A 57,671-nucleotide genomic window follows, 5' to 3' on the forward strand; every position below is an offset into this window, starting at 1 on the left:
CTGGGAATCTCCGAGGTCATCGCGGGGGTGTTGCCGGAGGGGAAGGGGGACGTGGTGAAGCGGCTTCAGAAGGAGGGCCGCGTGGTGGGCATGGCGGGGGACGGGGTCAACGATGCGCCGGCGTTGGCCCAGGCGGATGTGGGCATCGCCATGGGGACGGGCACGGACATCGCGATGGAGAGCGCGGGTGTCACGCTGGTGAAGGGTGACTTGAGGGGCATCGTCCGGGCGCGGCGGCTGAGCCAGGGCTCACTGCGCAACATCCGGCAGAACCTCTTCTTCGCCTTCATCTACAACCTGCTGGGGGTGCCCCTGGCGGCGGGGGTGCTGTACCCCTTCTTCGGCCTGCTCCTGAGCCCCATCTTCGCCAGCGCGGCGATGAGCCTGTCCTCGGTGTCCGTCATCGTCAACGCCCTCCGGCTGCGGCGGCTGAAGCTGTAGGCGGAAGGGGGCCTTCCGTGTGGGTGCCGACTGCTCGGCCCCCGGCGGGAGGCCCGGGCGCTCACGGGAAGGCGTGCACTGGCCGTGCGCGCCATTAGACTGCGTCTCATGAGCTCCCGCGAGGAGGCGCGCACCCCAGGTGCGGCCGCCGGTCACGTCTCCGTCGTTCACCTGCCGAATGCCTGGTTCATCCTCTGTGCGTCGCGAGAGCTGGGCGACAAGCCGCTGGCGCGCACGCTTCAGGGCACGCCGCTCGTCCTCTTCCGGGGCGAGGGCGGCAAGCCTGGCGCGTTGATGGACCGCTGCCCTCACCGCAATGTGCCCCTGTCGCTGGGGCGGGTGAAGGAGGGGCAGCTCCAGTGCGGCTATCACGGCTGGCGCTTCGACACGGGAGGGCAGTGCCGCGCCATTCCGGGCTTCCTCGGCGAGCCCGAGGCCCGTACCCGCTGCGCGACGTCCTATGCGACGCGTGAGCAGGATGGCTTCGTCTGGGTGTACTCCACGCCGGGCGTGGAGCCGACGACGGAGCCGTTCCGTTTCCCACTGCTGGACGCGCGCGACTACACCACGGTGAGGCGCGTGCTGCGTGCGCCGGGCTCGCTGCATGCGACGCTGGAGAACACGCTCGACGTGCCGCACACGGCCTACCTGCACGGGGGCCTGTTCCGCACGGAGGAGAAGCGCAACGAGATTGACGTGGTGGTGCGCCGGAGCGCGGACCGGGTGGAGGCCGAGTACATCGGTGAGCCTCGTCCCAGTGGAGTCGTGGGTCGGCTGTTGGCTCCGGGTGGCGGCGTGGTGCAGCACTTCGACCGCTTCCTGATGCCGTCCATCGCGCAGGTGGAGTACCGCATCGGCGAGGGCAGCCACATCATCGTGACCTCGGCGATGACGCCCGTGGCGGACTGGGACACGCTGGTCTACGCGGTGGTGACGTTCCGACTGCCGCTGCCGCGCTGGCTGCTGCGCGCGGTGCTGCCGGTGGCCATGCCCGTGGCGCTCCACATCTTCAGCCAGGACGCGCGCATCCTCCGGACGCAGACGGAGAGCATCCGCCGCTTCGGCACGGAGACGTATGCGTCCACCGAGATTGACGTGCTCGGGCCCGGCATCCTCCGATTGCTGCGCGCCGCGGAGCGCGAGAAGCCCGGCGCGGTCGGTGATGCCGTGCATGAGACCCGACTGAAGATGCGGACTTGAGGCTGGGCGTCAGCGGGAGGCTTGGCGCGGTGCACGAGCCTCGGCTGAGGATGCGGACCTGTGCGACTGCCTGTCGCCAACCGTGAGAAGCCCGGTACGATCCGCGACGCCGTGCATGGGACGCGACTGAAGCTGCGGAAGTGCGTGGCTTCATGCGGGCCAGGCCCGAACTCGCGGCCAGGCTCAAGTGTGTCGTCAGTCTGATAGGCGCTTTGGTGCGAGGGTTCGCCCAGCCAGTACGAGCCTCGAACTGGGCGAACCACTGTCGTTGCTCAGCCCTGCCCGAGTCCCGCCGGTGACGCGGGCAGCGCCTTGGGTGGCGCATTCACGTCGATGCCGTCCTGGCGCAGTTCCTCCGTGTTCGCCGCCACCGCCAGCGTACCGGGCGGGTTGTCGTACCAACCCGGGTCTCCATCGCCGGCCAGCCGCTCGCGCACCTTGAGCACGGTGAACATGCCTCCCATGGTGATGACGTCGTGCTTGCCCCGCGCTCCGCTCATGGGGATGGAGTTGGTGGGCACCGGCATGCCCATCTCCGCCATGTCGCCCATGCCCGTCTGCCCCATGGTCATGTAGCCCGGCAGCAACGTGCGCACCTTCGCGTCGAGCCCACCCGGTTTCACGCCGATGAGGTTGGGCAGGTCATGGCCCATCTGGTTCATCAGGTGGTGTGTCATGTGGCAATGCATGGCCCAGTCGCCGGGCGCATCGGCCACGAACTCGACGGTGCGCGTGCTGCCCACCGGGACGAGCACCGTGGTCTCCGGCCACTGCGCGGACTCGGGGATGCGTCCCGCGTCCGTCTCCGTGATTCGGAAGTGGTAGCCGTGCAGGTGGATGGGGTGATGGTCCATCGCGCTCAGGTTGCCCAGGCGGATGCGCACCCGCTCACCCTGTCGCACCACCAGCGGCTCCGTGCCGGGGAACGCCTTCGCGTTGAACGTGAGCAGGTTGAAGTCCGTCATCTCGTTCGGGTCCGGCCGGCTCGCACCCGGGTCCACGCGCCACTCGTGCAGCATGAGCGCGAAGTCGCGGTCCACGCGCGGGCCCACGGGCCGACGCGGGTGCATGATGAACAACCCCACCATGCCGAGCGCCATCTGCGTCATCTCGTCATGGTGCGAGTGATACATGCCCGTGCCGGACTGGCGGATGGTGAACTCGTAGCGGAACGTCTCGCCCGGGGCGATGGACTTCTGGTTGAGCCCACCCACGCCGTCCATGCCGTTGGGCAACAGCAGGCCATGCCAGTGCACGGTGGTGGGCGCGGGCAGTCGGTTGGTGACGTAGAAGCGGACGCGGTCGCCTTCCACGACTTCGATGGTGGGCCCGTGCACCTGGCCGTTGTAGCCCCAGCAGTGGACCTTCAGCCCGGGAGCCAGCTCGTGTTCGACCTCCTCGGCCACCATGTGGAAGACCTTCACGCCGTCCACGACCTTCCACGGCAGCTTCGAGCCGTTCGGCACGATGACGGGGCGATAGTCCCGGTTCGGCATTCCCGGAGCCAGCCAGTCCCGCCGGCCCGCGCGCGGAGCGGGAGGACGTGGCGCGACTTGCGCCTGCGCGACACCACCTCGGAGCAGCAACGCACCACCCGCGAGCGTGGCGCCGGCTGTCGCCAGCATGCCTCGTCGGGTCATCGCGCCCGGAGCGGTCGTCGTCTCCGTCGTGTCCTCCGCATCCTGCGCGCGGAGAGAGGAATCAGGGGAGAGGGGGTTCATGGAGTCGCTCCGTGGCCGTGTGCGGGGGGATGGCCGTTTCCAGAAGGGGGTTCAGTGGGAGGCGAGGATTCAGGAGGGGTCGCCTCCGGTGGACGCTCGGATGCCGGGGGCGTGGCGTCGCTCGGTGCGTCCTGGTGCGAGGCCGTGCCGGGCAGACTGCCGCCGACGAGTTGCTCCAGCTCCGCTCGGGCCATCCAGTAGTCGCGGACGGTCTCGATGAAGGTGCGGTACGCCTCGACCTGGGACTGCTTCGCGTCGAGCAATGCATACAGGCCAATCTGCATCGCGTTGTATTGGAGCTGGGACTGCTCGACGACCTTCTCGCGCAGGGGCAGGACGACGCGCTGGTAGCGCTCGGTGACGCCTCGGAGCGTGAGCAGGCGGGCCCTCGCGGCGCGAACTTCCGAGCGCGCGTTGATGGACAGCTCCGCGAGACGACGCTCGCCCTGGCGATGCTGTGCCTCCAGCCGGGCGATGAGCGCCTGTCGCTGGTCGAAGATGGGCAGCTCCAGTGTGAGCGTGGGCCCGAAGAGTCGCGGACCGTTCGCGTCCCGGTGCGTGTGGAGACCCACGTCGACGCGGCCGAAGAAGCGCGTGCTGCGCGCCAGCTCCAGCGCGTTCCACAGGAGCTCGGACTGCTTGCGCGCGGCGTCGATGTCGAGCCGCTGCCGGATGGCGAGCGACTCCAACCGCTCCAACGACGCCTCCTCCGGGGGCGGTGCCGGGAGCTTCTCGGAGATGGCCCACTGGGTGCGCGGCCCCCACAGGCCCAAGAGGCGGTTGAGCCGCTCCCGGTCTTCCACCAGGGTCAGCTCCTCGCGCGCCAGCTCCAGGCGGGCCTCCTCGGAGGCGGCCTGCTCGGTGACCAGCTCCAGGTCGGTGATGTTGCCCGCGCCGTGTTGGAGCGTGGCCAGCTCGGCGGCGGCCTCGGTGGCCTGGAGGACCATGCGGCGCAGCTCCACGAGTTGCTGCCGCGCCTGGACCTCGCTGAACAGCTTGCGCACCTCCGCGGCGGTGGAGAGCGCTTCGTGCGCGACGCGCAGCGTGTCCGCCATGAACTGCTCCTGGGCCACGCGCTTGCGCAGCGGCAGGGTGAACAGCTCCACGAAGCCCTGCACCAGCGAGAACTCCGTCTCGCTGACACCGTCGTTGGAGAGCGGGAAGCCGATGCTCGCATCGAACGTCGGGTTGCTGAGCAGGCCCGCCTGCACCATGTCGGCCTGGGAGATGCCCAGGTCTTCATAGGTGGATTGCAGGGCGGGATTGTTGAGGAGGGCCACCTCCACCGCGTGGTCGGAGGTGAGGTCGCCCTTCAACAGTCCGTCGAGGTGCCGCGACACCTCCGCGTCCTCGGGCGTGCCCTGGTTCCACCGCGTCTTGCGGCCGATGCGCTCCTCGACGAGCGTGGCGACCTCCGCGTGGCCTTTCTCCTTCTGGATGGAAGCGCAGCCGCCCGCGAACAGCAGCGCGCAGGCGAGGGTGAGCAGTCTCACGGATGGGCTCCGTGTCCTTCATGACCGGGCGCGGGCTTCTTGGCCGGCGCGGTGTCGTCGGGCTTCACGGGCGTCAGCTTCATGCCGCACTTGGGGCAGGTGCCGCCCGGCTTGTCGGACTGGACCTCGGGGTGCATCGGGCACGCATAGACGGTGGTGCCCGCGTCCTCCTTGGAGGGCTTGGACGCGTCGGAGTGCTGCGGTCGGGAAGGTGGCGTCGCGGCGAGCGCGGTGGGCAGCGAGGCGAGCGGGGACTCGGGCGCATCGGGGCTCGACGGGTCCACGGCGGGAGCGAGCCTCTTGGGCTCGGAAGCACAGGCGGCGAGCGTGATGAGGCTCGCGAGGACACAGAGGAAGGAACGCATGGAAGACCTCGAAGTGGCGCGACGCGGCGGCGCCAGGAATCGCTGCGGTGTTGAGCAAGCTCCAGGCCACGAGGACCGGAGACACAACTCCGCGGACTGACGACGCACGAGAGGCCAGGGAACGCAGGTCCGCGCGGTCCCGGTGTAACCGGGGTCATCACACTGTGATGGCTGCAACCGTGCCTGGTTGTTCACCGGCGCACTTCATGCGGCGCGCGCTTCCGGGGAACAGGCGGGACACCTGCCCGTTTCAAACACGAAGCGCGGGGAGCGTCCCGAAAGGACCCTCGACCCGCGCTTCACCACACCTGCTTCACCGCGTCAGCTCAGGAGATGCCCTTGCGCAGCCGCGACCAGTCGAAGTTGGGGGCCGGGTCGTTCTTGCGGCCCTTGGGCACCGCCACGTCCGCGTGGCCGACGATGTTCTTCATCGGCACGTCGTACTTCTCCTTCAGGTGGCTGGTCAGCTGGGTGAGCGCCTTGTACTGCGCCTCCGTGAAGGGCGTCTTGCCGCTGCCGTCGTTGACGATTTCGATGCCGATGGAGCGCGCGTTGACGTCCGTGGGAACGCCATGCAGCTCGCTCTTGCCCGCGTGCCACGCGCGCTTGTCGTCACCCACGAGCTGATAAATCTTCCCGTCGCGGTCCACCATGTAGTGCGCGGACACGCCGCTCTTCGGGTTGCGCATCCACGACAGGTCCGCCTTGCCGTCGTTGGACGCGGTGTGGTGCATGACGATGGTGTCGATGTCCGCGCCGTTGCGGCTGTCGGAGTTGGGCGAGGGCGCGCTGATGACCGCCGGCTTGGTGCCCGGCGTCGTGGGCGTCGTCGGAGTCGTGGGCGTGCCCGCCAGCGCCTTCTTCAGCGCCGCCTGCGTCTGCTCGCCGTAGTAGCCGGTGGTGGGCAACTTCTTGTCGCCCTGGAACTTCTTCACCGCCGCTTCGGTCTGCGCGCCAAAGGTCCCCGGGCCCGTGTTCACCTGGGCCTTGGTCAGGTAGCCCAGCTTCAACAGCGCGTCCTGGAGCTGCTTCACCTTCGGGCCTGAGTCACCCTTGCGAAGTCCCGCCGGAGGCGCGGTGACGGTCGTCGCCGCCGCTGTAGCCTTGGTGGAGGTGGTACGGGTCGCGGTGGCGGAAGGAAGGCGAACGCTCATGAGAGACCCCGACGTGTGGAATAGGGGAAAAACACGGGATTGTCGGTGTTCCGGGCCAAAAGTTGCCGGTCAAAGGCCCGGAACACCTTCCCTGTCTCTCAGGACACAGTTGACCTGCGATCGGCCACACGTCGGCTGATGCGCTCTCTCACGCCATGAACAAATGCGTAGAAAGTGGGAAGAACCAGCAGGGTGAAGAGGGTCGAGGTCACCAGTCCGCCCACCATGACGACGGCCAGGGGCCGCTCGATTTCCGTCCCGTGCAGGGGCAGCACGAGCAGGGGAAGCAGGCCGAGGATGGCGGTGGCGGCGGTCATCAGCTTGGGGCGGACGCGACCGAGGCTCGCCTGACGGATGGCCTCGTCGAAGGGCATGCCGCGCGAGAGCAGGTCCTTGGTCTGTGAGACCAGCACGAGGCCGTTCTGCACCGCGATGCCGAACAGGCCGATGAGGCCCACGAGGCTGGAGACGTTCCACGTCTCGCCGGCGATGAGCAGCGCGAGGATGCCGCCGACGAAGGCATCCGGGAGCGTGGCGAGGATGACGAGCGCCTCCGCCACCGAGTCCAGCGCGAGGTACAGCAGGATGAACACCGCGAGGATGGCGACGGCGATGGCCATGGCCAGCGACTGCGCGGCGCGCTGCTGACTCTCCACGCGTCCTCCCACGTCGAGGAAGTACCCGGTGGGGAGCTTCAGCTCCGCGGCCAGCCGCTCGCGCACCTCGGCCGCGGTGCTGCCCAAATCCCTGCCGGACACACTGGCCTCCACCGCGAGCCGACGGCTGCCGGCCTCGCGCCGCACGCTGCCCGCGCCGAAGGTCTCCTCGATGGTGGCGAGCTGACTCAGGGGGATGCGAGTGCCGTCATGTCCGTCCACCAGGAGGTTGCGCAGCGCCTGGAGGTCTCCCCGCTTGTGGTCCGCCAGCCGCAGCACCAGGTCGTGCCGCCGCTGACCCTTCCACACCTGGGAGGACTCCTCGCCCACCAGGCCCACGCGCACCGCGCGGATGACGTCGCCGGGCGTCAGCCCCACCCGCGCCACCGCGGCGCGATTCACGGTGATGCGAAGCTGCGGCAGCCCGCTGAGCTTCTCGACGCGCAGGTCCTCCACGCCGTCCACCTTCGCGAGGATGGCGCGGGCCCGCTCTCCCAACGTGGCGAGTGTCTCCAGCTCCGGCCCGAAGATGCGCACGGACAGGTCCGCGGGGCTGCCGCCCAGGCCCTCGTCGATGCGCATGCCCAGCGGCGTGGTGAACAGCGTGGTGACGCCGGGCACCCGCGCCACGGCGACTCGCAGGTCTGCCTCCAGCTTCTCCAGATTTCTTCCCCGGTCCTTCTTGAGCACGACGAGCACGTCCGACACCGTGTGAGGCATCGGGTCCTCGGTGCGCTCGGCGCGGCCGGTGCGCCGCACGACGTCCTCCACCTCCGGGAAGCCGAGCAGCACGTCCTCCACCAGGTGGTTGAGCCGGTCCACCTCCTCCAGTGACGCCTCGGGCGGCAGCACCGTCTGGAGGAGGAAGGCGCCTTCATCCAGTCGAGGCATGAAGTCGCTGCCCACCGCGAAGGCGAGCCCCAGCGCCGGCACGGTGATGGCGAGCGCCACCAGTCGCACCAGTCCCGCCCTGCGCATGCACGTGTCCAGCATGGGCGCGTACACCGTCTTGATTTTGCGGATGAGCCACACGTCCTCGGGTTGTCCCGGACGCGGGGCCTTGAGCAGCAGCGAGGAGGCCACCGGCACCAGGGTGAGCGCGAGCGCCAGCGACGCGGCGAGGCACGCCACCACGGCGGCGGCGAGGGGTTGGTACATGCGCCCCTCGATGCCCGTCATGGCGAACAGCGGGATGAAGACGGACACGACGATGAGGGTGGCGAAGGCGATGGGACGCCCCACCTCCAGCGACGCGGACAGCGCTTCCTCTCGCACGGACTTGCGCCCCGCGCCTTCGCGCAGGTCATGGATGATGTTCTCGGTGACGATGATGGCCGCGTCCACCAGCAGACCCACGGCGATGGCCAGGCCGCCCAGCGTCATGGTGTTGATGCCGATGCCGGCGAGCTTCAGGAGGATTCCCGCCAGCGCCAGCGACAGGGGCAGGGTGAGGGTGACGATGAGCGCGGCGCGCCAGTCCCCCAGCAGCGCGAACAGCACCAGCACCACCAGCAGCGCGCCCAGGAGGATGGCTCGGCTGACACCCCCCAGCGCCTCGTCCACCAGCACCGACTGGTCATAGACGACGCGCAGCTGCACGCCCTTGGGCATCGACTGCTCCAGCTCCTTGATGGCCTCACGGACGCCCGCCGCCACCCGCTGCGTGTCCGCGCCGAACTGCTTGATGACGCGGCAGCTCACCACCTCGCCCTTGAGGCGGTGCGCGATTCCCCGGCGCAGCGCGGGGCCTTCGCGCACGTCGGCCACGTCCGCCAGCAACACGGGCGTGCCCGCGCGCAGCGCCACCACCGTGCTGTTCAGGTCCTCCACCGTCTGCGCGCGTCCAATCGCTCGCACCGTCCACTCCATGGGGCCCTGCACCACGAAGCCGCCGGACGCGTTGAGGTTGGCGCCCTCCAGCGCGTGCTCCACCTCGTTGAGGCTGATGCCGCGCGCCACCATCTGGTCGGGGTCCAGCAGCACCTGGAACTGCCGCAGGTAGCCACCCAGTCGCTCCACGCCCGCGACGCCGGGCACGGCGAGCAGCCGGTTCTTCACCTCGAACTCGGCCAAATCCCTCAGCGCCATGAGGTCCGCCGCGCCGGGCTCCGCTTCGAGGGTGAACTCGAAGACTTCATTGAGCCGGCCGGTGAGGCTGGAGACGAGGGGCGCGTCCGTGCCAGGGGGCAATTCTCCCTGGGCCTGGGCCACGCGCTCGGCGACGTACTGTCGGCTGCGGAAGTAGTCCGCGTCCGGCTCGAACTCCACCGTGACCTGGGTGACGCCCAGCTGCGAGGTGGAGCGGATGCGGCGCACGTCGGGCAGGCCCGCGAGCGCGACCTCCATGGGAATGGCCACCGCCGTCTCCAGCTCCTCCGCGCCCATGGCGGCGTTCTGGACGATGACGTTGAAGATGGGCGCCGACAGGTCCGGGAAGACGTCGCGGCGAAGCCCATGCAGCGCCACCGCGCCGAAGGCGGACAACGCCAGGGCCAGCACCACGGTGAGGCCGGGCCGCGCGAAGGACGTGCGCAGCACGCGCCCCACCAGGGACGACGAGGGCTCAGTGGCCATGTTCTGCACCTCCGCCGGCGGACTTCTCGACTTCCGCCTTGAGGAGGAAGGCTCCGTCCACCACCACCTGCTCACCGACCTTCAGGCCGGAGAGCACCTCCACGTGGTCTCCCAGCGTGCGGCCTCGTCCCACCTCGCGCCGCTCGAAGGAGCCGCGCTCTCCGGTGGGCAGGAAGGCGACCCAGCCATTCTCCAGTCGCTGGAGCGAAGCGGCCGGCACGGTGGTGATGGTTCCATCCGGACTGCCAAGCGGAATGGACGCGGTGGCGGACATGCCCGGCTTGAGCAGGCCCTCGCGGTTCTCCAGCACCAGCCTCACGGGGATGGTGCGCGAGGAGGCGTCCACGCGCTGCCCCACGTGGCCCACCTTCGCGGTGTGCTCCTTGCCTGGGAAGGCGGCGAAGGTGACGCGCGCCTCGGCGCCCTTCTGGATGCGCACCGCGTCGCGCTCGAAGGCGTGGACGATGAGCCACAGCGAGCCCAAATCACCGATGCGGAAGAGGGGATGTTCGGCGTCCGCCATCTGTCCCATCCTCGCGTCACGCTCGATGACGGTGCCCTGGATGGGCGAGCGCAGGATGAAGCCCGGCGTGCCCGCGCCCTGACGAAGGTCCCCTTCGCTCGCGCCCAGCGCCGCCAATTCCGCGAGGGCCGCGGCGACCTCCGCATCGGCGCCCGCGGCGTCCACGTCCGCGGCCTGCACGTCCTTCTGCGCGACGATGCGCTCGGCGGCGAGCGCGCGCTTGCGCTCTGCGGTCTGTCTGGCGGAGGCGGCGCGGGCCTTCGCGGACTGGAGGGCGGCGCGGGCCTTGCCCAGCTCGGGGCTGCGCAGCTCGGCCAGCTTCTCGCCTTCCTTCACCTCCTGGCCCGTGGTGACGAAGACGGTGCCCACCCGGGCGGAGATGGGGGAAGCCACCTCCGCGTAGGCGTCCTCGCTGAACATCAGCTCGCCCAGCGCGGTGACGCTCTCTCCTCCGGGACGCGCCGACGCGGGCGCGGTGGTGACGCGCAAGTCGCGGAGCATCTCCGGCGCGATGTGGACGTGGGACTCATCGTGTCCCTCGTCATGTCCCTTGGGTTCGGCGCCTTCTTCGTGCGCGTGGTCGTCTTCATGCTCGGGCTTGTCGGACTTGCAGGCGGACAGCACGACGAGGGCGGACAGGAGGAAATGGGAGGGCTTCATGGCAGGGCTCCTGTCTCGACGGCGAGCTGCACGCGGGCGAGCGCGGCCTGGAGGTGACTGTCGAGCAGCGCCACGCGCGTCTCGAGCGTTTCACGGCGGACAAGGAGGAACCCCGCGAGGTCCATCTCCCCGGCTTCGTAGGACTTGCGGGCGAGCGACTCGTTCTCGTCCAGCAGCGGCAGGGCATCGCGCGTCAGCACCTCCAGCGCTTGCTGGCGCCGGGTGTCGCGGATGCGGGCGGCTTCCACCTGGACATCGCGCGTGCGGCGCGCGGCCTCCAGCAGGGTGCGCAGCCGTCGCACGCGGGCCTCTCCCGTCACCTTCTCTTCCTGACCTCGGGAGAACACGGGCAGCGGCACGCTGAGGGTGCCGAGCCACGCGGACTCGTCCACCTCCTTCTCGTAGCGCACGCCCACGCTCACGTCCGGCAGCGCCTGGCTGCGTCCCAGCCGCAGCTCCGCCTCTGCCTGGGCGAGCGCCGACTCCAGGGCGCGGATGTCCGCGCGCTCGGAGGAACCCGTGGGCTTCGCCACCGGGAGCGAGGAGAGTTCCTTGAGCGCGCCGCTCACCGCGAGCGGCTCCTGGAGGGGCAACCCGAGCTGCGCGCGCAGCTCGCTCACGAGCGCATCCTCCTCGCCCTCGGCCACGACCACGGCCGCATGGGCCCGGGCCTGCGCCACGCGCGCCACGTTGACGTCCACCACGGGCACGTCACCCGCCTCGAAGCGCTTGCTCGCGGAGCTGGCCAGGTTTCGCGCGGCCTCCTCCGTCTCGTGCATCAGCCGCGAGAACTCGCGGGCGTAGAGGGCGCGCAGGAACGACGCGGCCACTTCACCGAGCACGCGTCGCTCGGCGTCCTGCTGCTCGGCGCCCTCGCGGGCGAGCCCCGCGCGAGCGGACTCCCGACGCGCGCCCTGCTTGCCACCCAGCTCGAAGGGCTGCGCCAGCCCGAGTGAGAGTTGGAGGCCCCGGGTGCCATCGTCGAGCCTGCGAGGGCCCACCTCGGCGCTCAGGGTCGGGTTGTCACGCAGCCAGGGTGCGGAGCCCGCGACGGCCCCCTGGGCCTCGGCGACGCGGCCCGCTGCATCCAACAGGGAAGGAGCGCGCTGGCGGGCCAGGGCCAGCGCGTCTTGGAAGGACAACTCGGAAGGTGAAGCGGTGCTGGCGCAGGGCCAGACCAGGGCGGCGGCGAGCCCGAGGGCCGCCGTCGCGGAAGGATTGAGCACGGAAGAAGACCTCGCGAAAGGGAAGCGAGCGTCAGGCGCGAGGTGCCCCGGTACCGCCGTGGACGCACCTCACCTGGAATCGCTCGCGCGAAGAGACGGACACTGCCTCAGGCGAGGAGGGCTTTGGGGACGTGGAGGATGTCGTCCAGGTCCGCGGAGGCGGGCGCATCCTCATCCTGAAGGACGAGACGCGGCCGAGGTGCTTCCAGGAGCAACGAGGGAGGGGAGACGGGCGCGGCGATGGAGCGCACATGGCCGCAGCAGGTGCAGTCCGCGCAGTCCGGCGCGCACTGACCGCTCGCATCGTCATCCGGGCAACGTTGCGCGCACACGGTATCCGTCACGTCGGCGATGACCTTCCACAGGCCACCTTCCGTCGGGGCGAACAGCAACAGGCTGAGGCACAGCCAGATGCGTGTGAGCACGAGTCGGCTTCTAGCATGACCCCGGACGGTGCGCACGCGGATGCATGCTCAGCGTGAACCAGGCATCGGAAGAGGGCGTGCCTGCTCGCCCGTGAGGGCCGGCGGAGTGTTGTCGCGCCGGCCCTTTGCGTGAGTGTGCGTCAGGCCACGACGCGCGGCGGCGCGGGCCGGTGCTGAATCAGCTCGGTGGAGAAGTAGCGCTCCATCCGGTCCGGGAACACCGTCACCACCTGCGCGCCGGGACCCAGTCGCCGCGAGGCTTCCACGGCCGCCACATAGTTGAGGCCGGAGGACGGGCCCACCGGGAAGCCCCGGCGGATGAGGGCGCGCGCGGTGCACATGGCCTCTTCGTCCGACACGTCCAGCTCCACGCGTCCCGGCATGTCCGAGTCGCGGTACAGCTTGGACATGCCGTCCACGACACCGGGCACGCGCGGACTGAAGCTGCAACACTCGATGTCGCAGCCCAGCCCCGCGATGGGACGCGCGATGAAGGCCGTCACCGGACAGCCCGCTTCCGCGAACGCCTGGTACAGACCCACCACCGTGCCGCCGGTGCCCACGCCGCTCACCACGCCGTGCACCAGCCCGCCCGGAATCTGGGAGAGGATCTCCTGCCCCGTCCACACGCGGTGTGCCTCGGCGTTGTCCGGGTTCTCGAACTGGCGGGGCGCGAAGGCCTTGCGCTCCCGGGCAATCTGCTCCGCCTTGGCGATGGCGCCACGCACGCCCTCCGCCCTCGGCACCAGCACCACGTCGCCGCCGTAGGCGCGGATGGTGAGCACACGCTCGTCGGTGACACCCTCGGGCATCACCGCGGTGAAGCGCACGCCCATCTGCGCGCTCGCCAGCGCGAGCGCGATGCTCGTCGAGCCGCTGGACGCCTCCACCACCTCGCCGCCGGGCTGCAACTCGCCCAGGCGCCAGGCCTTCTCCAACATGTAGCGCGCGATGCGGTCCTTCGTGGAGCCACTGGGGTTGAGAAACTCCAGCTTGCACCAGATGGTGGGGCCCTCCGGGTCCAGTCGGACGGGGACAAGGGGCGTGGGAGCGATGGCCTGAAGAAAGCGGCCATCCGCGGGCAGCGGGCGACAGGGAGGACGCATGATGTCCTCCCTATCGCGAATCGACCCGGCCCGTTAGCGTCCTGAGCGTCTTCCCGACGGACGGGGATTCCATGGGCTGTCCGCCCGGCCTGTCAGGAAGCACCCGTGGGCGGCGATGGATGTGGCGCGACCGGAGTCCGGCGGGTACGAAGGAGTACCTCTGCCCCGCACGTCATGAGTCCTCCATCTCCGGTCATCCTCAACGTCAATGATGATGAGGCCAGTCGCTACGTCACCAGCCGCGTGCTGGGGCTCGCGGGCTTCCAGGTGGTGGACGCGGGCTCGGGCAGCGAAGCCCTGGCCCTCGCGGATGAGCACACCGACCTGGCCATCCTGGATGTCCGACTGCCGGACATCAGCGGACTGGAGGTCTGCCGGCGCCTGAAGCAGGCCCCTCGCACCCGGGGCATGCTCGTCCTGCACCTGTCCGCACAGGCGGTGGGGCCGGGCGACCGGGCGCACGGCCTGGAGCACGGCGCGGACGGCTATCTGGTGGCCCCGGTGGACCCCGAGGAGCTGGTCGCCCAGGTGCACGCCCTGCTGCGCCTGCGCCGCGCCGAGCGCGAGGTGCACGCGCTGTCGCGGGAAGTGGAGCGCCAGCGTCGACTGCTGGACATGGCCATGGCCTCCGCCGCGGACCCCATCGCGCTGTTCGACGCGTCGGGACGTCTGCTGTTCGCCAACCAGGCGGCGCATGCGGCGCGAGGCAGCCACGAGGTCCTCGTCTCGGGTGAATCGCTGAGCGCGCGGGAGGAGAAGGACCCGTCGCTCGCGCCCTTCATCCGGTTGATGGAGGTGGCGCTGAGCACCGGACAGGTCCAGCGCGGCGCAATCACGCTGTCGACGGACCAGGGGCCCCGTCACTTCGACTACACGCTGTCACCCACGCTGGATGGTGACGGCCAGGTGGCCGCGTTGATGGCCACGTCGCGGGACGTCACCGAGGAGCGCAGCGAAGAGGAGTTCCGCGAGCAGTTCATTGGGATGCTCGGGCATGACCTGCGCAATCCCCTCAATGCGCTGTCCATGTCCGCGCAGCAGCTCAAGCGCAAGGGCAACCTGGACGAGCGCCAGTCCTCGCTCACCGAGCGCATCCTTACCAGCGCGGACCGCATGGACCGGATGATTCGCCAGCTCCTGGACTTCGCGCGCTCGCGCCTGGGGGGCGGTGTCCCGGTGGTGGCCTCGGACTGCGACGTCTTCGACGTGGCGCGTCGCACACTGGAGGAGATGCGCGCCAGTCACCCCGGGCGGATGCTGGTGTTGGAGGTGGTGGGGGACGGGCGCGGCGCGTGGGATTTGGACCGGCTGGAGCAGGCGTTCAGCAACCTGCTGGCGAATGCGCTGAAGTACAGCCCCGTGGACAGTCCCGTGCGGATGTGGGGCCAGGCGAGTGCGCGGGAAGTGGTGCTGCGCGTGCACAATGGCGGACCGCCGATTCCTTCGGAGGAGCTTCCACACATCTTCGCCGCATGGCGTCGAGGCTCGCGAGCCGTCCAGCACGAGGCGGCGGCGTCCTCGGGGCTGGGGTTGGGGCTCTACATCACCCGGCAGATTCTGCTCGCCCATGGTGGCGAGGTGACAGTGGAGTCCAGTGCGTCGGGTGGGACGACCTTCACGGTGCGGCTGCCCCGGTGATGATGACCAGCTGACGTTTGAGATGCGGAATGGCTCGCCGTTGCGGGGGGCCATTGCCACTTATCCGTCATGTCGCCCGAGAAGCTCATCTTCGCGCAGTCCGTGGAAGCCCTCTTCGTGAGGGCCCTGGGCCCCTATCTGACGCGGGAGGGGCGCCAGCGCCTGAAGGGCGTGGGCCTGGATTTGTCGGAGCGGCTGCGGCCGGCCTACTCGCTGGAGCAGTGGCGAGGCTTCCTGCGGGTGGCCGTGCAGGACATCTTCCCGTCGCTGCCGGCGAAGGAGGCCTGGCTGGCGTTGGGTGCGCGCTATCTCCAGGGCTTCCGGCAGACGCCGGTGGGGCGGGCCAGCCTGTCGCTCGTCACCCGCCTGGGGCCGATGAGGACCCTGGAGCGGGTGCCCTACAACGTGAGGGCCGGCAACAACTTCAACGAGGTGCGAGTGGAGGAGTCCGGCGAGGGCGCCGCCACGCTGTGGATGAAAGACGTGGCGGCGGACAACCCGTACTTCTCCGCGGGCTTCCTGGCGGAGTCGCTGCGCGTCGCGGGCGCCGGGCACGTGGAGGTGGAGCCCATCGCCTTCGACGGCACGGCGGCGACGTACCGCATCGTCTGGAACAGGACCGCGGCGGCTCCCGTGGGGGAGTCCGCTCCCGCGCCGGGGGCGTAAGGCCCTCCGCGCTCACTTCATGAGGAGGGCCCGCAGGTGCTCCCGTTCATTCTCCACCGACGCGATGGTCCACGCGCGCTGGAGTGAGGGAAGGGGCCACAGGTCCATGCGCTGGGGCTGGGTCACGCGTGCGAGCTTGAAGGCATGGCGCTGTGCCGCGCCGACTTCTTCCCGTCGCTTCGGGTCGTTGAGCATCTCCACGCCCTGAATCACCATGCGCAGGCCTACCAGATACTCCACGAGCGTGGTCTCTTCGACGATGCGCTCGCCAATGGAGGACAACACGTGGCCCAGTCGCTCACGGTCCCCGGCCGTGAGCGTGTCCGAGACGAGTGCTCGCTGGGTGAGGCGGTAGGGACCGGTGAGCGCCAGCTCTCCCACGAAGGCTGAGAAGGCACTGGCTTGAGGGCGGGAGACCTTCGCCAGCGTCAGGAGCCGCATGGCCTCGGTGTACATCGAGAGGGTGGAGGCGGTCCGGTAGTCAGGGAGGTCGGCGATGCGCTCCAGCTCGGCGAGCTCTTCTGGAGTGAAGGGCGCTTTCGGGTCGGTGTCCCCCAGCAGCACGAGCAACCGGAGTTGAATCTCCTGGGGCGATGTTGCGGCGAGTTGTTGAAGGCGGGGCTTGAGCGTGGTGCGCGCCTTCGCGAGCGCCTCGGGATGTTGGGGGGCCGCGGTCAGGAAGTGCTCGAAGGCGGCGCGCAGGAGGACGGGGTCCTTCACCTTGTCGAGGTGCGTGGCGAGCCACTCCAGGTCAGGGCTGCCGAGCATGTTTCCCGAGAGCGCGAGGATGAGGCGGACGTCCGCTGCTTCGGTGCGTTCCCAGGCGGCGTCGAACTCAGGCTTGCCATCGCTGGATGAGGTGGGTGGTTCCAGCAAGAAGCGGCTCTCCGCGAAGAGGGGGCGCTCTGCCTGGGCCCACGCGTGAAGGAAGGCCTCACGCCAATCGAACTTCGGTTGACGGGTGCGTTGCTCCACCAGGGACGAGAGGATGACGACCTCCGGCTCCTTCGCGGCGACCGCGCGAAGCCGCTTCAGGGTCTGCTCCGCCTTGGGCAACGCGCCCTGCTCCAGGAAGACGCACGTCTGGACGAAGAGGGCGCTCGCGTCTTGGGGCGCTTCCTTGAGCGCGACCGTGAGTTCCTTCTGGGCTTCCGCGCCATTGCCGGACCGGGCGTACTCGGAAGCGCGTTGGATGCGCGCGACGAGCGGTTCCGACCCGGCCATCTCCGGAGGGGCCGCTCCGAGGCTGAGGGCCGCGATGACGAGCCAGGGGACGATGGGTGTGCGCATGTCCCCAGCCTAACGGCGCGGTCGCCTGGTCTGGGAGTACCCGAGCGGAGCGTGTGGGCGAAGCCGTTCCCCACGCCGCGTGCGCGTTGACGCCCGCCTGTACCTGTGTTCAGGCTCCGGGTGGAGAGGTGCGCATGCCCCCGCAGATCAGTCTCGACTTCGCCGCCGAGTGCGCGGCGCACCCGGCACTGGCGAGTTTCCACCCGGTGGTTCGCCGCTGGTTCGCCGAACGACTGGGCGAGCCCACGCGTCCCCAGGTGGAGGGCTGGCCGCTCATCCAGGCCGGGCATGACGTGCTCATCGCCGCGCCCACGGGCAGCGGCAAGACGCTCACCGCGTTCCTCGCCGCGCTCGACTCGCTGTTCCGGCTCGCGCTGGAGCGGAACCTGGAAGACCGCACGCAGGTGCTCTACGTCTCGCCCTTGAAGGCGCTGGGCAACGACGTGCAGAAGAACCTGCTCCAGCCGCTGGAGGAGCTGCTCACGCGAGCCCGCGCGGAGGGCTACACGCCGGGCGAGCTGCGCGTGCAGGTGCGCAGCGGTGACACGTCCGCTTCCGAGCGCGCGCAGATGGTGCGCCGTCCGCCGCACATCCTCATCACCACGCCGGAGTCGCTCTACCTCTACCTCACCGCCGAGCGAGCCCGCGCCACCCTGCGCGGCGTGCGCACCGTCATCGTCGACGAGATTCACGCACTCGCGCGCGACAAGCGGGGCAGTCACTTCACGCTGTCCATGGAGCGACTCAAGGCGCTCACGGAGATGCGCCCCCAGCTCATCGGCCTGTCCGCGACGCAGAAGCCGCTGGATGCGATTGCCGGCTTCCTCACCGGTGCGTCCCACCGCGAGTGCCGCAAGGTGGAGGTGGGCCATCTGCGCCCGTGGGACTTGAAGCTGGAGATTCCCGACGCGGAGCTGTCCTCGCTGGCGAGCCACGAGATGTGGGGCCAGGTCTACGACCGCCTCGTGGCACTGGCGGGGGAACACCGCACCACGCTCATCTTCGTCAACACGCGGAAGATGGCGGAGCGCGTGGCCCATGATTTGGGCGAGCGATTGGGCGAAGGTCTGGTGGCGGCCCACCACGGCAGCATGTCGCGGGAAATCCGGCTGGCGGCGGAGGAGAAGCTCAAGGACGGCCGGCTGCGCGTCATGGTGGCCACCGCGTCGCTGGAGCTCGGTATCGACGTGGGCAACGTGGACCTTGTCGTCCAGCTGGGCACCACGAAGGCCATCTCCGTGCTGCTCCAGCGAGTGGGCCGCGCGGGCCACCACAAGGCGGCCATCTCCAAGGGCATCGTGTTCGCGATGACGCGCGACGAGTTGATGGAGTGCGCCGCGCTTCTCAACGCCGTGCGCGAGGGTGACCTGGACGCGGTGATCATCCCGCAGAAGCCGCTGGACGTGCTCGCGCAGCAGGTGGTGGCCGCGTGCGCGTGCGAGGAGTGGGACGAGCGCGCCCTCTTCAGCCTCTTCCAGCGCGCGTACCCGTACCGCGAGCTGACGTGGGAGGAGTACCAGGGCGTGCTGGAGGTGCTGTCGGAGGGCATCGCCGACCGACGTGGACGCGCGGGCATCCACCTGCACAGAGACCGCGTGAATCAGCGCCTCAAGGGCCGGCGCGGCGTGCGCATCACCGCGCTCACCAACGGCGGAGCCATCCCGGACACCTTCACCTTCAGCGTCACCGCCGAGCCAGAGGGCAAGGTGGTGGGCACGCTGGACGAGGACTTCGCGGTGGAGTCGTCGCCCGGAGATGTCTTCCTCCTGGGCAGCACCGCCTGGAGAATCCAGCGGGTGATGGGCAGCACGGTGATGGTGGAGGATGCACGCGGCGCGGCGCCCAACGTGCCCTTCTGGCGCGGTGAGGCCCCAGGACGGACGGACGAGCTGTCGCTCCAGGTCGGCCGGCTGCGCGACGAACTCCTCAACCGCGACGATGCGGCCAGCTTCCTGGAGAAGGAGCTGCGCATGCCGCCACCCGCGGTGGATGCGCTGCTGGGCTACCTGCGGCTGGGCAAGAAGATGCTGGACGCGGTGCCCAGCAATCAGCTCGTGGTGGCCGAGCGCTTCTTCGACGAAGCGGGTGGCATGCAGCTCATCATCCACGCGCCCTTCGGCAGTCGCATCAACCGGGCCTGGGGAATGGCGCTGCGCAAGCGCTTCTGCCGCTCGTTCGACTTCGAGCTCCAGGCGGCGGCGACGGAGGACGGCATCCTCCTGTCTCTGGGCGAGCAGCACTCCTTTCCGCTGGCGGACATCTTCGACTTCCTTCACCCGGACCAGGTGGAAGAGGTGCTGGTGCAGGCGGTGCTCCAGTCGCCGCTGTTCGGCACGCGCTTCCGCTGGGTGGCCACGCGAGCCCTGGCGCTCAACCGGATGATGGGGGGCAAGCGCGTGGCGCCCAACCTCCAGCGCGCGCGCAGCGAGGACCTCTTGGCCGCCGTCTTCCCGGCGCAGGTGGGCTGTCAGGACAACCACGGTGGCGGCGACGTCGAGCTGCCGGACCATCCGCTGGTGAAGCAGACAATGGACGACTGTCTGCACGAGGCCATGGATGTGGAGGGCCTGCGTGAGGTGCTCCGTCGCATGAAGGACGGCCGCATCCGCCTGGAGGCGCGCGACGTACCGGAGCCGAGCGTCTTCGCGCACGCGATGATTCACAGCCAGCCGTACACGTTCCTGGATGACGCCCCGGCGGAGGAGCGCCGCGTGCGCAACGTGGCCCTGCGCCGCGCGCTGCCGGCCGAGGACGCGGCGGCCTTCGGAGCGCTGGACGCGACGGCCATCGCCACGGTGGTGGAGGACGCCGCGCCGCCGATGCGCGACGAGGACGAGCTGCACGACATGCTCCTCCAGTGGGTGCTGGTGCGGGACGCGGAGGTGCCGAAGGGACTGGCGACGCCGCTGTTCGAGCAGGGCCGGGTGGCGTGGTTGGACCTGCCCGCCGGACGGTTCCTCGTCGCGGCGGAGCGGGGCAGCGCGGTGCGAGCGCTGTTCCCCGACGGGGTGACGCAGCCTCCGTTGCCGGTGCTGGCGCATGACCGGCCGGTGGAGCGCGAGGCCGCGGTGCTCCAGGTGGTGCGCGGGCGGATGGAGAACGTGGGCCCCACCACGGTGGCGGAGCTGTCTCGCCTCTGCGTGCTGAGCGAGGACGAGGTCAACGCGGCGATGCATCAGCTGGAGATGCAGGGCACCGTGCTGCGGGGCCGCTTCCGTCCGCTGGAGACACCGCTCGCGCCGGGAGAGACGCCGCCGCTGGAGTGGTGCGACCGCCGTCTGCTCCAGCGAATCCACCGGATGACAGTGGGGCGGCTGCGCCGGGAAATCGAACCGCTGAGCGGACGCGACTTCATGCGCTTCCTCTTCCGGTGGCACCACATGGAGGACGTGGACGCGCTGCGCGGCTCCACGGGACTCATGAAGGCGGTGCGGTTGCTCCAGGGGTACGAGGCGCCTGCCTCCGCGTGGGAGCGCTTCCTGTTGCCCGCGCGCATGAGGGGCTACACGCCGGACATGCTGGAGCGCGCCTGCTACGCGGGTGAGGTGGCCTGGGGCCGGCTGACGATGAAGGACCAGCCGAAGCCCGTGCCGGGGCCTCGTCGCGGTGCGCCCGTGACGCCGCCGGAGCCGGAGGCCCCAGCACCCACGCGCTCGCGAGCCTCGCCCACTCGCAACGCGCCGCTGACCTTCACGCTGCGCGAGGACCTGGAGTGGATGCTCGCGGCGGCGCGGCCTCACGCGGTGCTCGCGGATGGGGACGTGTGGACGCCGCCGGACCTCAGCGTGGCCGCCAAGGATGTGGTGGCGGTGTTGGAGCGCCGGGGCGCGTGCTTCTTCCAGGACCTGGTGTCCCGCGCGCGACGACTGCCCGCTGAAATCGAGGACGCGCTGTGGGAGTTGGTGGCGCGCGGCCTGGTGACGGCGGACGCGGTGCAGAACCTGCGCGTGCTCCAGAGCCCCGCGCATCGGAAGCGGCAGAAGCTGTTGCAGCGCGGTGGACCCGGACGCTGGAGCCTGCTGGCGCCCGCGGAGCCGAAGACGTCGGACGAGGTGATGGACTCGCTGGCGCGCCTGTTCCTCCAGCGCTACGGCATCGTCTGGCGAGACCTGGTGATGCGAGAGGCGCTGGCGCCCACGTGGCGTGAGCTGCTGTTCGTCTACCGACGCATGGAGGCGCGAGGCGAGGTGCGCGGTGGTCGCTTCGTCGCGGGCTTCGTTGGAGAACAGTTCGCGCTGCCAGAGGCGGTGGACATGGCACGCGCGGTGCGACGGCAGCCTCCTTCCGGGGTGCGAGTGCAGCTCTCCGGCGTGGACCCGCTCAACCTCACGGGTGTGGTGACTCCAGGGCCGCGCGTGCCCGCGATGCCGGGCAACGTCGTCACCTACGTGGACGGCGTGCCGGGCGGCGTCGACGCGCTGGAGGACGATTCCGAGGAGAACGTTGGCGAGGACACGGAGAGCGGCGGCGGGGTGGCGCAGGCCAGCTGAGAATCCCCGTTCGTCTGGACACGCGGTGTTAGGGTCCCCCCACTGTTTCCTGGAGGGGGTTCTCTCGAATGCGTCGTCTATTGCTCGTCGGAATGTTGCTGCTCTCCGCCACGTCGTGTGACGAGGACGGCGGGGGCGGGCCTGATGCGAACTCCGGCACCGTCGCGGGGACGCTGACGCCGTTCCGCAGCAACGAGCAGTCCTCCGAGGGTGGAGTCTCCCGAGCCACCCACCTTCCCTTCGGCAAGGGCGTGCTGGCGCGGCTGAAGGACTCGATGCGCGGCGCGAAGGCACAGCGCGTGCGCCGCTCGGCGGTGGACCAGACGGACCCGGGCCTGCCCATCATCCCCGCGCCGCTGGGGCCGCCGCCCCTGGCACGCATCCCCCAGGAGGACCCGACCATCGCCGGTGACGTCGTGGTCCGCTTCGAGGAAGCGGACGTGTCACCCGAGCACGTGTTGTCCGCGACGGCGCTCCCGGGCTACCGCGTGGTGCACAAGGGCCATGCGAGCGAGTACCTGCACCTGGTGGGCTTCGAGGCGGAGGACGGCCACGCGGTGACGACGGACGAGACGCGTGAGCTGGTGTCGAAGCTCGCGGCGGTGCCGGGCGTGCGCTACACGGACCGCAACCTGCGCATGTACAAGACGGCCGTCCCCGACGACAAGGGCTACGGCCTCCAGTGGCACTACCCCACCATCAACCTGCCGGCCGCATGGGACATCGAGTTCGGCGCGGACGGCGTGGTGGTGGCGGTCATCGACACCGGCATCGTCTCGCACCCGGACCTCAACACCCACGTGGTGCAGGGCTACGACATGATTGCCGACCCGACCAACGCGGGTGACGGCAATGGCCGCGACCCGAATCCCCTGGACGAAGGGGGCGATGAGCCACAGGGCGGTTCGTCGTGGCATGGCTCGCACGTGGCGGGCACCGTGGCCGCGGTGACGAACAACGGCGTCGGCGTCGCGGGCGTGGCCTGGAACGCGCAGCTCCTGCCGGTGCGCGTGCTGGGCAACAAGGGCGGCAACAGCTTCGACATCGCGGCGGCCATCGCCTGGGCCACCGGAGGTGATGTGCCCGGCATCACCCAGCGCCCGGCCAGGGCCGCCAAGGTGGTGAACATGAGCCTGGGTGGCAGCGCGCCGCCGCAGCCGCTCTACCAGGACGCCATCGATGCCGCCGTCCGTCGCGGCGCCATCATCGTCGTCGCCGCCGGCAACGAGAACGTGGACGCCTCCAACAGCACGCCGTGCAACCAGGAGAACGTCATCTGCGTGGGCTCCACGGGCCTGTCGGGCCGGCGCAGCAGTTTCTCCAACTACGGTGCGCGCGTGGATGTGGTGGCCTCCGGCGGAGAAATGGTGGAGGACATCAACGGCGACGGCTACGCGGACGGCGTGTTGTCCACGGTGCTGGATGACAACCGGCAGCCCGCGTATGCCTTCTCCCAGGGCACCAGCATGGCGGCGCCGCACGTGGCCGGCGTGGTGGCGCTGCTGGCGGCGACCGCGGCCAAGCTGACCGCGGACCTCACGTCGAGCCAGGCGGAGAGCGCGCTGAAGACCACCGCGACGCCGATTCCCTCCTCGCTGTGCGCCGGAGGTTGTGGCGCGGGCCTCATCAACGCGCAGGCGGCGCTGCGGCGCATCCAGAGCACGGACCCGGCGTTGGAGCCGCCGAAGCTGAGCGTGTCGACGAGCACGCTCTTCTTCCGGCAGAGCGTCACGCAGCAGCTCACGCTGAGCAACGTGGGCGGCCGACAGGGCGGCGACTTGGTGGTGACGGCCACTGTTTCGGGCGCGCAGCAGTCGGCGGTGTCCTTCCCCGGGGGAAGCACCAAGACGGTGCCTGCCTACGGCTCGACGACGCTGGACGTGGCGGTGAACACGGCGGGCCTCGCGGATGGCGACTACGTGGTGAACCTCAACCTCGCGGGCTCCGGCGCGGCCGGCTCGGCGACGGTGGCGGTGAAGATTGGCGTGGGCACGTCGGACGACCTGGATGCCATTGTCGCCTTCGTCTGGCAGAACGCGCTGACGGGCGAGTGGGAGGCGGCCGAGGAGGCCATCACCGTGGCTCGCGCGTCGCGCGGATACGCCTACTCCCTCGAACTGGAGCCCAGGACCTACTACGCGCTGGCGACCATCGACGACGACGAGGACGGCGATTTGTTCGAGGACGGGGAGCGCACGGGCTTCTGGCGCAACGTCGACTCCTTCGAACCGCTCGACGTGGAGGCCGGTGACTCCACGCCCGGCATCAGCTTCGACCTGCTCCCGCTGGCGCCCATCGACGATGACCCGACGCTGGACGTGGGCGCGTCGTGCACGGATGACTCCGACTGTGCGGAGGGGTTCTGCAACACGAACTTCCCCGGAGGCTACTGCTCGCTCGTGTGCAACACGACGGCGTGCCCCGCGGGCTCGAAGTGCTACACGGTCAGTTCGTCGGGGTTGAAGAACTGCCTGGACAGCTGCTCCCGCCAGGTGGGCACCGGTCAGGGCGACTGTCGTTCGGGCTATGTCTGCTACAGCGACGGCACTGGCATTGGCGCGTGTCAGCCGAGCTGCATCGGCTCCGGCCTCAACTGCCTGGCTCCGGCCACATGTCGGAGCGACGGCTTCTGTCGCTGAGTCGCCGTCCGGGGCGAAGCGGGTTCCCGGTGAGGTCGACCGGGGACCGCGCGGCGCCTCACGTCTTCACGCGGACGGCTTCGCGCGTTCGAGCAGCACCGCGCGGCTGTCCACGTTGAGCACCTGGGCGCCGCCTGGGAGGGTGGCGAGCGGCGTCTCCCAGTGGGCATGGCCGCAGACCACCAACAGGTCCGCGCGCCTCTGCACGGACTCCCGGATGACGGGGCTGCCGCGCAGCCGCGTGCCCTCGACGTCCGGCCCCTGATGCAGCACCAGCACCTGTGGTGTCTCGCGCAGCGTCGCATCGAGCTGTCGCAGGAAGTCCGTCTCCCCGCGTCGGCCGGCCTTGTCCGGGTTGCCGATGATGCCACCCACGCCGCCCACGCGAAGGCCCTCCAGGTCCACCACCTCGCCGTCGAGCAGGTGGATGCCGGGGCGCTGCTGGAAGCGTACTTGCTCTCTCGCACCGCCGAACGTGTCGTGGTTGCCGGCCACGCCCACCACCCAGCGGAAGTGCTCGGCGAAGGCCTGCCAGACGGCGCGCACGTCACCGGAGGCGCCGCGCACATTCGCATTCGCTTCCGAGTACAGGTCTCCCGCGAGCACCACGCCGACGGTTCCCGGCTGGGGCAGCGTGCCCAGCTCACCAAGAATCGCCAGCTCATCGGCGAGCACTTCTCCGAGCAGCGCCACCGCGCCGTCCTGGAGTGCATGAGGAGCCACGCCCTGGAGGTCGGAGAGCACCAGCAGCGCGGCGACTTCATCCGGGAGAACATCCACCGTGCCGCGCAGCAGGGGGAACCACACGGTCTGGCTCCCACCCCGAGGCGCGGCGGATTGGTAGGGCCAGCTATGACACGGCACTTCATCGAGCGTCAGGATTCGCATGGCGCCCCGGTCGGCCGCCTCCCCGCGTTCCTGACAGGGAGCCCCGGCGGCGTTGGTTGGGATTTAGCCATTCCCTCCGAGCCCGGGTGGGGCCATCTTGGTTGAACCGTGTCCCTGCTGCCGCGACTCAAGACGGAAACCCGCCCCCACCACGAGCGCACCGAGTCCGCCGTGCGCTTGCTGGAGCCTGGACTGACGCTCCAGGGCTATCGCCGCCACCTGGAGGCGCTCCACGGCTTCCATCTGCCGGTGGAGGACCAGCTCACCGCACTGCTGGGAGCGGCGCTGCCCGGCCTGCGCCTTCAGGAGCGGGTGAAGGTGCCGTGGCTGGAAGCGGACCTGCGCGCGCTTGGTCACGACACGCCGTCGCTCGCGCGGCTGCCAGGGTGCCCGGAGCCACCGCTGCTGCTCGGTCTGCCCGAGGCGCTCGGGAGTTGCTACGTGCTGGAGGGCGCCACGCTCGGAGGCCAGCTCATCCTCCGACACCTGCGCCGCCACTTCGAGGGAACCCCCGCGGGCGACTTCGTCTTCTTCCGCGCCTACGGTGACGACGTGGGCCCCCGGTGGCGCGCCTTTGGCGAAGTGCTCACGCGCGCCTCCGTGGACGCGGCCGACCCTGCCTTCGATGACCGCGTGGTGAAGGGCGCCCAGGACACCTTCGACGCCTTCGAGCGCTGGCTCCGACGCGCGCTGCCCTGAGCGTCGCTACAGGGACGTCAGGCCGCCGCGCAGCATGAAGTACACCACCACGCCCGTCACCGACACGTACACCCAGATGGGCGCCAGCCACCGCGTCACCTTGCGGTGCCGGGGGAACTCCTTGCGCCACGCGAAGTAGAAGGCCACCAGCGCCATGGGCACGACACCCATGGACAGCAGCACATGGCTGGCCAGGATGCACAGGTACAGCCCTCTCCAGTCGCCCACGTAGCGCGTGTCTCCGTGCACGTAGTGGTAGGTGAGGTAGCAGACCAGGAACAGCGCCGACGCCGCGAAGGCCGCCACCATCAGGTACTGGTGCACGCGCCGCGCACCGCGCTTGATGGCCACCCAGCCGGCGATGAGCAGCGCCGCCGCCGTCGCGTTCAGGCTCGCGTTGACGGCCGGAAGGAAGCGCAAATCCACACCCTCCACGCCGTCGCGACGGCCCATCAGAATCCACGCGATGAAGGCGAGCGCGGCCGCGGAGACAACACCGGTGAAGACATAAAAAGCCCGGTCGCTCACTCGGGGCTGAAGCGGAGCAGAGGTGGCGTTCGACATGCGCCCTATCTCTCGCGACACGTCCGCCGATGCAACCAATGCAGTAGCGATACAACGCTGTGCCGACATGTCGGATGAAGCGTTCTGTTAGGCCGACTGGATCTTCTCCCTGTAATTCTTGCATACTCAGTCACGGTCGCCCCCGACTCCCCCCTCCACGGAGGTTCCCCGTGCTCCGCGAGCGTTGCCTTGCCATCCTGGCTGGCGCCGCCTTGTTCCTGGCTCTGCCAGCCTCCGCCGATGAGGCCGCTGTTTGCGCGCCCGTCGCGAAGGTCCCTCCTGAAAGACATCTGCGGCAGCTGACGCTCGACCTGCTCGGTCGGCCGCCCACTTGGGAGGAGTACAAGGCAGTCCAGGCGAAGGGCTCGGTGTCTGAAGAAGACATCCGCGCCATGATGAATGACGAGTTGTTCTACACGCGCGTGCGCAACTTCCACCGCGCCCTCCTGCGCTCGAACATCAGCGCGAGTGTCTTCGACAACGGCAACTCGCGCCTGGGTGGCAACGGCACCTCCACCCCCTTTGGTTTCGCGAACAATCCGTCCACGGCGCTGCGAGGCGTCAACGGCCAGTCCTGCAACGCCGATGTCGAGCAGAGCTCCTGCTTGACGACGATTCAGGACAAGCACGCAGCGCCGCTCACGGCGAAGCCGCGCACCAGTTGCACGGACGACATGGGCGTGCCCATGCCGGTCAGCTACGACTACGACACCAACTACTACACCTGCACGGAGCTGGCGGTCGAGACGAGCAACGCGCTGACGACCTGTGACCAACTGGCTGACTTGCCCGCGACCGATGCGTGGGGGCAGTACCGCTATTTCTGCGACAACCGTGTCGTCGGGGGCGCCGTGAAGTCGCACCTGTGCAAGCCCGACCGGCGTCCCGGCAAGCCTGGCGTCGCGCTGACGATTGAGACGAAGAACGCGAGCGGCCTGGTGGAGTCCTTCGACCATCCGGACCCCGCGTCCAAGCCGAGCCTCCTGACGCTCAAGCGCTGCACGCTGGACCTCGGCCTCAACAACAACATCAGGGGCTCCTTCGCGCCGATTCGCGGCTGCATCCAGCGCGAGGGCTACGTGACGAAGCCCGCACCCTACTGGGCCCCTGCGGGCTCGCCAGCGACGGTGAAGGTGTGCGCCATCGAAGCCCAGGAGCGCGACCACAACCCCTGGACGCGTGAGTCCTGTGAGACGGGCCGCTTCGCCAATGACCGCAGCTGCGGCTGCGGCGTGGGCATGCGCCGCTGCGGCGTGTCGAACATCGGCCTGACCACGGACCCGCTCTTCGTGCGCAACGTTCACGACATGCGCGTGGCCGCCTTCAACGAGGAACCGCTGCGCATCGCCGAGTCCGTCGTCCGCCGCGACGAGCCCTACTACAACATCCTCACCACGCGCCGCTCGTTCGTGAACGGCACCCTGTCGGAGTTCTACCGGCAGCGGCAGGGCGTGGGTGTCTTCAGCGCCACCGCGCCCGCGCCGCTGGAGTCGATTCCCGCCATCGCCTACACCGACGCCGCGAACTGGAAGGAATACACCCGGGATGAGTCGCACTCCGGCGTGCTGACGACGCCCGGGTTCCTCTACCGGTTCCCCACGCACCGGGCCCGCGTCTCCGAGTTCTACGAGGCGTTCCTCTGCAAGACCTTCGTGCCTGGCTCGGAGACGTCCCTGCCCGACCCCGAGGATTCCTGCAACCGGGAGAACAACCTGGCCAAGCGCTGTGGCTGCAACTACTGCCACGCCACCATCGAGCCCACCGGCGCCCACTGGGGCCGCTACGCCGAGCGCGCGGCGCAGTTCCTGCCGGCCAACCAGTTCCCGCGCTTCGACCCGAAGTGCCGCGACTGCGCCATCAACGGCGACACCAACTGTGGCGGCGAGTGCTCCCAGTACGTCATGCAGGCGTACGACGGTGACGGCGCCAGCAGCCTCGGCCTGCTCAAGACGTACCTGTACCGCACGGCCGACGAGGAGCAGAACATCGAGGCGGGTCCGCGACTGCTCGTGGAGCGCATGTACCAGTCGGGTGAGCTGGAGCGCTGCACGGTGAAGCGGGTCTGGAACGAGTTCCTGGGCCGCCCGATGACGGCGGAGGAGCAGCGGATGTACCTGGCGCCGCTCGCCAGCGACTTCGCCAAGAGTGGCCACCGCTTCAAGTCGCTCATCGAGCGCGTGGTGACGACCGACGCCTACCGGAGGATTGACTGATGCGCCGCTCGCTCCTGATCGCCGCGTTGCTCACGCTGAGCGCCGGCTGCAACAAGTCCACCGAGGAGAAGCCCGGCCCCACCCTGGACGGGCAGCTCGAACCGGTCGCCAACCCCCACCAGCCCGGGGACTTCGACCCGCTGCCGGACCCGGAAGCGCAGGGCGGTAGCGTGGGCCGCGCCCCGCGCCGGCTCACCGTCGCCCAGCTCGACGCCGCCATCCTGGAGGCCGTCGGCCGCCGCTGGGTGAACGGTGGCGACGGCATCGACGCGCGCGCCTCGTCCCTGGGCCGCGCCGACTTCGCCCTCGTCTCCAGCGAGAACACCGAGCCCAACCTGGTGTTCGCCAAGTTCCTGGAGGATGGCGCGCGCTTCGTGTGCATCGCCCAGGCGGGTGATGAAGTGAAGCAGGCGGATGCCTCCAAGCGCACGCTGTCGCGCACGCTGCCGGGCACCTGGGATGACCTGCGCAAGCTGACGGACGCCCAGGTGCGAGAGTTCCTCGTCTACAACTCCCTGCGCTTCTGGGGTGCGCCCCTGGAAGGCGAGGAGCTGACGAAGTGGGTCGGTTTCTTCACCCAGGCCGCGGCCCGGGCGGAGACGGCCAAGCGGCGCTCGGACGCGCTGGCGGTGATGTGCATCGCCATGCTGACCGACGCGCGGTTCATCACCTACTGAAGCTCGGAGTGACTTCGATGAAGAAGAATCGACTCGACGAGAACCACCGTCCCGAGCGCCGCACCTTCCTCAAGGCCGCGGCCGGCTTCATGGGCTCCACGCTGCTGGGCGGGCTGCCCTTCCGTTCCTTCGCGCAGGCGGCCTCTCTGGCCCCGGCCGACCGCTGCTTCGTCTTCGTGTACTTCAACGGCGGCTGGGACCAGTTGCTCGCCTTCGACCCGAAGGACCCGGACGAGTTCACCCCGGACCGCGCGGCGGAGACGCGCATCCTGCCCGGCTACAACCTCATCAACGACACGCGCTTCTCCGCCATCCCCCTTCGTCCGGAGAAGCCGGGCGTGGGCCGGTCCAACATCGACTTCGGTCCCGCGGTGGGAGACCTGTCGAAGCACTTCGACCGGATGACGGTGGTGCGCGGCATCAACATGAACACGCTGGGCCACGAGGTGGGCTACCGCTACTTCCTCACGGGGAAGATGCCCATCGGTAGCGCGGCGCGTGGCTCCTCCACGGCGACGGAAATCGTGGGGCAGATGAAGCCCCGCGTGCCCATCTCCAACATCGCGTTCAACGTGGAGTCGTACAACGACCGCTACCCCGGCTACGCCAACGCGCTGCGCGTCAGCCGCAAGGACGACCTGCTGCTCACGCTCAAGCCCAGCTCTCAGTTGCTGGACAGCGAAATCGAGAAGCAGCTGGTCGACTTCCGGGGCCAGCCCATCACCTGCGAGGAGGCCGCCTACGGCGCTCGCGGCGTGGGCACCACGTACCAGAACAGCCGGGACCAGATGCAGCAGGTGATGGCCCAGCGGCTCGAGGAGTCGTTCAAGTTCGACGCGAAGACCCCGGAGATGGCGGCGGTCCGGGCACACTATGGCCTGCCAGATAACGGCAACTACGATACCGAGGCGGGACGTGCCGCCATGGTGGCCACCGCGCTCAAGAAGGGCATTGCCCAGTGCCTCACCATCAACCTCACGGGCGGCCTGGACACGCACTTCGGCACGCAGCTCACCCACGCCAACAACCAGCGCCGGGGTTTCGACGCGCTGTCCGACCTGGTGGATGACCTGATCGCCTCCCCCCACCCGGCGGGCGATAGCTTCATGGACCACACCACCATCATGGTGTTCTCCGAGTTCTCCCGCACGCCGCTCATCAACAGCGCGGGCGGCCGGGACCACCACATCTCCAACTCCTGCATGCTCATGGGCGCGGGCGTGAAGCACAACTACGTCTTCGGCAAGAGCGGAGACATTGGCATGTCGCCCGGCACGTTCGACCTGCGCACCGGAGCCATCGACCCTCGGGGTGAGAACATCTTCCCCGAGCACATCATCGCCACGGTGCTGGCGTCGGCGGGCCTGGACTACAGCATCACCCGCGTGGAGCCCCTTCGCACCATCCTCGCCTGAACCGCATGCGCACCCATCCCCGAGCCCCCCGGGAGATGGACGAGGGGCGGTCCGCCGCCCCCGTTCTTCTTCGTCTCCTTCCCCTCTGCGCCGCCGTCCTCCTCACCGCGTGCGGCGACGACTCCCTCCCGTTGGACAGGCCCCGGCCCGTCTCCTTCCGGCCCACCGAGGTCCGGTCGAAGACGGCGCTGGCGTCGGCTCCGGGCTTCGCGGACCAGGCCGGTGGCGGCATCTTCGCCAACACCACCGGCACCGTCGTCCGCATCCGGTTGGATGGCTCGTTGGGGGCCCTGGCGCCCCACCCGGGCAACAGCGCCGAGCTGGGCACGGTCAACGCCGTGTTCCGCATGGGGCCGCACAGCGCGCTGGTGGAGGCGCGGAACGGCCTCTTCCTCGCCGAGTCGGGGTGGCTCATCTCCCCGCCGTGGCGTGACGCGCTGGGCCTGGGCATCACCGCGACCACGCAGTCCTCGGATGGCGCGGTGTGGCTGGCGCATCCCACGGGCCTGTTCCAGCTGCGCGACGGCACGCTGTCCGCGCTGAAGGTGAAGGGCGAGGCGCTCACCGGCATCACCGCGCTGGCCGCGGCGCCGACGGGCGAGGGCTCCGCGGGCGTGTGGTTCCTGCGCGACGGCAAGCTGCACGTCGCGGTGGCCACCAGCCTGGTGCACTTCGACGTGCGCGAGGCGGGCGCTCCCTTGGAGGAGGGCGAGGTGGTGGAGTCGCTGGCCGGACTGGGCCCGGGCCTTGGCACCTCCGGAGAGCTGTGGCTGCTCACCAACCAGGGCCTGCTGCGTCGGCCGAGGGAAGGCTGGCGGCGCGTGACGCTGCCGCAGCGGCCGGTGCAACTGCTCGCGTCGGGCCGCTTCCTGTGGGTGAAGTCGAGCGACGCGCTGCTCCTGTACGACGCGGACGCGAACGAGTGGGGCCTGGCGCAGGGCATCGACACGCGTGAGTTCCGCTTCCTGTCCGCGGACGAGAGTGGCTGCGCGTGGGTGCAGCTGGGCGGCGAGACGGTGGCGGTGAGCCGCTCGCCGGCGCCGCGCGTGACGGGCCTGCACCAGGGCATGCAGGTGGTGGAGGACGGGCTCGTGGTGCGCGCGGTGATGCCCACGGGCGTGGAGCCAGACTCCGTCGTCTTCCAGCTGGGCGGCGTGGAGGTCCCCGCCATGGGAGAAGGACCTGTGTACAGCCTGGGGGGCCAGGAGGCGGACGGCACCCCGAAGCCGTACTCCTTCGCGGGCCTGGAGGCGGGACGCCAGGCGCTCGGCGTGGTGGCGCGCTTCCTGGATGGCACCGAAGCCAAACGCCTGGTGCCGTTCGACTACCAGCCCGTGAGCACCGTGGCGCTGAGCTGGGCGACGGACATCCAGCCCATCCATGTGTCGCGCTGCGAGAAGTGCCACGCCACCGGCCCCGGCCGGGCGCTCAACACGTACGAGTTGTGGAAGGAGAACGCGGCGCTCATCACCGCCGCGGTGAGAGACCAGCGCATGCCCGCGGATGGGCCGTTGGACCCTCAGCTCATCTCCCTCATCCAGCGCTGGGCCGCGTCCGGCGCGAAGCCCTGAAGCCCCCGTCGCACCCGCCTGACTCCCCTCGAGGCACACCATGATTCGATTCCCTCGCGTGGCCCCCCTCCTCGCGCTCCTCGTCACGGCCTGCTCCGATGACCTGGACCCCGCGCGTGAGAACGAGCCACCTCCGGAGGTGGACCAGTGCACGGGCCTGGCCCCGCTGGCTTTGCGCGCCGAGCCCGCCCGGGTTCGCGTGGGCAGCCCGGTGTCGCTGGTGGCCACCGGTGGCAGCGGCCAGTACCGCTACACGCTGGAGGACGGGGGCTCGTCCGGTGAGCTGCGCGCGTCGCGCTTCATCGCGGGGCACACCCCGGGCACCGACACGCTGGTGGTGGAGGACGCCCGCTGCCCGGGTGATGCCCGCACCACGCTGGAGGTGCTGGCCCTCTTCGACATCGCGCCGGCGCGGGCGCAACTGCGGCCGGGCACGTCCTTCCAGGTGTCGACGAAGGGACTGCTGGGCACGGCCACATACAACCTGACGCAGAACCTCTCTGGCGGCACGCTCACCGCCGAAGGGCGCTACACGGCGGGCCCCACCGAGGGGCTGGACCTCATCACCGTGCGCGACTCGCAGACGGGTGACGAGGCCATCCTCCAGTACGACGTGAGCAAGGCGGCCCGGCTCGGTGGCGCGCCCGCGTTCCTCGCGGTGCCCTCGGGCTCGTCCGTGCCGCTGGCCACGCGCGGTGGCAGCGACACGGTGGTGTGGACGAAGGTGTCGGGCCCCGGGACGATTGCCGCGGGGCGCATCGGCTTCCTGGCGGGCGACACGGGCGCGGCGGTGCTGGAGGCGTCGGACCCCTTCACTGGAGACAAGGCGTCGGTGACGGTGGTGGTGCTGGACGAGCTGACGCGGCCGGGTCTGGCGCATGGCCGGCTCACGGATGCCGCCACGATGGTGACGGCGGACTTCGACGGTGACGGCACGCTGGACCTCGCGGTGGGCCAGCGCGAGAGCGACATGGGCCGGCCCACGGGCGGCGCCGTGTTCATCTACAAGGGCGGCACGGGCGGGTTGGAAGCGCAGCCGCTGTGGGTGCTCACGGGCGACACGGACACCGCGCAGTTCGGCGACGCACTGGCCGCGGGCGACTTGGACGGTGACGGGCGCGCGGAACTGGTGGTGTCCTCGCCGGGCGCGGACGTGGCGACGAGCAACGCGGGCGCCGTGTACCTCTACACCTTCAAGGGAGGCGCCCCCGCGCCGCTGCGCCTGCAGCTCGCCGGCCTGCTGCGGGATGCCGCGTTCGGCGCGGGCCTGTCCGTGGCGGACCTCGATGGCGACGGCAAGGTGGACCTGGTGGTGGGCTCGCCAGCGGGAGACCTGGCGCCCAGCGGCACCATCCGCGCGCGCGGCACCGTGGACATCTACCTGGCCACGGCCAGCGCCCCCGTTCCGGATTTGCCCACCCTCCGCCTGGGTGGCTCGGACCTGACGAAGGACGGCGTGCCCATGGCGCGCACGGGCTCGGACCTGGGCCGCGCGCTGGTGACGGCGGACTTCAACAAGGATGGGCGGCTGGACATCGCCGCGCTCAGCCGCGTGTCCCGCTACACCGCGGAAGGCGCCGTCTCCGGTACGCAGGTGGCCATCTCCGTCTTCTTCGCGCGCTCCGAGGGGATTCGCTTTCGGGCGAGCCCGGACGTGTATGTGCTGCCCGCGAACCTCGCGGACTCCAATGAGGGCACGTGGCGGCTGGCCGCCATCGCGGGTGACGGCACGCGTCCGCCGTTGTTGATGGCGGTGGCGGACCGCGCGGACTCGCCGGACCTGAGCGCCAGTGGGGGTGTGCGCTCAGGAGCGGACGCGGGCGGCGCGCTGCTGTTCGACCTGAGTGCCTATGCGCCCACCGGCGACCCGGCGACCACGCCGCCGCAGGTGAAGCGCGAGGAGGCCTTCGCGCGCATCTACGGTGACGCGGCCGGTGTCGTCGCGGGCCGCAGCTTCGCGGTGCTCGATGTGGACGGCACGCCGGGGCCCGAGCTGGTGCTGGGCGCGCCGTATGCCGCGCCGCCCGGGCCGAGCAACACCACGCTGCGCTTTGGCGGCAAGGTGCTGGTGTATCCCTTGTCGACGCTGACGAAGGGCGCCGTCATCAACAAGTCGCTGACCGCGCTCAATGGCATGGCGAAGTCGGACACCCTGGGCTCGGGCCTGGCGGTGTGGCGCCTGCCGGACGGTGAATCGCTGGCGGCCTTCTCTGGCCGAGCCTCGTCGGACCAGGGGGCCTTCACCGGCCGCGTGGAGCTGTTCCGCCGAGGGGGCGCCTCGCTGGTGGAGTGGGCGCGCACCAGCGCCAACGTGCCGGCGAAGCCCAGCGTGGAGCGCGTGGGTGAGCAGGTGGCCGTGGCCGTGGGGCCCAAGGGCGCGGTGGCGCTGCTGGGAGCGCCGGGCTGGTCGGGTCCGGGAGCCAACGGCGATGGTGATGCGATGTCCATTGGCCGGGCATATGTGCGCGAGGTGGCTCGGACCGCCCCCGCCGTGGTGGCCGAGGAGGGCGCGCCTTCCCCGCACAAGGCGGGGCGCACCGTGGGCGCGGACGTGGCCTTCACGGACTTCGACGGGGACAAGCGACCGGACTTGGTGGTGGGCGCCCCAGGCTTCGTCGTGCCGGCCAGCAACAACGCGGAGCTGGCCGCGACCTATCAGACGGTTCGACCGGAGTGTGTCACCACGGCCAACCAGTCGGTGGGCGGCGTGTTTGTATCGCTGGGGCAGCCGGACGGTTCGTTCAAGCCCGCCTATCGCTTGTGGGCGCCGCTGCAGATCGCCACCTGCGTGCCGGAGACGGACGCGAAGTGCAAGCGCTCGGCGCTGGGCCGCGGGTTGGTGGGCGGCTTCGACTTCAATGGGGATCGCAAGGAGGACGTGGGCGTGCTGCGGGACAGGGGCATGGAGGTGTTCCTGGGCCGGCCTCCGGACGAAGCGTCGCTGACGAAGCTCACCATGACGTGTGACCCCGTCTACTCGTGGCCCTCCGAGGCCATTCAGACGAGCGCGCCGACGTCGCTGGGGGATATCAACGGGGACAGCTGCGACGACCTCGCGTGGCGGTACGCGGAGGGCAGCCGCTCGGGCGTGGCCATCCTCTTCGGCTACGACGCGGGCGGTGTGCGCTGCAGCGGGCGCACCACGCCGACCGTGTGGCGCATCGCGGGCGACAGCGAGGTGCAGCTCAACAACATCGGCCTGGGACTGGCCATCACCCGCGCGGGCAAGGTCATGCGCAACGCGGGCGGCACGACGGGAGACGGGCGGGACTTCCTGGCCATCAGCGCCACCGCGGTGCCGTTCAACGGCGTCACGCAGCCCGTGGTGCTGCTCTTCGACATCGCGCAGCTCACCACGGTGATGGCGACGCTCCCATCGCGGAACAGGCCGTTCGTGCTGGGCGCCTTCGGCGACGACCTGACGCCGGTGGTGGTGGTCCACAAGTCGCGCGCGGTGGGCTTCGGCACTGCGCTGGCGGGCAACGTGGACCTGTCTGGCGACAATGTCCCTGACCTGGTGGTGAGCGCGCCGGGCTCCTCCGAGGCCTCGGATGGTGGTGGCGCCGTGTTCGTCTACGCGGGTGCGCCCAACCTGGGCGGCGCGCTCTCGCCGTACTTCACCGTCGTGGGTGATGGCGCCGAGCGAGCCCAACTGGGACAGGACCTCGCGCTCGTGCCGGGCTCGGGCGGAACCCCGCCAACGATGGTTATCGGTGCTCCCCGGAGCTTCCGGACAGGCACGCAGAACGGGACAGCGTTCGCGCTGCCGCTGCGCTTCTAGTTCGGGGGCCATTGGGAACCGCGGGCGGCCGGGCCTATCCTGGGCCCGGCCTCATCGCGGGAGTCTCATGGCAAGGGATTGGGAGCAGGAGTGGAGCCACGGCGAGCAACGCGCGTGGCTGGAAGCGCCGGACATCCTCTGGGCGCGCTTCCGGGGCGCCATCACCGAGGACACGTCGCGCTGGTCCTGTGGCCTCTACAAGACGCTGTCAGCCGAGGGGCGCTTCTACCTGGCGGCGGACATCACCGACTCGCAGCTCAGTCCGGAGTCGCGCCGCTACCTGGTGGACCACGCGAAGGCGGACTGGTTCCTGGGCATCGTCTACATCGGCGCGGCGCTGGAGCAGAAGGCCACCACCAAGAGCCTGATGGTGGGCTCCATGCTCAGCGGTGGGCGTCCGCTGGACGTGCGCTACGTGGACACGCTCGACGAGGCCCGCGCGTGGGTTCAGGAGCACCGCGCGCTGAACGCCTCGCGTTGACGCCAGCGCTTCAGCTCGGAGTGCCCTCGTCGGTGGGACGTGGCGTGGCTTCCTTCGGCAGCACGTTGGCCAGCGCGGCGCCTCCGAGGATGAGGGCGCCGCCCACGACGAGTGACAGGGTGAAGGGCTCGCCGAGGAAGGCGACGCCCAGCACCACCGCCACCAGCGTGTCGAGCAGGGCCATGGCGCCCAGCGCGGTGAGGGAGATTCGCGGCAAGAGCCAGTAGAGGCACAGGTACGTGAAGGCCGTGCCGAACACCGCCAGATAGAAGACGGCGCCCATCGCGCGCGGCGTCCAGTTCCCCGGCGAGTCCGCCTCCAGCAGGAAGGAGAGCGCGAGCAGGGGCACCGCGCTGCTGAGCGTCTGGCCGAAGACGAGCACCTGCGCGGGGACGTGCGACATGTAGCGCCGGGCCAGCACGTTGGCCACGGCGATGATCGCCACGGCCACCAGCGTCATCACGACGCCGAGCAGCACCTTGCCGGACAGCGCGAGCCCCTCGACGCCCGAGGAATGGAGCACCACCACGCCCACCGCGCCCAGGCTCGCCGCGAGCAGCTTGCCCGGCGTCAGGGGCTGGTCCGGCATCAGCACGCGGCCGATGAGCAGCAGCCACAGCGGGAAGGTGGAGAACAGCAGCGCGGCCCAACTGGAGGGAATCCACTGCTGTGCGAAGAAGAGCAGACCGAAGGGCACGGCGAGCTGGAGCAGTCCCAGCGCGGCGATGCGACCTCCGGTGCGCGCGTCCACCCGTCCCCGCGAGCGCGCGAAGGGCAGGAGGAAGAGGCCCGCCACCAACATGCGGGTGCCGAGGAAGCGCAGCGGCGGCAGGTCTTCCAGCCCCACCTTCACCACGGACCAGGTCGAGCCCCACAGGATGAAACACGTGCAGTAGGCGAGGGCGACCTTGAGCGAGCCAGCCGGCTTCACGGTGCCGGATGCGGTGGCGGAGTCCATGGTGGCGTCGCCTTAGCACCCGTTCCGGGCACATGCACTGAGCGCATCATGCGCGCGGGAGAGCAGGCGACCGGGCGTCAGTCCGGCAACTTCTGCGAGTGCTTCAGCGCCGGGGCGAACAGGTCCCCCACGGCATCCAGGCGCCTCTTCAGCGTGCGGAGGTTGAAGCGCGCGGGGTCCAGTCTCCGCGTCACCTCGCTCCATTTCAGGGGCGCGGAGAAGGGAGCGGCCTCGCGTGCGCGCAGCGAGTAGGGCGCGACCACCGTCTTGCCGCGCGCGTTCTGTCCCGCGTCCAGATAGAGCCGTCCCTTGCGCGCGCTGATGCTTCGCGTGGTGGTGGCCAGGTCCCCCAGCCGTGCCTCCAGCGCGTGGGCCAGTTGGTTCGCATGGGCCTGGACTTTCGCGTAGGTGTGCCCAGGGCCCAGCGGTATCAGGACATGCAGGCCGCGTTTGCCGGAGGTCTTCGGGTAGCTCTCCAGGCCCTGGTCCTCCAGCAGCTCACGAAGCGCGAGCGCCGTCGTCACGACGTCCGACCAGCCGCCCTCGCCCGGGTCCAGGTCCATCACCAGGAAGTCCGGCTGCGAGAGCTTGGGTGCATGGCTCAGCCACATGTGGAGCGTGAGCGCGGACTGGTTGGCGAGCCAGAGCAGGGGCTCCTCGCCGTTCACATTCACGTGGCGCAGCGTCTTGTCCACATGGCGGACGCGCAGCGTGGGCACCCATGCAGGGGTGCCGGACAGCTCGTGTCGGAAGAAGCCGGGGGCCTCGATGCCAGCGGGCCACTGCTGCACGGAGATGGGTCGGTCCGTGAGGATGGGGACCAGCAGCGGCGCCACCTCGCGGTAGTAGGCGAAGACGTCCGCCTTCGTCAGTCCGCTGCGCGCGAAGAGGACACGGTCGCCATGGGAGAGCTTCGCGCGCCCGGACTCCGGGGCCTCACGATGTTCGGGCGCGGAGGTCCGCGCCGCCTGCGCTCTGGGCGCACGGAGCGCTCCCGTGGTGCGGGGGCGTGCATTGGGGCGGTTCACGTCCCAACGGTTGGCATCCGGGGAACCTGTCGCAATGTCGGGCGCGCCTGGGGGCATGCTCTTCCGCCCGGAGCCGCCAGGCAACCGAGCCCCGTCCGGCCCGCCGACTCATCCAGCGCCTCCCGAAGCCTCACGGTGTCAGGAGCAAAGCGCGGACACCCTGGCTGACAGCGAGCGAGCGCATGCGCATCTGTATTCGGGAGGATGCATGGGCACCGAGGCCGTGGGCTGGTTCAGTTCCTTCGTCTTGTTGATGACCTTGGGAACGCAGATCCACAAACAGTGGAAGTCAGGCTCCAGTCAGGACGTCTCCAAGTGGCTCTTCGTGGGGCAGATGACGGCCTCGCTGGGCTTCACCGTCTACAGCGTGCTGGTGGGCAACTGGGTCTTCGTGGTGACGAACGCGCTGCTGCTGGTGAGCGCCGTTCTCGGAGAGCTCATCGTCCTCAAGCACCGTCGGGTTGCTCGCCGTGACGACGCGCTCCCCTTGAGGCCCGCGCACCCGCGCCCCTGAGCCGCTGCCCGCTCGCCCGGCGCGAGGGCGGTCGGACCCGGGACTTGAGGGACGGGTTGGCCTTCGGGAAGAGACTTCTCACATTGCACACGTCCCTGGCGCGGAGGAAGTCGACATGGCCGAGAAGTCCGAGGTGGCACGGCTGCGAAGCCTGGCCCAGCTCGACGCGGATGCGGTGGGCGCGTACGACGCGGCGCTCGCCCGAATCCCGGAGCCGCTGGTCCGTGAGCGGCTCGGCGAGTTCCGCGCCGACCACCTGCGCCACGTGCGGGAACTCAATGGCTTCATCCACCACTTCGGCGGCGCGCCGGTGGACCTGCGTCCAGACCTGAAGGGCGCGGCGATGAAGGGGCTGACCGCGATGTCCAGCATGATGGGCACCGAGGCGGCGCTGGTGGCCATGCTCGGCAACGAGGAGTTCTCCAACCGGGCCTATGACCTGGCGCTGCGCTTCGACTGGAGCCCCGACGTGCGCGTCCTCATCGAGCGCCACCGCGAGGACGAGCGGCGTCACATCCTGTGGATTCGTGAGGCCGTCCGGACCCGTCCCTGGGAACGGGCCTCCGCCCATGATGGCTCCGAGGTCCAGGCCTGACCCTGTCTCTCCGGAGGCAGGGCTCCTGGCCGATATGCGAGCCACATGCCGTCGTTCTAGTCTCCCGGAGACGGGTTCCTTGGAGGCGGCATGATGCGCTTGGCCACTGTATTGGCGTGTGTGTTCATGGTGACGGGCTGCGCGGCCCATCGCGGTGAGCTGGACTACCCGGACCGTGAGGCCGTCTACGACCGGCCGCTCGCCGAGATGTGGCCCGAGGTCCGGGGGTTCTTCACCCGCAACGAGCTGTCCTTCCGCGAGGACAAGGGCAGCATGGTTCTGGAGACGGAGTGGCGGCAGGAGTTCGGCGGCTCGAGGATTTCGGGCTTCTTCCACCGGTACATGGTGGTGGGCCGGCGAGAGACGCCCACGTCGAGCAAGCTGCAGATCTTCCGCATCACCAAGAGCGTGAACAAGACGCTGTCGCCGCCGGGCAACCAGATTGACTGGGGTGTCAACCGCAACATGGGTGGGCCCAACCAGGAGGACAAGGGGCAGAGCGTGGAGGACTTCGAGGACCGGCTGGCCTTTCCGCGAGGGGAGAACGGCTTCTTCGCGGAGTCGGGTCAGGGCCAGCGCGACATGGTGATGGAGTGGCGGGTGTTCCGCGAGGTGGCGCCGCTGCTGGCGAATGCGGAGAACGCTCCCCAGCCGGTGCGGGTGGCCAAGGCGCCGGACGCGAAGGAAGCCCCGTCGCAATTCGCGGTGGAGTGCGGGCTGCCCATCATCGGTCTGGGCAAGCAGGCGAAGCCGGGCGCGGTGTTGCTGCTGGGAGAGTTGCACGGCACGCAGGAGGTGCCGCGCTTCGTGGCGCAGGCGTCCTGTCAGGCGACCGTGGCGGGAATCCCCGTGACGGTGGGTCTGGAGCTGCCGCTGGAGAACCAGGGCCGCGTGGACGCGTTCCTGGAGAGCCAGGGCGGGGAAGAGGACTGGCTGAAGCTGATGGAGGCCCCTTTCTGGCGCAGCCCGTATCCGGACGGCCGAGGCAGCGCGGCGATGGCGAACATGCTGGAGCACCTGCGCCAGCTGCGCGCGCAGGGCCTGGATGTGGACGTCTTCGTCTTCGACCACCCGAAGGCCAACGGGCAGCAGCGCGAGGACGCGATGGCGGGCACGGTGGCGTTCCAGGTGGAGTCGAGCCCGCGGCGCTTCCACATGGTGTTGTCGGGGAACATCCACGCGCGCACGAAGCAGGGCCTGCCGTGGGACAAGAAGCACCGGCCCATGGGCCTGCTGTTGAAGCAGCGGCTCGACAGCGTGGTGTCGCTCGACATGGCCTACGACACCGGCACGACGTGGATCTGCTCGGTGGACTCGAAGGGCGTGCGGGACAGGCTGGACTGCGGTGTGCGCGAGGCGAAGGGCAAGGACAACGGCGAGCGTTACTTCGTGCACACCTGGGACTCCACGAACGCGGAGGGCTACCACGGGGTGTTCTATGTGGGCGCGGTGAACGCGTCCGCGCCGGCCATCCGACTGGGTGAGCAGGGACCGGGCAAGGAGGGCAGCAAGAGCCCCTTCGCGCGGGAGGAAGGGAAGCTCGCGTCCTCGCACTGAGCCGTGGCGATATGGTGCCCTCCTGGCTCCGTTCCATTTCGGGAACGTGATGCCCGGAGGGTGGATGCGCTCGGTACTCTACGCGGTGGTGTTGTTGGCCTGGGGCTTGGGGGGCTGTGCGGCTCACCGAAGCGACCTGGAAATCCCGGACCGTGAAGCCATCTACGACCGGCCGCTCGCGGAGATGTGGCCGGAGGTCCGAGGCTACTTCACGCGCAACGAGCTGCCCTTCCGCGAGGACAAGGGCAGCATGGTGCTCCAGACGGAGTGGCGGCAGGAGTTCGGCGGCTCGAGGATTTCGGGCTTCTTCCACCGGTACATGGTGGTGGGCCGGCGCGAGACGCCCACGTCGAGCAAGCTGCAAATCTTCCGCATCACCAAGAGCTCCAACAAGACGCTGTCACAAGGCGGCAGGGAGCTGGACTGGGGCGTCTCGCGCGGTGTCGGACTGGGGCCCACCGGTCAGGAGGGCAGCGCAACGCATTCGATTTCGGAAGGTGATCAACCCCTGACCAGTGCCGAGGACTGGGAGGAGGTCATGGACACTCCGCGGGGCGAGAACCTCTTCATCGAATCGGCGCAGGCCCAGCGAGACCTGTTGATGGAGTGGCGGGTGTTCCGTGAGGTGGCACCGCTGCTGGCGAAGGAGGAGAACGCGCCCAAGCCGGTGCAGGTGGCCAAGGCCCCGAACGCGAAGGAGGCGCCGTCGCAAATCTCCATGGAGTGCGGGCTGCCCATCATCGGCCTGGGCAAGCAGGCGAAGCCGGGCGCGGTGCTGATGTTGGGCGAGCTGCACGGCACGCGCGAGGTGCCGCGCTTCGTGGCGCAGACCTCCTGTCAGGCGACCGTGGCGGGCATTCCGGTGACGGTGGGCCTGGAGCTTCCGTTGGAGAACCAGGGCCGCGTGGACGCGTTCCTGGAGAGCCAGGGCGGGGAAGAGGACTGGTTGAAGCTGATGGAGTCGCCGTTCTGGCGCAGCCCGTACCCGGATGGCCGTGGGAGCGAGGCGATGGCGAACATGCTGGAGCAGTTGCGCCAGTTGCGCTCGCGGGGCCTGGACGTGGACGTCGTCGTGTTCGACCACCCGAAGGCGAATGGTCAGCAGCGCGAGGACGCGATGGCGGCCACGCTCATCCACCAGGTGGAGTCCGCGCCCCAGCGCTTCTATGTGGTGCTGTCGGGCAACATCCACTCGCGCACGAAGAAGGGCCTTCCGTGGAACAAGCAGCACCGGCCCATGGGTCTGATGCTGAAGGAGAAGCTCGACAGTGTGGTGTCGCTCGACATGGCCTACGACACTGGCACCGCATGGATATGCTCGGTGGACTCGAAGGGCGTGCGGGACAGGCTGGACTGCGGCGTGCGCGAGGCGAAGGGCAAGGACAACGGCGAGCGCTACTTCGTGCACACGTGGGACTCGGTGAACTCGGAGGGCTACCACGGGGTGTTCTACGTGGGCGCGGTGAACGCGTCCGCGCCGGCCATCCGCGTGGGTGAGCGAGGGCCCGGCAAGGAGGGCAGCAAGAAGCCCTTCGCGCCCGAAGCGGAGTCTGTCGTCTCCGCGCGCTGAGCCGTGGCGATATGCCACCCTCCCGCTCCCGTTCCATTCCCGGTACGCGATGCTCGGAGGGTGGATGCGCTCAGCTGTGTATACGGTGTTGCTGTTGTCCTTGGGTTTGTCGGGCTGCGCGGCCCATCGCGGCGCGCTGGAGTACCCGGACCGGGAGGCCATCTACGACCGGCCCCTCGCGGAGATGTGGCCGCAGGTTCGGGAGTTCTTCACCCGCAACGAGCTGCCCTTCCGTGAGGACAAGGACAGCATGGTGCTGGAGACGGAGTGGCGGCAGGAGTTCGGCGGCTCGAAGATTTCGGGCTTCTTCCACCGGTACATGGTGGTGGGCCGGCGCGAGACGCCCACGTCGAGCAAGCTGCAAATCTTCCGCATCACCAAGAGCCTGAACAAGACCCTGGCCAACTCGGGCAATCAGGTGGACTGGAGCCCGACCCGGGCCTGGGGCATGGGGGCGACGATTGAGGGCCCGGCCGAGGATTACAAGGCCGAGCCGATTCAGCCAGCGAGCGCGCCGCTGTCGTCGGCCGAGGACTGGGAGGAGGTCATCGCCACGCCTCGGGGAGAGACCTCGTTCTTCGCGGAGTCGGGCCAGGGGCAGCGAGACCTGGTGATGGAGTGGCGGGTGTTCCGCGAGGTGGCGCCGCTGCTGGCGAAGGAGGAGAACGCGCCCAAGCCGGTGCAGGTGGCCAAGGCGCCGAACGCGAAGGAAGCACCGTCGCAGTTCGCGGTGGAGTGTGGCCTGCCCATCATCGGCCTGGGCAAGCAGGTGAAGGAGGGTGGGGTGCTGCTGCTGGGTGAGGTGCACGGAACGCGCGAGGTGCCGCGCTTCGTCGCGCAGGCCGCCTGTCAGGCGGTGGTGGCGGGCATCCCGGTGACGGTGGGCCTGGAGCTGCCGCTGGAGAACCAGGGGCGCGTGGACGCGTTCCTGGAGAGCGCGGGTGAAGAGGCGGACTGGCTGAAGCTGATGGAGGCGCCCTTCTGGCGCAGCCCGTATCCGGACGGCCGTGGCAGCGAGGCGATGGCGAACATGTTGGAGCACCTGCGCCAACTGCGCTCACAGGGCCTGGACGTGGACGTCTTCGTCTTCGACCACCCGAAGGCCAACGGGCAGCAGCGCGAGGACGCGATGGCGGGCACGGTGGCGTTCCAGGTGGAGTCGAGCCCCCAGCGCTTCCACATGGTGTTGTCGGGGAACATCCACTCGCGCACGAAGCAGGGCCTGCCGTGGGACCAGAAGCACCGGCCCATGGGGTACTTGCTGGAGCAGCGGCTGGAGCATGTGGTGGCGCTGGACATGGCGTACGCCAGCGGCTCGGCGTGGATCTGCTCGGTGGACCAGAAGGGCGTGAAGAACTCGCTCGACTGCGGTGTGCGTGAGGCGAAGGGCAAGGACAACGGCACCCGCTTCTTCGTGCACACCTGGGACTCCACGAACTCGGAGGGCTACCACGGGGTCTTCTACGTGGGCGCGGTGAACGCATCCGCACCGGCGGTGCAGCGCGGCCTGGGGCGTCCGGGCGCGGATGACAACACCGTCCACCCGGCTCCGGACGAGGGCTCGAAGATGGCGTTCGCGCGCTGACAGCCTCGCTGGCGGACCGTGTCGTGGCTGCTGCGGGGCGCGGTCCGCTGGCATACGCTGTCGGGGTGAGCGACATCACTGTCTACCAGCCGGACTTCCTGTACGTGGGAGGCCGGCTCATCGAGGGACGTGCCCTGGCCGTGGGTGCCGGGGGCCGCGTCGTCGAGGCGTCGTCCGTGCCCGCCGGGGCGAGCGTCGTACGGCTCCCGGGCCGCGCGCTGCTGCCGGGGCTGGTCAACGGCCACTCCCATGCCTTCCAGCGCCTGATTCGCGGACGCACGGAGTACGTCGTCTCCGGACGCGAGGCGGATGACTTCTGGAGCTGGCGCGAGGCCATGTATCGCGCCGCCGAGGCCCTGGGCCCCGAGGACGTGTACGTGGCCTCGCGGCAGGTCTTCGTGGAGATGGCGCTGGCGGGCATCACCACCGTGGGCGAGTTCCACTACATCCATCACCAACAGGACGGCACGCCGTACGCGGACCGGAACGCGCTGGCCCACGCGGTCATCCGGGCCGCGCGGGACGCAGGGCTTCGCATCTGTCTGTTGCGCGTGGGGTATGCGCGCGCGGGCTACCAGGTCGCGGCGAATCCGCGACAGCGTCGCTTCATCGACCCGGACGTGGACACCTTTCTCGCGTCGGCGGAGTCGCTGGCTCGCGAGGTGCGGGACGACGCGGCGGTCAGCGTGGGACTGGCGCCGCACAGCGTGCGAGCGGTGACGAAGGACTGGCTGGCCGCCGTCTCGAAGGCAGCTGGATTCCCCGTGCACATGCATGTGGCGGAGCAGCCGAAGGAAATCGAGGCGTGCCTCGCCGAGCATGGGCGACGGCCGGTGGAGCTGCTGTCGGACCTGGGGCTGTTGAGCGCGGGCTTCACCGCCGTGCATGGCGTGCACCTGACGGACGAGGAGGTGGCCATGCTGGGCACCGCCCGGGCGACGGTGTGCGCGTGTCCTTCCACGGAGCGCAACCTGGGTGATGGCATCGTTCCAGCGGATGCGCTGGTGAAGGCGGGTGCGAGCATCAGCCTGGGCTCGGACAGTCAGGCGCTGGTGGACTTGCTGGACGAGGCGCGTCAGCTCGAAGGCCACCTGCGGCTCGCGAGGCTGCGGCGCGCGGTGCTGGACCCGGGAGGCGGGGAGGTGTCGGGCCTGGCGGCGCGACTGTTGGGCATGGCCACGGTGGAGGGGTCGCGCAGTCTGGGCCTGTCCACGGGGATGCTGGAGGAGGGGGCGCTCGCGGACTTCTTCACGGTGGACGTGGGGCACCCGTCGCTGGTGGGCGCGGGGCCTTCATCGTTGCTGGCTTCCATTGTCCTGGGTGCTGACAAGGCGGCGGTGCGCGAGGTGGCGGTGGCCGGACGGCTGGTGGTGAGGGAGGGCCGGCATCCGCTCGCGGAGGAGAGTGGACGCGCCTTCCAGGCGCTCGCGCGCACGCTGTACCCCTGACGGGGCGTGGGAGACAGGAGTCCCTCCGGGGGCTGGCGCCAGACGCCAGGGGGTGGCATGACGCGGCCACCGGAGGTTGTCTTCATGAGCGACACGCTGCCCGCGCTGCGGGCCACCCTGACGGAGTTGGTGGCGATGGACACCACGTCCGCGCGACCCAATGCCCCGCTCATCGACTATGCGCAGGCGCGCCTGGAGAAGGCGGGCTTCAGCGCCGAGCGTCAGCGGTACACCGACGACGCGGGCGTGGAGAAGGTGAACCTGGTCGCCGTGAAGGGCGGCTCCGGACGCGCGGCGCTCGCGCTGGTGGGGCACTCCGACTGCGTGCCGTTCGATGCGGCGTGGACGGATGCGCTGAAGCTGACGGAGAAGGAAGGCAAGCTCTACGCGCGCGGCGCCTGCGACACGAAGGGCTTCATCGCCTGTGCGCTGCATGCCGCGGAGCGAGCCACGAAGCTTCAGGCCCCGCTGATGGTGGTGCTTACCGCCGACGAGGAAGTGGGGCTGGTGGGCGCCAAGAAGTTGGTGGCGGCGGGACTGGGCCGCGCGCGCCACGCCATCGTCGGAGAGCCCACGAAGCTCACGCCGGTGCGCGCCAACAAGGGCTATTGCCTGGCGGAGGTGGAGGTGCTCGGCAAGGAGGGCCACAGCGCGTATCCGGACACGGGCGCGTCCGCCATCTTCCGCGCGGGACGCTTCCTGAACCGGCTGGAGCAGCTCGCCACGACGGTGCTGCGCGAGGAGCTGGACGAGGGCTTCCAGCCGCCCTTCACCACTGTGAACGTGGGCGTCATCCAGGGGGGCAAGGCGAAGAACATCCTGCCGGGCTCGTGCCGCTTCACAGTGGAGTGGCGGCCCATTCCGGGACAGCCGGTGCAGCGGGTGGCCGAGCTGCTGGAGTCCATCCGTCAGGAGCTGGTGCGCGACGAGCCCGCCTACGAGGCCCACATCCGCGTGCTGCGCACGGACCGGGGTGTGAATACGCGCGCGGATGCGGAGGTGGTGCGCTTCCTCGCGAAGGCCAGTGGCAACGCGTCCACCACGGTGCCTTTCGGCACGGAGGCTCCGCAGATGACGGAGCTGGGAGCGGAGGCCGTGGTGTTCGGCCCCGGCGACATCCGCGTGGCGCATCAGACGGGCGAGTACGTGCCCACCGAGGACCTGGTGCGCTGCGAGGCCGTGCTGTCGCGCGCCGTCGCACACTTCTGCGGCGAGCAGTGAGGCAGGCCGGGGCGGCGCTCGTCGGAGTGCGCCGCCCGGTTCTCCAGGCCGGAAGTCACCGGTGTGAGGTCACCCACGTGAGTGGCGCTCGCATGAAGTCGTCGCCGGAGCACGTTGGCGGCGGCAGAGGAACCTGAGGGCGCGCGCTTCGTGCGTCGCGAGGCTCACATCGTTGGTGGGTTCACCCACGTGGGCACTGCTCGTGTTTGTCGTCGCCGGAGCGCATGGGCGGGGACAGTGGCACCTGGAGGAAGGGCGCGCGCCTCGTGCGTCGCGAGGCTCCCATTGTTGGGAGCCGCTCGTGTTTTTCATCGCCGGAGCGCATGGGCGGGGACAGAGGCACCTGAATGAAGCGCGCACGTCTCGTGCGTCGCGAAGTTCCCGGCGTTATGAAGATGCCGCCGGTGCACACTCCGTGCTTTCTCTCCGGCTCCTTTCTGGACCGACGACATGAGTTCCTCCGCCGCGACGCCGCGCAACGTCCTCTTCCTGCTCGCCAGTGCCCGTGAGAACGGCAACGCAGAGCAGCTCGCCCGAAAGGCCGCGGAGTCGCTGCCTTCCGGCACGGTGACGGACTGGCTCCGGCTGGACGCCTACCAGCACGAGGCTTTTCGAGACCTGCGCCATGCCCCCGGCGGCTACGCGTCACGGCCCGCGAGCCCGGAGATGCTGGCGCTCGCCGAGCGGACCCTCGCCGCCGACGAACTGGTCATCGTCGCCCCCGTGTACTGGTACAGCCTCCCCGCCAGCGCGCAGTCCTACCTGGAACACTGGTCCTGGTGGTTCCGGCTGCCGGAGCTGCGCTTCCGCGAGCGCATGCGCGGCAAGGTGCTGTCGCTCGTGACGACCCACTCCTCCGACGAGGATGACGGCGTGGCGCAGCCGCTGCTCATGAGCCTCCAGCTCAGCGCGGATTACATGGAGATGGGGTGGAGAGGCGCCCTCATCGGCCATGGCAATCAGCCTGGAGAGGTGCTCCAGGACCCTCGCGCCATGGCCAACGCTCGTGAGTTTCTCCGGCGTCCCGTGACTGTCGCGAAAGTCGAAGCTGCCTGAACTTTGGGAGTGCGGGGCACTGAATTGACGCGTGCTCCCGTGCGCCGCTAGGTTGCCGCGCCTTCGGACCCGGGGGGCTTGCGAGCGCATTGTGCCGCACGCTGTGTCGTCAGTGATTCTGACGTGTCACGTCCCTCCGGCCATCCGTGTCTGAATTCCCTGGAGGGGGAGTCACATGCAGCGTGGCAGGTGGTTGTTCGCGGTGATGTCGCTGGTGGCGGTGAGCGCGTGGGCCCAGGTGCCCGAGCAGGCGGGTGACTCGGAGGAGGTGGAGGCCCCGGCGCTTCCCGAGCTGCACCCGCGGACCGGTGAGGTCGTGCTGGGAGGCGGCCTGGCGAAGATGGTGGTGCCGGAGAGCTTCGGCTACCTCTCGCCCGAGGAAGCGGAGAAGGTGCTCGTGGAGGTCTGGGGCAACCCGCCCGGCTCCAAGACGCTGGGCATGGTGATTCCGTCGGACGTGAGCGTGGACTCGCCCGAGGGCTGGGGCGTCGTCATCCAGTACGACGACGATGGCCACGTGGAGGACGAGGACGCGGCGGGCATCGACTACGCGGACCTGCTCGAGGAAATGCAGGGGAACACCCGCGATGAGAACGCCGAGCGCGTCAAGGGGGGCTACGGGGCGGTGGAGCTGGTGGGTTGGGCCGCGACTCCGCGCTACGACGCGAGCACTCGCAAGCTGTACTGGGCGCAGGAGCTGGGCTTCGGTGACTCGAAGGAGCACACGCTGAACTACAACGTCCGCGTGCTGGGCAAGGAGGGCGTGCTGGTGCTCAACGCCGTCGCCAGCATGGTGGCGCTGCCCCAGGTGGAGAAGGACATGCAGCAGGTGCTGGCCTTCACCCACTTCCAGCCCGGCCACCGCTACGAGGACTTCGACCCGAGCACCGGCCGCGTGGCCGCGTACGGTGTCGCGGGTCTGGTCGCCGGCAAGGTGGCCGCGAAGGCGGGGCTCTTCAAGGGGCTGATCGCGGTGCTGGTGGCCGGCAAGAAGGTCATCTTCGCTGGCCTCGCGCTGCTCGTCGTCGCGCTGGGCAAGCTGTTCAAGCGCGGTGGCAACGACGGCACGCCGTAGTCACCGGCGCACTGGAGTGCAGACAGAGGCTCGGGACCCCGCGGTCCCGGGCCTCTTCTCGTTTCGGGACGGCTCAGCTCCGGGGCAGCGAGCAGTGGTCCAGGTCCCTCAGCACCTTGCGCGCCTCGGCGATGAGGTCATGTCCCTGGAGGCCCTGCGCCACGCGGGCGATGAGCTTCATGTCTGGCGTGAGGCGGTAGTAGCCCTTGGAGCGCTGCACCAGCCCGGCGACCTTCGGCCCGTCCAGGAGCGCGTCCGCGCCCAGCGTCACCACCAACCGCTGGGTGCCGACCTCCAGGCCCCGCAGTCGCAAATCACGCATGTCGATTTTCAGCAGCGTCAGCTCGGACAGGTGGTCCACCTCGTCAGGCGCTTCGCCGTAGCGGTCCACCAGCTCCGCGCGCAGGTCCGTCACCTCGTCGGGGTGGCCGGCCTGACTGAAGCGCTTGTAGAAGACGAGCCGCTGGTGCACGTCGCTGACGTAGTCGTCCGGGATGAGCGCGGGCATGGGCAGCGTGACGTCCGGCTCGATTTGCACCTTGGGCGGCTGGCCTTGGAGCTCCGCGACGGCCTCCTCCAGGAGCTGCGCGTACATGTCGAAGCCAATCTCGGCGATGGCGCCGGACTGCTTCTCGCCCAGCAGGTTGCCCGCGCCGCGAATCTCCAGGTCATGGCTGGCGATGGAGAAGCCCGCGCCCAGCTCGGTGAAGTTCTGGAGCACCTCCAGCCGCCGCTGCGCGTCCCGCGTCACCGCCCGACGCGTGGGCACCAGCAGGTACGCATACGCGCGCTCCTTGGAGCGGCCCACGCGGCCTCGGAGCTGGTAGAGCTGCGCGAGGCCGAACTGGTCCGCCCGGTTCACAATCATCGTGTTGGCGCTGGAGATGTCGATGCCGCTCTCGATGATGGCGGTGCACAGGAGCACCTGGTGCTTGCGCTCGGTGAACTCCAACATCACCTTCTCGAGCTGCCCTTCACCCATCTGTCCGTGCGCCACGCCGACGGACAGCTGTGGCACCAGCTCGCGCAGCTGCTGCTCCATGGACGGCAGGGACTCCACGCGGTTGTGCACGAAGAAGACCTGCCCGCCGCGAGCGACCTCCCGCTCAATCGCCTCCTTCACCACCATGGCGTCGTACTTCATGACGAAGGTGCGGATGGCGCGCCTGTCCTGAGGCGGCGTGGCGATGATGCTCATGTCGCGCACACCCGACATGCTCATGTGCAGCGTGCGGGGAATGGGCGTCGCCGTCAGCGTCAGCACGTCAATCTGGGAGCGCCACTTCTTCAGCGACTCCTTCTGCTTCACGCCGAAGCGCTGCTCCTCGTCGACAATCATCAGCCCCAGGTCCTTGAAGGCCACCTCGCCGCCGAGGAGTTTGTGCGTGCCGATGAGGATGTCGACCTTGCCCTCCTTGGCGCGCTTGAGGATGTCCCGCACCTCTGGCGGCTTCTTCAGTCCGGAGATGACTTCCACCGTGACGGGGTAGTCGTTGAAGCGCTTCCTGAAGGAGAGGAAGTGCTGCTGCGCCAGCACCGTGGTGGGCACCAGCACCGCCACCTGCTTGCGGTCCAGTGTCGCCTTGAAGGCCGCGCGCATGGCGACCTCCGTCTTGCCGTAGCCCACGTCGCCGCAGACGAGCCGGTCCATCGGCTCCGGCTTCTGCATGTCCGCCAGCACGTCCTCAATCGCCTTGGCCTGGTCCGGCGTCTCCTCGAACTCGAAGTCCGCCTCGAACTGGGCGAAGTAGCGGTCCGGCGCGCTGAAGGAGTGGCCCGGGTGGGCGCGGCGCGAGGCGGCGATTTGCAGCAGCTCCGCCGCCATCTTGAGGAGCTGTTCCTTGACGCGCTTCTTCGTCTTCTCCCAGCTCGTCGTCCCCAGCTTGTCGAGCTGGATGGTGTCCGGGTTGCCGCCGGTGAACTTCTGGATGAGCCGCATGCGGCCCACCGGCAGGTAGATTTTGTCCCGGCCCGCGTACTCCAGGACGAGGAAGTCCCCGGGCACGCCGTTCACCTGCATCTTCGTCAGGCCCGAGTAGCGGCCGATGCCGAAGTCGGTGTGGACGATGAGGTCGCCTTCCTTCAGGTCCTTGAAGCCCGCGGCGAAGGCATCCAGCTTCTTGCCGCGCTTGACGCGCCGACGCGCGCGGACGCCGAAAATCTCCTCGTCCGACAGCACGGCCAGCCCGCCCGAGCCGTCCACGAAGCCCTGGCTCACCTCCCCCGTGAAGAGGTGCGCCCACACCGACGGCTCGTACAGCACCGACGCGTCCATCATGGGCTCGGTGTGCACCTTCACCATGACGTCGCGGTCCAGCAAGAGCCGCTTGAGCCGGTCCGCCTGGCTCAGCGTGCCGCACGCCACCGCGCACGCGACGCCCGAGTCCCGCCAGCGCTGGAGCCGGTCCACCAGCGGCGAGAGCGCGCCCTCCTCGCCATGGTGCGCGAGAATCGCCTCCCGCAGGTCCTGCGTGCCGCCGAACTGGAAGAGCACCGGCGGCTTCTCGGACTGCGTGAGCGACAGGCCACCACCCTCGACGACGCGATAGCCGCCCAGCAGCTCCGCGACGGCCTCGCGCGAGAGGAAGTGCTCGGCCGGTGGGCGCACCAGGTCCTTGCGCTCCTCGGCCGCGACGAAGGTGCGCTCCAACTCGTCCCACAGCGCGTCCGCGGCGCGCCCCAGCTCCAGCGGGTCGTCCAGGTAGAAGACGGGCGCCTCCGGGCTCCACGTCCGCAGGAAGTCGAACACCGTGGCCAGTCCGCCCTCGAACAGCGCGGGCAGCAGGCCCTCGAGTCCGAAGCCGGGCATCCCCTCGCGCAGCGCGTCCAGCCGCTCGCGCAACTGGATGGTGGGCAGGTTGATGTGCTCGGCCACCTCGCGGGCGGCGGCCTCGGCGCGCGGGCGGGTGTCCTCGGTGAGCAGCAGCTCCCGCGCGGGCACCAGGTCCACTTCCTTCAGCGCGTCCACCGTGCGCTGCGACTCCGGGTCGAAGGCGCGGATGGAGTCGATGGTGTCCCCGAAGAACTCCAGGCGCACCGGCTTGTCGTAGAGCGGGCTGAAGACGTCCAGCAGACCGCCGCGCACGGAGAACGTCCCCACGTCCTCCACCATCGGGCTGTTCTGGTAGCCCATCCGGGAGAGCTTCCGCGCCAGCGCGTCCCGGTCGTACTCCTGGCCCACCACCACCCGGTCCGTGAGCGCGGCCATGACGTCCGGGCGCAGCACGCGGCGGTGCAGCGCGCGCAGGGACAGCACCAGCACCGGGAAGCGCGTGCCTTGAGACAAGTGAAACAACGCGCCCAGCCGCTCGGTGACGGCGATCGCCTCTGGGGACAGCTCGTCGTAGGGCAGCACCTCGTCGGCGGGCAGGCGCAGCACGCTCGGCCGCAGCAGCGTGCCGGTGCCACCCAGGAAGAAGGCGAGGTCGGCGGCCAGGGCATCGGCTGCTTCCTCGTCCGCCGCCACGCAGACGAGCGGCGCGCGTGCTTCACGGTGCAGGCGAGCCAGCACGTGGCCCCGGGCGGAGCCCTTCAGTCCCTGCGTCCGCGCGCGGTGTCCCGGGCGCAGCTCCGCCAGCAACCGGGCGAAGGTGTCACCCGCCACGAGCGGCACGCCGCCAGGCTGCGCCGCCTCGTCATCCCGCCTCTGTGTGAAAGGAGTGTCCATGAGTGGACCCCTGAGGGCCGCAGGGTAATTAGGGGCATGCCCCTGACAGGTCAACGACAGAGCGCATTGCGTGTCGTGTGTCGGAGCCGACGCGGCCACGAATGCTGTGTCCGCCACGAATCAGCCGTACCTGGGGTGGGTTGGCCGCATGCCCGGGGCAGGAACTACTCTCCTGCAAGGCATCGCTGGGGGGTGCCACACGCCAGCCATGCAATCCGGCCGTTGGAGCAACAGGTTGATGAGCGGGGCGGGCGCACCCCCCTCCGAAGCAGTGATGGTGCTGCGCAGCGTCCGCTCCGCTGGGCACGGCATCCTGGACTTCGAGTGCGTCTCCGCGAATGTCCACGCGGAGCGCTGGCTGGGGCGCGATGAGCGTCCGCTCGTGCGCCAGCGCCTTCTCGAGGAAGCGCCGTGGGTGGGCGAATGTGGCCTGTTCGCCGCGTGTGTCCGAGTGGCGGTGCGCCGCGAGCCGGAGGTGGTGCGTGTCTCCCGCCAGTCCTCCGTGGGGCTCGTCTGGCTGCTGGCGCGAGTGTCGCCCTGGGAGGACGGCGTTGTCGTCTTCCTGGAGGACCTGACGGAGCGGATGGCCGCCGAGGAGACGCTGCGCAGGGACCATGACCTGCTGCACGCCGTCATCGAGAGCGCCACCGACGCCATCTACGTGAAGGACGTGGATGCGCGCTACGTGCTCATCAACCCCGCCACCGCGCGGGCGTTCAATCGGGCGCCGCAGGACATCCTCGGGCGCACGGACCTGGAGCTGCTGGGCGCGGACGTCGCCGGGCCCACGCTGGCGCATGACCGCGCGGTGATGGAGTCCGGCGTCACCGCCACCTACGAGGACTCAGAGGGCGGGCCGGGAAGCGACCGCATCTGGCAGACGACCAAGGGCGTGCTCCGTCGGGGCGACAGCACCGTCTACGGCCTGTTCGGCATCAGCCGGGATGTCACCGCGCGCCGCCGCCAGGAGCTGGAGCGGGACGAGGAGGCGCGCTTCCAGGAGCGCTTCATCGGCGTGCTGGGGCACGATTTGGGCAACCCGCTGGCGGCGGTGCGGCTGTCCGCCGCGGCCCTGCTGGCCCAGGCGACGCTGACGCCGGAGGCGCGGCGCGTGGCGCAGCGCATCGACGGGAGCGCCGAGCGCATGGCGCGGCTGGTGAAACAGTTGCTCGACTTCACCCGCGCGCGCATGGCGGGAGGCATCCCCCTGCGCCCGCGCGAGGTGTGCATGGAGTCGGTGTGCCGTCGCATCATCTCCGAGCTGGAGCCGGCCCATCCCCAGCATCAGGTGGACCTGGAGGTGGATGGCGAGTCGCGCGGCGTCTGGGACGAGGAGCGGCTGGGACAGGTGCTCTCCAACCTGGTCGGCAACGCGCTGCAACACAGCCCCAGTGGCACTTCGGTGCGTGTGCGGCTGGCGGCGAGCGACCCGCTCTTCCAGCGCGTGGAGGTCCACAACCTCGGGCCGCCCATTCCGGACTCGCTGCGCCCGCGCCTGTTCGCGCCCTTCCACCGCGCCACGCCCGAGCCGGGCATGCCCCGGCCCCACCGTCACGGGCTGGGCCTGGGGCTCTACATCGTCTCGCAAATCGTCACGGCCCACGGCGGGTGGGTGGATGTCGCGTCCTCACTGGAGGCCGGGACGTGTTTCTCGGTGACGCTGCCCCGCGTGGTCCAGGCCCAGGACGAGACCCAGACGCGCTGGGCCTGAGCCGAGGGCGCGCCTGCCTGCTCAGTAGCGGCCGTACCGGGCCGCGGCGCGCAGGCGCATCAAGTCGTTGAGGACACCGGGGTCCACCAGCTCCAGCGCCGCGGCTCCGGAGACACCGGCGTAGCGGGAGCGGTAGTCCTCCTCGTCCTCCTCGTCGTCGCCACCCTTGTCGTCGCCGCCCTTGTCATCCCCGTCTCCACCTCCCTTGCCGTCGCCAGGACGCAGCGAGAGGGGCTCGGGCCGGGACACTCCCGGCTCGATTCGCGGGGAGGTCAGGGCATCGGCGCGAACCGAGGCGAACAGACCGGCCATGGACAGGCAGAACACGAGGGCGGTGGAGAGGGTCTTCATGGTCGGCTCCGTTTCTCTGTCCGGCTGACGCGCACCCCGGAGGGATATTCAGCGAGCCGCGGGGCCCTACTTCGCCTTCATGGTGCGGATGTATCCCACCAGCGCGTCAATCTGCGCGGCGGTGAGCTTGTCCTTGAAGGCCTTCATCTTCGTGTTGCGAGGGGAGCCGTCGGCAATCGCCTGACGGATGTCCGCGTCCGACTCGGCCGCCTGCCAGGCAACCTGGCTCATGTCGACGATGGACTCCTTTTTGCCCATCTTGGTCTGCGCCTTGCCGTCGTCGCCGTGACACGACTTGCACTTGGCCTTCCACACGTCCGCGACTTCATCCTCCGCGTAGACGCTCGGGGCCAGACAGAGGCTCATCACCAGGGCAACCCGCTTCATCATCGTCACTGCCTCCTTGGGAGGAGACAACTGTGGCACGGAACGTCGTGCCCGGGGAGTGCCGCTGGCGGCGAGGAGGTCGTCGTCATGGAAGCCGCCCACGGAGTTGGACGCGCCTCCGGTTACCCAGGCGTCTCAGTGAGGCGGACGGGGCCAGAACGACACGTGGCCCTGGGGAGGCGCGAGCCACACGGACTCCAGGAACCGCACGGCATTGCGGTCCGCGTCGTCATGTTCGGTGGTCTGGTAATGCAGGGTGGCCACCAGCAGCAGCGTCGCGAGACCCGCGGCCACGGAGGGCAGGGCGGGCCAGCGCCGCCCGGGGGGCGTGGCGAGGGTGGCGAGGACCCAACCCGTCACGCCCACCAGGAGGACGAGCAGCAGCACGCCCGCGATGGATTGGGGCACACCGAGGAAGGACAGCACGGAGGGCGGGAAGAAGCCGGCGTGCAGCAGCGGCAACGTCAGACCTCCCAGGGCGTTGGAGACGTCGTCTGGGATGTAATTGACGAAGGTGGCCAGCCCCGTGGTGAGGATGGCGGCTCCGCACAGCATGGCGCCCGCGCCCAGGGCGGTGAGGCTTTGACGCTCGCGCAGGCGCTCCAGCCACAGGCCCGCGGGCAGCAGGAGGAAGGGCACCAGGCCGGTGAGGTGGCGCGGCCCCGTCGTCCAGCCCCAGGAGTCATAGGAGAAGGAGGACGTGAAGTAGAGGTAGCCCGCGAGGAGCGCCGCCGTCATCCACGCCAGGGCGCGCTGCTCGGCGGAGACGTCGGCGCCGCGCCGGAAACGCAGCCGCGAAAGGCCGGGCACGGCCAGCAGCAGGAAGGGGGCGAGCGTGAACAGCCCCCGCAGCGGAGAGACGAGCGACAGGGTGAAGGCGCGCGGGTCCGGCGTGCGGATGCCCAGGAAGCCGCCCAGGTGCCACGGCTGGTAGCCGGAGTCGTTGAGGTACTTGTACCCGCTCGTCAGCGGATGTCCGAAGGTGGCCTGGTGGTACGCCATCAGCGCGAGCACGAAGGGCAGCGCGCCCAGCGTGGCGAGCCCGGCGGCGCGGCCCAGGCCCCGCAAGCGCTCGCGGGCCGGGACGTCGCGGAAGAGGAAGGTGAGCGCGGCGTACAGCACCAGCCCGAGCACCCCCAGGGCGCCGGTGTACTCGGCCGCCACGGTGGCTCCCGCGCACGCCCCCGCGAGGACATAGCCCCGCTCGCGCCACTCCCCGCGCGCGCAGCGCCACAGCGCATAGAAGCCGGCGAAGAGCAGCACCGCCGTCGTCTGGTGGCTCATGAACAACAGGGAGTAGCTGAACGCCAGCGAGCCCAGTCCGTACGTCACGGTGAGGGCGTCGGCGACGGGCGCCGTCAGGGTGGCGCGCAGGTAGCGCCGCACCAGCCACAGCAGGCCCAGCGTGGGCAGCACGGTGAGCCACAGGCGCGAGAAGAAGACGAGGGGGACCTCGGGCACCGGCTCCGGACCCGAGGCCGCGCGCAGCGCGGCGTACACCGGCGCGGCGGCGAACGAGAGCAGCGGCGCCTTGCTGGGGTAGTACTTCCCATCCTTCACGGACAGGTCGCCCACGTAGCCCCGGTCGCGCAGCACCTGGTTGATGTCGAGCGTGCCGTGCTCCACCAGCGCGATGCTCTGCCAGAGCCGACACAGCTCATTGGGTGAGCGCAGCTTCGGGTGGTACGGAAACAACAACACATACAGCGCCGCCAGGGCGGCCCAGACCGCGCGAGGCGCGCCCCGGGAGGCCATGACGGGCTTCCCGGTGGGGCCGGGCGCCGAGGACTCCGAAGGGGTCTGCGAGTCGGTGGCCGGCCCTGGCGCCAGACTCACGGCGTGGTGCTCCCCGCGGTGTGGTGCGTCGTCGCCGGGAGGCGCATCCTCAAGCGTCGCCTCCGGTGACGCGGGCCACGGCGAAGAGGCTCATGCCCACCGGCAGCTTCACGTTCGCCTCGGCGCGGGCGAACAGCGGGGCCAGCGTGTCGTACAGCTTGAGCTGGAGCTTGGGCACGGAGCGGCGGCGCAACAGCCGGCTGTTGACGAACCAGCCGGGCATGCCCACCAGGTTCATCCACTCCAGCTTCTCCACCTCGAAGCCATTCTCCTCCAGCACGGCGCGCAGGCTGGCGGGGGTGTAGCGGCGGTAGTGGCCCACGGCCTCGTCGATGCTGCCGAACAGCTGCTCCAGCGCGGGGACCAGGATGAGCACCCGTCCTCCGGGCGCCAGAATCTGGCGGAAGCGGCGCACCGCGGACCCATCGTCGGGGATGTGCTCCAGCACGTTGGAGAGGACGATGGTGTCCAGGCGCTCCTGCTTGAGCGACTCCCAGTCCGCCAGGGCCACGTCGGACAGGTACGGGCGGACGTGGGGCCGGCCGCGGAAGAGGTT

Annotated in this window: 42 protein-coding genes (1 of these 42 running past the window's edge); 23 read left to right on the forward strand and 19 right to left on the reverse strand. The window is 69.7% G+C overall.

Translation table 11 applies throughout. From position 1 onward, the window contains the following. Together FJV41_RS07515 and FJV41_RS07520 are read left to right on the forward strand one after the other, a co-directional pair. On the forward strand, positions 1-441 hold a 441-nt coding region (locus tag FJV41_RS07515), incomplete at its 5' end, for an HAD-IC family P-type ATPase (protein ID WP_141641732.1). A gap of 108 nt (positions 442-549) precedes the next feature. Continuing rightward, positions 550-1,641, forward strand: a complete 1,092-nt coding sequence (locus FJV41_RS07520; RefSeq protein WP_141641733.1) for a Rieske 2Fe-2S domain-containing protein — start codon at positions 550-552, stop codon at positions 1,639-1,641. A 272-nt stretch (positions 1,642-1,913) separates the two neighbouring features. On the opposite strand, the gene FJV41_RS07525 is transcribed toward FJV41_RS07520, so the two are convergent. From FJV41_RS07525 to FJV41_RS07565, 9 genes are all read right to left on the reverse strand, one after another. After that, complete coding sequence (locus FJV41_RS07525) at positions 1,914-3,362, reverse strand: multicopper oxidase family protein (RefSeq protein ID WP_246137067.1); 1,449 nt, start codon at positions 3,360-3,362, stop codon at positions 1,914-1,916. Then, on the reverse strand, positions 3,359-4,855 hold the full coding sequence (locus tag FJV41_RS07530) for a TolC family protein (protein ID WP_141641734.1): 1,497 nt from the start codon (positions 4,853-4,855) through the stop codon (positions 3,359-3,361). Before FJV41_RS07530 ends, FJV41_RS07525 begins: the two co-directional genes overlap by 4 nt. After that, positions 4,852-5,220 carry a heavy metal-binding domain-containing protein gene (locus FJV41_RS07535; protein ID WP_141641735.1) on the reverse strand — a complete coding sequence of 123 codons (369 nt, stop codon included), beginning with the start codon at positions 5,218-5,220 and terminating at the stop codon, positions 4,852-4,854. The genes FJV41_RS07530 and FJV41_RS07535 overlap by 4 nt, the downstream gene beginning before the upstream one ends. 326 nt (positions 5,221-5,546) lie before the next feature. Continuing rightward, a complete protein-coding gene (locus FJV41_RS07540) occupies positions 5,547-6,374 on the reverse strand; it encodes a peptidoglycan recognition protein family protein (protein WP_141641736.1) in 828 nt (275 codons plus the stop codon). Between the two features lie 98 nt (positions 6,375-6,472). After that, the gene (locus FJV41_RS07545; RefSeq protein WP_141641737.1) at positions 6,473-9,604 is read right to left on the reverse strand and encodes an efflux RND transporter permease subunit; all 3,132 of its coding nucleotides are present in this window, start codon (positions 9,602-9,604) and stop codon (positions 6,473-6,475) included. Continuing rightward, positions 9,594-10,787: an efflux RND transporter periplasmic adaptor subunit gene (locus tag FJV41_RS07550; RefSeq protein ID WP_141641738.1), complete on the reverse strand. Its 1,194-nt coding sequence runs from the start codon at positions 10,785-10,787 to the stop codon at positions 9,594-9,596. The genes FJV41_RS07545 and FJV41_RS07550 overlap by 11 nt, the downstream gene beginning before the upstream one ends. Further along, positions 10,784-12,013, reverse strand: coding sequence for a TolC family protein (locus tag FJV41_RS07555; RefSeq protein WP_141641739.1), 1,230 nt, complete (start codon positions 12,011-12,013; stop codon positions 10,784-10,786). The genes FJV41_RS07550 and FJV41_RS07555 overlap by 4 nt, the downstream gene beginning before the upstream one ends. A 107-nt stretch (positions 12,014-12,120) precedes the next feature. Beyond that, positions 12,121-12,438: a hypothetical protein gene (locus FJV41_RS07560; protein ID WP_141641740.1), complete on the reverse strand. Its 318-nt coding sequence runs from the start codon at positions 12,436-12,438 to the stop codon at positions 12,121-12,123. Positions 12,439-12,578: 140 nt separating this feature from the next. Next, complete coding sequence (locus tag FJV41_RS07565; protein WP_141641741.1) at positions 12,579-13,544, reverse strand: PLP-dependent cysteine synthase family protein; 966 nt, start codon at positions 13,542-13,544, stop codon at positions 12,579-12,581. 174 nt (positions 13,545-13,718) lie between these two features. On the opposite strand from FJV41_RS07565, the gene FJV41_RS07570 reads away from it, so the two are divergent. Next, complete coding sequence (locus tag FJV41_RS07570) at positions 13,719-15,182, forward strand: sensor histidine kinase (RefSeq protein ID WP_141641742.1); 1,464 nt, start codon at positions 13,719-13,721, stop codon at positions 15,180-15,182. Positions 15,183-15,251: 69 nt separating this feature from the next. Beyond that, positions 15,252-15,848 (forward strand): DUF2378 family protein, encoded by a 597-nt coding sequence (locus FJV41_RS07575; RefSeq protein ID WP_141641743.1) that lies wholly within the window; start codon positions 15,252-15,254, stop codon positions 15,846-15,848. A gap of 12 nt (positions 15,849-15,860) precedes the next feature. Here FJV41_RS07575 and FJV41_RS07580 read toward each other — a convergent pair whose 3' ends face one another. After that, the gene (locus FJV41_RS07580) at positions 15,861-17,138 is read right to left on the reverse strand and encodes a tetratricopeptide repeat protein (protein ID WP_141641744.1); all 1,278 of its coding nucleotides are present in this window, start codon (positions 17,136-17,138) and stop codon (positions 15,861-15,863) included. A 134-nt stretch (positions 17,139-17,272) separates the two neighbouring features. On the opposite strand from FJV41_RS07580, the gene FJV41_RS07585 reads away from it, so the two are divergent. Further along, entirely contained in the window at positions 17,273-21,628 is a 4,356-nt protein-coding gene (locus FJV41_RS07585) for a DEAD/DEAH box helicase (protein ID WP_141641745.1), read from the forward strand. A 68-nt stretch (positions 21,629-21,696) separates the two neighbouring features. Then, positions 21,697-24,267, forward strand: coding sequence for a S8 family peptidase (locus FJV41_RS07590; protein ID WP_141641746.1), 2,571 nt, complete (start codon positions 21,697-21,699; stop codon positions 24,265-24,267). A 66-nt stretch (positions 24,268-24,333) separates the two neighbouring features. On the opposite strand, the gene FJV41_RS07595 is transcribed toward FJV41_RS07590, so the two are convergent. Then, positions 24,334-25,155 carry a metallophosphoesterase family protein gene (locus FJV41_RS07595; protein WP_141641747.1) on the reverse strand — a complete coding sequence of 274 codons (822 nt, stop codon included), beginning with the start codon at positions 25,153-25,155 and terminating at the stop codon, positions 24,334-24,336. 108 nt (positions 25,156-25,263) lie between these two features. Here FJV41_RS07595 and FJV41_RS07600 point away from each other — a divergent pair, with 108 nt between their 5' ends. Beyond that, positions 25,264-25,854, forward strand: coding sequence for a biliverdin-producing heme oxygenase (locus tag FJV41_RS07600; RefSeq protein WP_246137068.1), 591 nt, complete (start codon positions 25,264-25,266; stop codon positions 25,852-25,854). A gap of 6 nt (positions 25,855-25,860) precedes the next feature. Here FJV41_RS07600 and FJV41_RS07605 read toward each other — a convergent pair whose 3' ends face one another. Next, positions 25,861-26,418 carry a DUF420 domain-containing protein gene (locus FJV41_RS07605; protein ID WP_141641748.1) on the reverse strand — a complete coding sequence of 186 codons (558 nt, stop codon included), beginning with the start codon at positions 26,416-26,418 and terminating at the stop codon, positions 25,861-25,863. 170 nt (positions 26,419-26,588) lie between these two features. Here FJV41_RS07605 and FJV41_RS07610 point away from each other — a divergent pair, with 170 nt between their 5' ends. The 6 genes from FJV41_RS07610 to FJV41_RS07635 all read left to right on the forward strand — a co-directional run bounded on the left by FJV41_RS07610 (position 26,589) and on the right by FJV41_RS07635 (position 36,556). Next, positions 26,589-28,631, forward strand: a complete 2,043-nt coding sequence (locus FJV41_RS07610) for a DUF1585 domain-containing protein (protein WP_141641749.1) — start codon at positions 26,589-26,591, stop codon at positions 28,629-28,631. Further along, positions 28,631-29,308: a hypothetical protein gene (locus FJV41_RS07615; protein WP_141641750.1), complete on the forward strand. Its 678-nt coding sequence runs from the start codon at positions 28,631-28,633 to the stop codon at positions 29,306-29,308. Before FJV41_RS07610 ends, FJV41_RS07615 begins: the two co-directional genes overlap by 1 nt. A 17-nt stretch (positions 29,309-29,325) precedes the next feature. Then, on the forward strand, positions 29,326-30,723 hold the full coding sequence (locus tag FJV41_RS07620) for a DUF1501 domain-containing protein (protein WP_141641751.1): 1,398 nt from the start codon (positions 29,326-29,328) through the stop codon (positions 30,721-30,723). Between the two features lie 5 nt (positions 30,724-30,728). Beyond that, the gene (locus FJV41_RS07625) at positions 30,729-32,294 is read left to right on the forward strand and encodes a hypothetical protein (protein WP_141641752.1); all 1,566 of its coding nucleotides are present in this window, start codon (positions 30,729-30,731) and stop codon (positions 32,292-32,294) included. Between the two features lie 40 nt (positions 32,295-32,334). Continuing rightward, the gene (locus FJV41_RS07630) at positions 32,335-36,075 is read left to right on the forward strand and encodes an FG-GAP-like repeat-containing protein (protein WP_141641753.1); all 3,741 of its coding nucleotides are present in this window, start codon (positions 32,335-32,337) and stop codon (positions 36,073-36,075) included. Positions 36,076-36,142: 67 nt separating this feature from the next. Next, positions 36,143-36,556: a hypothetical protein gene (locus FJV41_RS07635; protein ID WP_141641754.1), complete on the forward strand. Its 414-nt coding sequence runs from the start codon at positions 36,143-36,145 to the stop codon at positions 36,554-36,556. A 10-nt stretch (positions 36,557-36,566) separates the two neighbouring features. Here FJV41_RS07635 and FJV41_RS07640 read toward each other — a convergent pair whose 3' ends face one another. Both FJV41_RS07640 and ligD read right to left on the reverse strand, forming a co-directional pair. Continuing rightward, the gene (locus tag FJV41_RS07640; protein WP_141641755.1) at positions 36,567-37,514 is read right to left on the reverse strand and encodes a DMT family transporter; all 948 of its coding nucleotides are present in this window, start codon (positions 37,512-37,514) and stop codon (positions 36,567-36,569) included. Between the two features lie 77 nt (positions 37,515-37,591). Next, the gene (gene ligD / locus FJV41_RS07645; RefSeq protein ID WP_246137069.1) at positions 37,592-38,542 is read right to left on the reverse strand and encodes a non-homologous end-joining DNA ligase; all 951 of its coding nucleotides are present in this window, start codon (positions 38,540-38,542) and stop codon (positions 37,592-37,594) included. Between the two features lie 208 nt (positions 38,543-38,750). Here ligD and FJV41_RS07650 point away from each other — a divergent pair, with 208 nt between their 5' ends. From FJV41_RS07650 to FJV41_RS07690, 9 genes are all read left to right on the forward strand, one after another. Next, positions 38,751-39,056: a PQ-loop repeat-containing protein gene (locus FJV41_RS07650; protein ID WP_141641757.1), complete on the forward strand. Its 306-nt coding sequence runs from the start codon at positions 38,751-38,753 to the stop codon at positions 39,054-39,056. 115 nt (positions 39,057-39,171) lie between these two features. Then, positions 39,172-39,651, forward strand: a complete 480-nt coding sequence (locus FJV41_RS07655) for a ferritin-like domain-containing protein (protein WP_141641758.1) — start codon at positions 39,172-39,174, stop codon at positions 39,649-39,651. Positions 39,652-39,741: 90 nt separating this feature from the next. Further along, complete coding sequence (locus FJV41_RS07660) at positions 39,742-41,208, forward strand: ChaN family lipoprotein (protein ID WP_141641759.1); 1,467 nt, start codon at positions 39,742-39,744, stop codon at positions 41,206-41,208. 64 nt (positions 41,209-41,272) lie between these two features. Then, a complete protein-coding gene (locus FJV41_RS07665) occupies positions 41,273-42,778 on the forward strand; it encodes a hypothetical protein (RefSeq protein WP_246137070.1) in 1,506 nt (501 codons plus the stop codon). A 64-nt stretch (positions 42,779-42,842) separates the two neighbouring features. Then, positions 42,843-44,363, forward strand: coding sequence for a hypothetical protein (locus FJV41_RS07670; protein ID WP_141641760.1), 1,521 nt, complete (start codon positions 42,843-42,845; stop codon positions 44,361-44,363). 65 nt (positions 44,364-44,428) lie between these two features. After that, positions 44,429-45,811 (forward strand): formimidoylglutamate deiminase, encoded by a 1,383-nt coding sequence (gene hutF, locus FJV41_RS07675; protein ID WP_141641761.1) that lies wholly within the window; start codon positions 44,429-44,431, stop codon positions 45,809-45,811. 84 nt (positions 45,812-45,895) lie between these two features. Continuing rightward, the gene (gene argE, locus FJV41_RS07680) at positions 45,896-47,032 is read left to right on the forward strand and encodes an acetylornithine deacetylase (RefSeq protein WP_141641762.1); all 1,137 of its coding nucleotides are present in this window, start codon (positions 45,896-45,898) and stop codon (positions 47,030-47,032) included. A 450-nt stretch (positions 47,033-47,482) separates the two neighbouring features. Continuing rightward, a complete protein-coding gene (locus FJV41_RS07685; protein WP_141641763.1) occupies positions 47,483-48,088 on the forward strand; it encodes a flavodoxin family protein in 606 nt (201 codons plus the stop codon). Positions 48,089-48,263: 175 nt separating this feature from the next. Beyond that, a complete protein-coding gene (locus FJV41_RS07690; RefSeq protein ID WP_141641764.1) occupies positions 48,264-49,163 on the forward strand; it encodes a DUF2167 domain-containing protein in 900 nt (299 codons plus the stop codon). 73 nt (positions 49,164-49,236) lie between these two features. On the opposite strand, the gene mfd is transcribed toward FJV41_RS07690, so the two are convergent. Beyond that, on the reverse strand, positions 49,237-52,830 hold the full coding sequence (gene mfd / locus FJV41_RS07695) for a transcription-repair coupling factor (protein WP_141641765.1): 3,594 nt from the start codon (positions 52,828-52,830) through the stop codon (positions 49,237-49,239). A 238-nt stretch (positions 52,831-53,068) separates the two neighbouring features. Between mfd and FJV41_RS07700 the strand changes: the two genes are divergently transcribed. Beyond that, positions 53,069-54,541: a PAS domain-containing sensor histidine kinase gene (locus FJV41_RS07700; RefSeq protein ID WP_246137071.1), complete on the forward strand. Its 1,473-nt coding sequence runs from the start codon at positions 53,069-53,071 to the stop codon at positions 54,539-54,541. 21 nt (positions 54,542-54,562) lie between these two features. Here the strand turns inward: FJV41_RS07700 and FJV41_RS07705 are convergent, their stop codons facing one another. From FJV41_RS07705 to FJV41_RS07720, 4 genes are all read right to left on the reverse strand, one after another. Further along, on the reverse strand, positions 54,563-54,892 hold the full coding sequence (locus FJV41_RS07705; RefSeq protein ID WP_141641766.1) for a hypothetical protein: 330 nt from the start codon (positions 54,890-54,892) through the stop codon (positions 54,563-54,565). Between the two features lie 66 nt (positions 54,893-54,958). Continuing rightward, a complete protein-coding gene (locus tag FJV41_RS07710; protein WP_141641767.1) occupies positions 54,959-55,282 on the reverse strand; it encodes a c-type cytochrome in 324 nt (107 codons plus the stop codon). Positions 55,283-55,414: 132 nt separating this feature from the next. After that, a complete protein-coding gene (locus FJV41_RS07715; protein ID WP_141641768.1) occupies positions 55,415-57,115 on the reverse strand; it encodes a glycosyltransferase family protein in 1,701 nt (566 codons plus the stop codon). A gap of 49 nt (positions 57,116-57,164) precedes the next feature. Then, positions 57,165-57,671, reverse strand: the end of a protein-coding gene (locus tag FJV41_RS07720; protein ID WP_141641769.1) for a bifunctional glycosyltransferase/class I SAM-dependent methyltransferase. The gene runs 843 nt beyond the window's last position; 507 of the gene's 1,350 nt are visible here — the last part of the coding sequence; its start codon lies beyond the right edge, outside the window — the gene reads right to left on this strand; the stop codon is at positions 57,165-57,167.

It is taken from the genome of Myxococcus llanfairpwllgwyngyllgogerychwyrndrobwllllantysiliogogogochensis (assembly GCF_006636215.1).
GTDB lineage: Bacteria > Myxococcota > Myxococcia > Myxococcales > Myxococcaceae > Myxococcus > Myxococcus llanfairpwllgwyngyllgogerychwyrndrobwllllantysiliogogogochensis.

What these genes read in the sequence shown, in the direction of transcription:
- FJV41_RS07520 (WP_141641733.1), top strand. Translation starts at nt 550, where the DNA reads ATGAGCTCCCGCGAGGAGGCGCGCACCCCAGGTGCGGCCGCCGGTCAC.
- FJV41_RS07525 (WP_246137067.1), bottom strand. Translation starts at nt 3,362, where the DNA reads ATGAACCCCCTCTCCCCTGATTCCTCTCTCCGCGCGCAGGATGCGGAG.
- FJV41_RS07535 (WP_141641735.1), bottom strand. Translation starts at nt 5,220, where the DNA reads ATGCGTTCCTTCCTCTGTGTCCTCGCGAGCCTCATCACGCTCGCCGCC.
- FJV41_RS07540 (WP_141641736.1), bottom strand. Translation starts at nt 6,374, where the DNA reads ATGAGCGTTCGCCTTCCTTCCGCCACCGCGACCCGTACCACCTCCACC.
- FJV41_RS07545 (WP_141641737.1), bottom strand. Translation starts at nt 9,604, where the DNA reads ATGGCCACTGAGCCCTCGTCGTCCCTGGTGGGGCGCGTGCTGCGCACG.
- FJV41_RS07550 (WP_141641738.1), bottom strand. Translation starts at nt 10,787, where the DNA reads ATGAAGCCCTCCCATTTCCTCCTGTCCGCCCTCGTCGTGCTGTCCGCC.
- FJV41_RS07565 (WP_141641741.1), bottom strand. Translation starts at nt 13,544, where the DNA reads ATGCGTCCTCCCTGTCGCCCGCTGCCCGCGGATGGCCGCTTTCTTCAG.
- FJV41_RS07570 (WP_141641742.1), top strand. Translation starts at nt 13,719, where the DNA reads ATGAGTCCTCCATCTCCGGTCATCCTCAACGTCAATGATGATGAGGCC.
- FJV41_RS07575 (WP_141641743.1), top strand. Translation starts at nt 15,252, where the DNA reads ATGTCGCCCGAGAAGCTCATCTTCGCGCAGTCCGTGGAAGCCCTCTTC.
- FJV41_RS07580 (WP_141641744.1), bottom strand. Translation starts at nt 17,138, where the DNA reads ATGCGCACACCCATCGTCCCCTGGCTCGTCATCGCGGCCCTCAGCCTC.
- FJV41_RS07585 (WP_141641745.1), top strand. Translation starts at nt 17,273, where the DNA reads ATGCCCCCGCAGATCAGTCTCGACTTCGCCGCCGAGTGCGCGGCGCAC.
- FJV41_RS07590 (WP_141641746.1), top strand. Translation starts at nt 21,697, where the DNA reads ATGCGTCGTCTATTGCTCGTCGGAATGTTGCTGCTCTCCGCCACGTCG.
- FJV41_RS07595 (WP_141641747.1), bottom strand. Translation starts at nt 25,155, where the DNA reads ATGCGAATCCTGACGCTCGATGAAGTGCCGTGTCATAGCTGGCCCTAC.
- FJV41_RS07605 (WP_141641748.1), bottom strand. Translation starts at nt 26,418, where the DNA reads ATGTCGAACGCCACCTCTGCTCCGCTTCAGCCCCGAGTGAGCGACCGG.
- FJV41_RS07615 (WP_141641750.1), top strand. Translation starts at nt 28,631, where the DNA reads ATGCGCCGCTCGCTCCTGATCGCCGCGTTGCTCACGCTGAGCGCCGGC.
- FJV41_RS07620 (WP_141641751.1), top strand. Translation starts at nt 29,326, where the DNA reads ATGAAGAAGAATCGACTCGACGAGAACCACCGTCCCGAGCGCCGCACC.
- FJV41_RS07625 (WP_141641752.1), top strand. Translation starts at nt 30,729, where the DNA reads ATGCGCACCCATCCCCGAGCCCCCCGGGAGATGGACGAGGGGCGGTCC.
- FJV41_RS07630 (WP_141641753.1), top strand. Translation starts at nt 32,335, where the DNA reads ATGATTCGATTCCCTCGCGTGGCCCCCCTCCTCGCGCTCCTCGTCACG.
- FJV41_RS07635 (WP_141641754.1), top strand. Translation starts at nt 36,143, where the DNA reads ATGGCAAGGGATTGGGAGCAGGAGTGGAGCCACGGCGAGCAACGCGCG.
- FJV41_RS07640 (WP_141641755.1), bottom strand. Translation starts at nt 37,514, where the DNA reads ATGGACTCCGCCACCGCATCCGGCACCGTGAAGCCGGCTGGCTCGCTC.
- FJV41_RS07650 (WP_141641757.1), top strand. Translation starts at nt 38,751, where the DNA reads ATGGGCACCGAGGCCGTGGGCTGGTTCAGTTCCTTCGTCTTGTTGATG.
- FJV41_RS07655 (WP_141641758.1), top strand. Translation starts at nt 39,172, where the DNA reads ATGGCCGAGAAGTCCGAGGTGGCACGGCTGCGAAGCCTGGCCCAGCTC.
- FJV41_RS07660 (WP_141641759.1), top strand. Translation starts at nt 39,742, where the DNA reads ATGATGCGCTTGGCCACTGTATTGGCGTGTGTGTTCATGGTGACGGGC.
- FJV41_RS07665 (WP_246137070.1), top strand. Translation starts at nt 41,273, where the DNA reads ATGCGCTCGGTACTCTACGCGGTGGTGTTGTTGGCCTGGGGCTTGGGG.
- FJV41_RS07670 (WP_141641760.1), top strand. Translation starts at nt 42,843, where the DNA reads ATGCGCTCAGCTGTGTATACGGTGTTGCTGTTGTCCTTGGGTTTGTCG.
- argE (WP_141641762.1), top strand. Translation starts at nt 45,896, where the DNA reads ATGAGCGACACGCTGCCCGCGCTGCGGGCCACCCTGACGGAGTTGGTG.
- FJV41_RS07685 (WP_141641763.1), top strand. Translation starts at nt 47,483, where the DNA reads ATGAGTTCCTCCGCCGCGACGCCGCGCAACGTCCTCTTCCTGCTCGCC.
- FJV41_RS07690 (WP_141641764.1), top strand. Translation starts at nt 48,264, where the DNA reads ATGCAGCGTGGCAGGTGGTTGTTCGCGGTGATGTCGCTGGTGGCGGTG.
- mfd (WP_141641765.1), bottom strand. Translation starts at nt 52,830, where the DNA reads ATGGACACTCCTTTCACACAGAGGCGGGATGACGAGGCGGCGCAGCCT.
- FJV41_RS07700 (WP_246137071.1), top strand. Translation starts at nt 53,069, where the DNA reads ATGAGCGGGGCGGGCGCACCCCCCTCCGAAGCAGTGATGGTGCTGCGC.
- FJV41_RS07705 (WP_141641766.1), bottom strand. Translation starts at nt 54,892, where the DNA reads ATGAAGACCCTCTCCACCGCCCTCGTGTTCTGCCTGTCCATGGCCGGT.
- FJV41_RS07710 (WP_141641767.1), bottom strand. Translation starts at nt 55,282, where the DNA reads ATGATGAAGCGGGTTGCCCTGGTGATGAGCCTCTGTCTGGCCCCGAGC.